The 57,671-nt window shown below is 28.0% G+C and carries 52 protein-coding genes, 2 tRNA genes, 1 pseudogene and 1 riboswitch (1 of these 56 running past the window's edge); of the genes and pseudogenes, 8 read left to right on the top strand and 47 right to left on the bottom strand.

Annotated elements, in window-relative coordinates; all coding sequences use genetic code 11:
- Both ABUA17_RS08935 and ABUA17_RS08940 read right to left on the bottom strand, forming a co-directional pair.
- A tRNA-Arg gene (locus tag ABUA17_RS08935) sits at nt 1-74 on the bottom strand.
- 71 nt (nt 75-145) lie between these two features.
- Nucleotides 146-219: transfer RNA gene (locus ABUA17_RS08940), tRNA-Gly, on the bottom strand.
- Between the two features lie 148 nt (nt 220-367).
- On the opposite strand from ABUA17_RS08940, the gene ABUA17_RS08945 reads away from it, so the two are divergent.
- Together ABUA17_RS08945 and ABUA17_RS08950 are read left to right on the top strand one after the other, a co-directional pair.
- Entirely contained in the window at nt 368-1,285 is a 918-nt protein-coding gene (locus ABUA17_RS08945; RefSeq protein WP_042402776.1) for an aldo/keto reductase, read from the top strand.
- A 185-nt stretch (nt 1,286-1,470) separates the two neighbouring features.
- Nucleotides 1,471-2,643, top strand: a complete 1,173-nt coding sequence (locus tag ABUA17_RS08950; protein ID WP_042402778.1) for an MFS transporter — start codon at nt 1,471-1,473, stop codon at nt 2,641-2,643.
- Between the two features lie 58 nt (nt 2,644-2,701).
- On the opposite strand, the gene clpB is transcribed toward ABUA17_RS08950, so the two are convergent.
- Complete coding sequence (gene clpB / locus ABUA17_RS08955; protein ID WP_042402780.1) at nt 2,702-5,302, bottom strand: ATP-dependent chaperone ClpB; 2,601 nt, start codon at nt 5,300-5,302, stop codon at nt 2,702-2,704.
- Between the two features lie 225 nt (nt 5,303-5,527).
- On the opposite strand from clpB, the gene ABUA17_RS08960 reads away from it, so the two are divergent.
- Nucleotides 5,528-7,594 carry a helix-turn-helix domain-containing protein gene (locus ABUA17_RS08960; RefSeq protein WP_055291215.1) on the top strand — a complete coding sequence of 689 codons (2,067 nt, stop codon included), beginning with the start codon at nt 5,528-5,530 and terminating at the stop codon, nt 7,592-7,594.
- A gap of 344 nt (nt 7,595-7,938) precedes the next feature.
- Here ABUA17_RS08960 and ABUA17_RS08965 read toward each other — a convergent pair whose 3' ends face one another.
- The 32 genes from ABUA17_RS08965 to ABUA17_RS09120 all read right to left on the bottom strand — a co-directional run bounded on the left by ABUA17_RS08965 (nt 7,939) and on the right by ABUA17_RS09120 (nt 37,958).
- The gene (locus ABUA17_RS08965) at nt 7,939-9,201 is read right to left on the bottom strand and encodes a helix-turn-helix domain-containing protein (protein ID WP_154820552.1); all 1,263 of its coding nucleotides are present in this window, start codon (nt 9,199-9,201) and stop codon (nt 7,939-7,941) included.
- A 13-nt stretch (nt 9,202-9,214) separates the two neighbouring features.
- Nucleotides 9,215-10,516: a helix-turn-helix domain-containing protein gene (locus tag ABUA17_RS08970; protein WP_042400621.1), complete on the bottom strand. Its 1,302-nt coding sequence runs from the start codon at nt 10,514-10,516 to the stop codon at nt 9,215-9,217.
- 172 nt (nt 10,517-10,688) lie between these two features.
- The gene (locus tag ABUA17_RS08975; protein WP_154820551.1) at nt 10,689-10,871 is read right to left on the bottom strand and encodes a YtxH domain-containing protein; all 183 of its coding nucleotides are present in this window, start codon (nt 10,869-10,871) and stop codon (nt 10,689-10,691) included.
- Between the two features lie 117 nt (nt 10,872-10,988).
- On the bottom strand, nt 10,989-11,612 hold the full coding sequence (locus tag ABUA17_RS08980) for a ribonuclease H1 domain-containing protein (RefSeq protein ID WP_042400625.1): 624 nt from the start codon (nt 11,610-11,612) through the stop codon (nt 10,989-10,991).
- Between the two features lie 86 nt (nt 11,613-11,698).
- Nucleotides 11,699-12,658: a YkvA family protein gene (locus ABUA17_RS08985; RefSeq protein ID WP_042400627.1), complete on the bottom strand. Its 960-nt coding sequence runs from the start codon at nt 12,656-12,658 to the stop codon at nt 11,699-11,701.
- A gap of 277 nt (nt 12,659-12,935) precedes the next feature.
- A complete protein-coding gene (locus ABUA17_RS08990; RefSeq protein ID WP_042400630.1) occupies nt 12,936-13,772 on the bottom strand; it encodes a MetQ/NlpA family ABC transporter substrate-binding protein in 837 nt (278 codons plus the stop codon).
- A gap of 36 nt (nt 13,773-13,808) precedes the next feature.
- Complete coding sequence (locus tag ABUA17_RS08995; RefSeq protein WP_042400736.1) at nt 13,809-14,444, bottom strand: methionine ABC transporter permease; 636 nt, start codon at nt 14,442-14,444, stop codon at nt 13,809-13,811.
- Nucleotides 14,445-14,457: 13 nt separating this feature from the next.
- The gene (locus ABUA17_RS09000) at nt 14,458-15,420 is read right to left on the bottom strand and encodes a methionine ABC transporter ATP-binding protein (protein WP_055276837.1); all 963 of its coding nucleotides are present in this window, start codon (nt 15,418-15,420) and stop codon (nt 14,458-14,460) included.
- A gap of 99 nt (nt 15,421-15,519) precedes the next feature.
- A riboswitch (SAM riboswitch) is annotated at nt 15,520-15,727 on the bottom strand.
- Between the two features lie 102 nt (nt 15,728-15,829).
- On the bottom strand, nt 15,830-16,117 hold the full coding sequence (locus tag ABUA17_RS09005; RefSeq protein ID WP_042400637.1) for a DUF503 domain-containing protein: 288 nt from the start codon (nt 16,115-16,117) through the stop codon (nt 15,830-15,832).
- 359 nt (nt 16,118-16,476) lie between these two features.
- The gene (locus tag ABUA17_RS09010; RefSeq protein WP_055291211.1) at nt 16,477-16,785 is read right to left on the bottom strand and encodes a hypothetical protein; all 309 of its coding nucleotides are present in this window, start codon (nt 16,783-16,785) and stop codon (nt 16,477-16,479) included.
- 61 nt (nt 16,786-16,846) lie between these two features.
- Nucleotides 16,847-17,722 carry a hypothetical protein gene (locus ABUA17_RS09015; protein ID WP_042400645.1) on the bottom strand — a complete coding sequence of 292 codons (876 nt, stop codon included), beginning with the start codon at nt 17,720-17,722 and terminating at the stop codon, nt 16,847-16,849.
- A gap of 64 nt (nt 17,723-17,786) precedes the next feature.
- On the bottom strand, nt 17,787-18,302 hold the full coding sequence (locus ABUA17_RS09020) for a hypothetical protein (RefSeq protein WP_042400648.1): 516 nt from the start codon (nt 18,300-18,302) through the stop codon (nt 17,787-17,789).
- A gap of 95 nt (nt 18,303-18,397) precedes the next feature.
- The gene (gene ftsW / locus ABUA17_RS09025; protein ID WP_042400651.1) at nt 18,398-19,597 is read right to left on the bottom strand and encodes a putative lipid II flippase FtsW; all 1,200 of its coding nucleotides are present in this window, start codon (nt 19,595-19,597) and stop codon (nt 18,398-18,400) included.
- A gap of 24 nt (nt 19,598-19,621) precedes the next feature.
- Nucleotides 19,622-21,835, bottom strand: a complete 2,214-nt coding sequence (locus ABUA17_RS09030) for a stage V sporulation protein D (RefSeq protein ID WP_195951511.1) — start codon at nt 21,833-21,835, stop codon at nt 19,622-19,624.
- Nucleotides 21,836-22,027: 192 nt separating this feature from the next.
- Nucleotides 22,028-23,404, bottom strand: coding sequence for a cation:dicarboxylate symporter family transporter (locus tag ABUA17_RS09035; protein ID WP_042400656.1), 1,377 nt, complete (start codon nt 23,402-23,404; stop codon nt 22,028-22,030).
- 70 nt (nt 23,405-23,474) lie between these two features.
- Complete coding sequence (locus ABUA17_RS09040; RefSeq protein ID WP_042400659.1) at nt 23,475-23,906, bottom strand: RrF2 family transcriptional regulator; 432 nt, start codon at nt 23,904-23,906, stop codon at nt 23,475-23,477.
- A gap of 199 nt (nt 23,907-24,105) precedes the next feature.
- Nucleotides 24,106-24,756, bottom strand: coding sequence for an HAD family hydrolase (locus tag ABUA17_RS09045; RefSeq protein ID WP_042400664.1), 651 nt, complete (start codon nt 24,754-24,756; stop codon nt 24,106-24,108).
- 546 nt (nt 24,757-25,302) lie between these two features.
- On the bottom strand, nt 25,303-26,238 hold the full coding sequence (locus ABUA17_RS09050; RefSeq protein ID WP_156327438.1) for an IS1/IS1595 family N-terminal zinc-binding domain-containing protein: 936 nt from the start codon (nt 26,236-26,238) through the stop codon (nt 25,303-25,305).
- Between the two features lie 274 nt (nt 26,239-26,512).
- Complete coding sequence (hisE, locus tag ABUA17_RS09055) at nt 26,513-26,833, bottom strand: phosphoribosyl-ATP diphosphatase (protein ID WP_042400665.1); 321 nt, start codon at nt 26,831-26,833, stop codon at nt 26,513-26,515.
- A 2-nt stretch (nt 26,834-26,835) separates the two neighbouring features.
- Nucleotides 26,836-27,156, bottom strand: a complete 321-nt coding sequence (hisI, locus tag ABUA17_RS09060; protein WP_042400668.1) for a phosphoribosyl-AMP cyclohydrolase — start codon at nt 27,154-27,156, stop codon at nt 26,836-26,838.
- A gap of 48 nt (nt 27,157-27,204) precedes the next feature.
- A complete protein-coding gene (gene hisF, locus ABUA17_RS09065) occupies nt 27,205-27,966 on the bottom strand; it encodes an imidazole glycerol phosphate synthase subunit HisF (protein WP_055276831.1) in 762 nt (253 codons plus the stop codon).
- A gap of 19 nt (nt 27,967-27,985) precedes the next feature.
- Nucleotides 27,986-28,708: a 1-(5-phosphoribosyl)-5-[(5-phosphoribosylamino)methylideneamino]imidazole-4-carboxamide isomerase gene (hisA, locus tag ABUA17_RS09070; protein ID WP_042400673.1), complete on the bottom strand. Its 723-nt coding sequence runs from the start codon at nt 28,706-28,708 to the stop codon at nt 27,986-27,988.
- A complete protein-coding gene (hisH, locus tag ABUA17_RS09075; RefSeq protein ID WP_042400678.1) occupies nt 28,705-29,319 on the bottom strand; it encodes an imidazole glycerol phosphate synthase subunit HisH in 615 nt (204 codons plus the stop codon). Before hisH ends, hisA begins: the two co-directional genes overlap by 4 nt.
- Nucleotides 29,320-29,346: 27 nt before the next feature.
- A complete protein-coding gene (gene hisB, locus ABUA17_RS09080) occupies nt 29,347-29,928 on the bottom strand; it encodes an imidazoleglycerol-phosphate dehydratase HisB (RefSeq protein WP_055291207.1) in 582 nt (193 codons plus the stop codon).
- Nucleotides 29,906-30,979 (bottom strand): histidinol-phosphate transaminase, encoded by a 1,074-nt coding sequence (gene hisC / locus ABUA17_RS09085; protein ID WP_349817951.1) that lies wholly within the window; start codon nt 30,977-30,979, stop codon nt 29,906-29,908. The genes hisB and hisC overlap by 23 nt, the downstream gene beginning before the upstream one ends.
- Nucleotides 30,966-32,258, bottom strand: coding sequence for a histidinol dehydrogenase (hisD, locus tag ABUA17_RS09090; RefSeq protein WP_042400688.1), 1,293 nt, complete (start codon nt 32,256-32,258; stop codon nt 30,966-30,968). The genes hisC and hisD overlap by 14 nt, the downstream gene beginning before the upstream one ends.
- A gap of 39 nt (nt 32,259-32,297) precedes the next feature.
- Nucleotides 32,298-32,921: an ATP phosphoribosyltransferase gene (gene hisG, locus ABUA17_RS09095; protein WP_042400690.1), complete on the bottom strand. Its 624-nt coding sequence runs from the start codon at nt 32,919-32,921 to the stop codon at nt 32,298-32,300.
- Between the two features lie 20 nt (nt 32,922-32,941).
- Nucleotides 32,942-34,006 (bottom strand): ATP phosphoribosyltransferase regulatory subunit, encoded by a 1,065-nt coding sequence (gene hisZ, locus ABUA17_RS09100; protein ID WP_042400693.1) that lies wholly within the window; start codon nt 34,004-34,006, stop codon nt 32,942-32,944.
- Between the two features lie 256 nt (nt 34,007-34,262).
- Nucleotides 34,263-35,204, bottom strand: a complete 942-nt coding sequence (locus ABUA17_RS09105) for a siderophore ABC transporter substrate-binding protein (protein ID WP_042400696.1) — start codon at nt 35,202-35,204, stop codon at nt 34,263-34,265.
- A 102-nt stretch (nt 35,205-35,306) separates the two neighbouring features.
- Nucleotides 35,307-36,062: an iron ABC transporter ATP-binding protein gene (locus tag ABUA17_RS09110; protein WP_042400699.1), complete on the bottom strand. Its 756-nt coding sequence runs from the start codon at nt 36,060-36,062 to the stop codon at nt 35,307-35,309.
- Nucleotides 36,059-37,015, bottom strand: a complete 957-nt coding sequence (locus ABUA17_RS09115; protein ID WP_042400702.1) for an iron chelate uptake ABC transporter family permease subunit — start codon at nt 37,013-37,015, stop codon at nt 36,059-36,061. The genes ABUA17_RS09110 and ABUA17_RS09115 overlap by 4 nt, the downstream gene beginning before the upstream one ends.
- Nucleotides 37,005-37,958 carry an ABC transporter permease gene (locus ABUA17_RS09120; protein WP_042400707.1) on the bottom strand — a complete coding sequence of 318 codons (954 nt, stop codon included), beginning with the start codon at nt 37,956-37,958 and terminating at the stop codon, nt 37,005-37,007. The genes ABUA17_RS09115 and ABUA17_RS09120 overlap by 11 nt, the downstream gene beginning before the upstream one ends.
- Before the next feature lie 385 nt (nt 37,959-38,343).
- Here ABUA17_RS09120 and ABUA17_RS09125 point away from each other — a divergent pair, with 385 nt between their 5' ends.
- Nucleotides 38,344-38,523, top strand: coding sequence for an alpha/beta-type small acid-soluble spore protein (locus ABUA17_RS09125; protein WP_042400710.1), 180 nt, complete (start codon nt 38,344-38,346; stop codon nt 38,521-38,523).
- Nucleotides 38,524-38,973: 450 nt separating this feature from the next.
- Nucleotides 38,974-41,205, top strand: a complete 2,232-nt coding sequence (gene pflB, locus ABUA17_RS09130) for a formate C-acetyltransferase (protein WP_042400713.1) — start codon at nt 38,974-38,976, stop codon at nt 41,203-41,205.
- Nucleotides 41,206-41,258: 53 nt separating this feature from the next.
- Here the strand turns inward: pflB and ABUA17_RS09135 are convergent, their stop codons facing one another.
- The 6 genes and pseudogenes from ABUA17_RS09135 to nifJ form a co-directional block, all read right to left on the bottom strand.
- Complete coding sequence (locus ABUA17_RS09135; RefSeq protein ID WP_195951510.1) at nt 41,259-42,095, bottom strand: metallophosphoesterase; 837 nt, start codon at nt 42,093-42,095, stop codon at nt 41,259-41,261.
- 181 nt (nt 42,096-42,276) lie between these two features.
- Complete coding sequence (locus ABUA17_RS09140) at nt 42,277-42,744, bottom strand: hydrogenase maturation protease (RefSeq protein ID WP_042400721.1); 468 nt, start codon at nt 42,742-42,744, stop codon at nt 42,277-42,279.
- Between the two features lie 8 nt (nt 42,745-42,752).
- Nucleotides 42,753-42,983 carry a nickel-dependent hydrogenase large subunit gene (locus tag ABUA17_RS09145; RefSeq protein ID WP_349817950.1) on the bottom strand — a complete coding sequence of 77 codons (231 nt, stop codon included), beginning with the start codon at nt 42,981-42,983 and terminating at the stop codon, nt 42,753-42,755.
- A 3-nt stretch (nt 42,984-42,986) separates the two neighbouring features.
- Nucleotides 42,987-43,244 (bottom strand): annotated as a pseudogene (locus ABUA17_RS09150) (nickel-dependent hydrogenase large subunit); the annotation flags it as partial.
- A gap of 13 nt (nt 43,245-43,257) precedes the next feature.
- Nucleotides 43,258-44,211 carry a hydrogenase small subunit gene (locus ABUA17_RS09155; RefSeq protein ID WP_082423870.1) on the bottom strand — a complete coding sequence of 318 codons (954 nt, stop codon included), beginning with the start codon at nt 44,209-44,211 and terminating at the stop codon, nt 43,258-43,260.
- Nucleotides 44,212-44,343: 132 nt separating this feature from the next.
- Complete coding sequence (gene nifJ, locus ABUA17_RS09160) at nt 44,344-47,883, bottom strand: pyruvate:ferredoxin (flavodoxin) oxidoreductase (RefSeq protein ID WP_042400730.1); 3,540 nt, start codon at nt 47,881-47,883, stop codon at nt 44,344-44,346.
- 433 nt (nt 47,884-48,316) lie between these two features.
- Here nifJ and ABUA17_RS09165 point away from each other — a divergent pair, with 433 nt between their 5' ends.
- Nucleotides 48,317-48,682 carry a winged helix-turn-helix transcriptional regulator gene (locus tag ABUA17_RS09165; RefSeq protein ID WP_052330727.1) on the top strand — a complete coding sequence of 122 codons (366 nt, stop codon included), beginning with the start codon at nt 48,317-48,319 and terminating at the stop codon, nt 48,680-48,682.
- A gap of 209 nt (nt 48,683-48,891) precedes the next feature.
- Complete coding sequence (locus tag ABUA17_RS09170; protein ID WP_055276817.1) at nt 48,892-50,103, top strand: FprA family A-type flavoprotein; 1,212 nt, start codon at nt 48,892-48,894, stop codon at nt 50,101-50,103.
- A 40-nt stretch (nt 50,104-50,143) separates the two neighbouring features.
- Here the strand turns inward: ABUA17_RS09170 and ABUA17_RS09175 are convergent, their stop codons facing one another.
- The 6 genes from ABUA17_RS09175 to ABUA17_RS09200 all read right to left on the bottom strand — a co-directional run bounded on the left by ABUA17_RS09175 (nt 50,144) and on the right by ABUA17_RS09200 (nt 57,261).
- On the bottom strand, nt 50,144-52,765 hold the full coding sequence (locus tag ABUA17_RS09175) for a calcium-translocating P-type ATPase, PMCA-type (protein ID WP_055276815.1): 2,622 nt from the start codon (nt 52,763-52,765) through the stop codon (nt 50,144-50,146).
- Nucleotides 52,766-52,826: 61 nt separating this feature from the next.
- Nucleotides 52,827-54,431, bottom strand: coding sequence for an ABC1 kinase family protein (locus tag ABUA17_RS09180; protein ID WP_042402900.1), 1,605 nt, complete (start codon nt 54,429-54,431; stop codon nt 52,827-52,829).
- A 25-nt stretch (nt 54,432-54,456) separates the two neighbouring features.
- A complete protein-coding gene (locus tag ABUA17_RS09185) occupies nt 54,457-54,768 on the bottom strand; it encodes a phasin family protein (RefSeq protein ID WP_042402897.1) in 312 nt (103 codons plus the stop codon).
- Nucleotides 54,769-54,857: 89 nt separating this feature from the next.
- The gene (locus ABUA17_RS09190; protein WP_195951721.1) at nt 54,858-55,412 is read right to left on the bottom strand and encodes a hypothetical protein; all 555 of its coding nucleotides are present in this window, start codon (nt 55,410-55,412) and stop codon (nt 54,858-54,860) included.
- A gap of 170 nt (nt 55,413-55,582) precedes the next feature.
- Complete coding sequence (locus ABUA17_RS09195; protein WP_055276811.1) at nt 55,583-56,014, bottom strand: hypothetical protein; 432 nt, start codon at nt 56,012-56,014, stop codon at nt 55,583-55,585.
- 50 nt (nt 56,015-56,064) lie between these two features.
- The gene (locus tag ABUA17_RS09200; protein ID WP_195951722.1) at nt 56,065-57,261 is read right to left on the bottom strand and encodes an alanyl-tRNA editing protein; all 1,197 of its coding nucleotides are present in this window, start codon (nt 57,259-57,261) and stop codon (nt 56,065-56,067) included.
- Nucleotides 57,262-57,522: 261 nt separating this feature from the next.
- On the opposite strand from ABUA17_RS09200, the gene ABUA17_RS09205 reads away from it, so the two are divergent.
- On the top strand, nt 57,523-57,671 hold the 5' portion of the coding sequence (locus ABUA17_RS09205) for a 3D domain-containing protein (protein WP_042402889.1). It continues 1,006 nt past the right edge of the window; only the first 149 of its 1,155 coding nucleotides appear in the window; its start codon is at nt 57,523-57,525; its stop codon lies off the right edge, out of view.

Genomic DNA, 57,671 nt, shown 5'->3' on the forward strand with positions numbered 1-57,671 from the left:
TGCGTGTTAAGAGATTCGAACTCCTGGCCCACGCCTTAGAAGGGCGTTGCTCTATCCAGCTGAGCTAAACACGCAAAATGAAAATCTAAATCTTTGATTTAGCTATTTGAATTTTTCAGCATAGCTGATTTTTATTCAAATATAATGGAGCGGGTAGTGGGAATCGAACCCACCTTTCCAGCTTGGAAGGCTGGAGTATTACCGATATACGATACCCGCGCATCGACTACGTTGTTTAGTATATTATGTTTGTCGACGTTTGTCAACATTATTTTTGAAAATTTTTTAATATCTTTTTTAATAGACTAGTAATTATTGAAAATGGTATAATGTAAATGATTAACTAATAGATTGAGAGGATTATACTATGAAAGAAATAATTATGGCAAATGGTAATTTAAAAGCATCTGAAATTGGATTAGGGTGTATGAGAATTGCAAACTTAGAAAAAAACACTGTAAATAATTTAATTAATACAGCTTTAGATTGTGGAATTAACTTTTTTGATCATGCTGATATTTATGGTAAAGGAAAATCTGAAGAAATATTTAGTGAAGCTATATCTTTAACCCCTTCATTAAGAGAAAAGATGATTATACAATCAAAGTGTTCAATTAGACCTGGTATGTACGACTTTTCTAAAGAATATATTATCAATTCTGTAGATGGAATTTTAAAAAGACTAAATACTGAATATTTAGATATATTATTACTACACAGACCTGATACTTTGATGGAACCTGAAGAAGTAAATGAAGCCTTTGAAAAACTATATAAAGAAGGTAAAGTTAGAAATTTTGGTGTTAGTAACCATAATTCAATGCAAATAGAGTTATTAAATAAATATTTAACTAATAAAATTACTATAAATCAACTTCAATTTAGTATTATGCATACTGGAATTATTGATTCTGGATTAAATGTTAATATGAAGAATTCAGCTTCAATTGATAGAGATGGATCTATTTTAGAATATTGCCGTCTAAAAGATATAAATATTCAAGCTTGGTCACCTTATCAATACGGATTCTTTGAAGGAGTTTTTATAGATAATCCAAAATTCCCTGTTCTTAATAAAAAGCTTAATGAATTAGCTGAAAAATACAATGTTAGTTCAACAGCAATCGCTACTGCATGGATTCTTAGACATCCAGCCAAAATACAAACTATTGTTGGAACAACTAGCGAAAATAGATTAAAGGATATATGTACTGCTTCAAATGTGGTTTTATCTAGACAGGAATGGTATGATATTTATCTTGCAGCTGGCAATGAATTACCTTAACCTTTAAATTATTTTTTCCATTTTACAATATTTTTTATTACAAGTGTACATCTTTTTTTAGATTTTACACTTGTTTTTTTATGGTTTTTTATTATATTAAAAACATTTGATTTTCTTAATTTTAAATATATACTATAAGAATATGAAAAATTTTATCATTTAAATCAATAACTTAAGGAGGAATAATGAAAACAAAAAATAAATCATTAATTTTTATTATAGTTTTAACTATATTTAGTTCACTTACATTTAACATGGCTCATCCAGTTACCCCTATGTTCATAAATAAACTTGGATTACCAACATTTATGTTTGGATTATTCTTTGCAACAATGTCTATAGGAAATTTTATTGGTTCACCATTTTGGGGTTCTTTATCTGATAAAAAAGGAAGAATTAAATTCTTAATATTAGGTGCACTAGGCTATGGTATTAGTCAGCTTGGATTTGGTTTTAATACAAATCCTTTTATAATACTTATATTTAGATTTACAGGTGGATTTTTTGTAGTTAGTTATTTAACTACTTCTATGGCTTATTTAACTGATGTAACAACAAAAGAAAATAGAGTAAAATATATTACATACTATTCCGCTGCCAATACAATAGGCTCAGCCATGGGTTCATTATTAGGTGGTGTAATTGGTAATAACAACTTTAAATATACTTTTTTTACACAATTTATACTTTGTGTAATTTTAGGCATTTTAGTTTTCTTGCTTTTAGAGGAACCACTTAAAGAAAAAATAAGTATTTCTAATTCTTTAAAACATGAAAAAGTAAATTATAGTCAATTTCTAAATAAGAATTTAATTATCATGCTCATAATTATAATAGCATTTTACTTTGCATCAACTAGCTATAATTCAAGCATTAATTATTATATAGAAGATGTTCTAAAATTATCCCCAACATTTATAGGTGGATTTATGGCATTTACAGGAGTATTAGGCTTTATTATAAACTTAATATTTACTCCATTACTTGCAAAATTTTTCAAAGAAATAAATATATTTAAAGTTATTACTTTTTGCATTAGTATATCTTTAGCACTTATGGTTATATCAAATAATGTTATTTTATTCTTAACTTGTGCAGTTATATTTACATCCTTTGCTAGCATTCATATTCCTTTACAACAAAGTATAATAACTAAACTTTCTAAAGGTAATTACGGTTCACTCATGGGAATTTTCAACTCCTCAAAAGCTGTAGGACAAGTAACTGGTTCTTTACTTGCAGGATTTATATTTGATTTAGGAAACAAATTACCTTTCCTTATTTCATCAATAATAATTTTAATTTCATTTATTATTTTACTTCCTTTATGTTCTAGAACTATTACAGAAAAGAATTAATTTGAATAATTAACAAAGGCTATGCCATTTTTATTATGACATAGCCTTTTAATTTATATTATTCAGATTTAATTATTATCTCATCATCAACCCCATCAATAGTAACATGTGAACCATAATTAATTTCTCCAGCAATGATTAATCTTGCAAGCTTATTTTCTAAAGTATTTTGAATATATCTCTTAAGTGGTCTTGCTCCATATACTGGATCATAACCTTCAACTGCTAATATATGCTTAGCAGCCGGTGTAATATCTAATGATATATTTCTATCTTTTAACCTGTTGGCAACTTCATTAACAAAGATATCAATAATCTTAGTAATTCCATTTTCAGATAATGGCTTAAACATAATAATATCATCAACTCTGTTTAAGAATTCTGGTTTGAATCTCATTTTCATCTCATTCATTACTTGATCTCTGATTTGTGGTTCAATACCATCCTCATCTTTATTTTCAAGTAAGTAACTGCTTCCTATATTAGAAGTCATAATTATTATTGTATTTTTAAAATCTACAGTCTTACCTTTGTTATCTGTAAGTCTACCATCATCAAGTATTTGTAAGAACATATTAAATACATCTTCATGTGCTTTTTCTATTTCATCAAATAATATTACACTATAAGGTTTTCTTCTAACAGCTTCTGTTAATTGACCACCTTCTTCATATCCAACATATCCTGGAGGCGCTCCAACTAATCTAGATACAGAATGCTTCTCCATATATTCAGACATATCAATTCTTATAATATTTTCTTCTGAATCAAATAGGTTTCTTGCTAAAGTTTTTGCAAGTTCTGTTTTACCAACTCCTGTAGGACCTAAGAAAATAAATGAACCTATTGGTCTATTAATATCTTTAAGACCTGCCCTTGCTCTTAAAATTGATGAAGTAACAGATTTAATAGCTTCTTCTTGCCCTATTACTCTCTTTTCCATTTCAGATTCAAGCCTTAATAATTTTTCTCTTTCTCCTTCAAGTAAATTAGATACTGGAATTCCAGTCCATTTAGATAAAACTTGTGAAACTTCTTCTTCAGTAACCTCTTCTTTTAATAAAGCACCTTCATAGTTTTCTTTTACTTCTACTTCCATTTGATTAATAGCTGCTTCAAGACTTGGAATTTCACCATATTGAATTTCTGCAGCTTTGTTGTAATCATATTGTCTTTGAGCTGCTTCTAAATTACCTCTTGCTTCATCAAGCTTACCTTTTAATTCTTTTAATTTTAGAATAGCACCTTTTTCTCTATCAAACTTAGCTGTCATTTCATCATTTTTAGCCTTTAACTCTGAATATTCCTTTTCTAGTGCTTCTAATTTCTTTTTAGAACCCTCATCTTTTTCTCTTGTTAAAGCTTCTTTCTCAATTTCTAACTGTACTATTCTTCTTCTTATAGCATCAAGTTCTGCTGGTAATGAATCTATTTCAGTTCTTATCATAGCCCCAGCTTCATCAATAAGATCGATTGCCTTATCTGGTAAATATCTATCTTGAATATATCTATCTGAAAGTTTAGCAGCTGCAACTATTGCAGAATCATGAATTCTAATTCCATGATGAATCTCAAATCTTTCCTTTAATCCTCTTAAAATTGAAATTGCATCTTCAACTGATGGTTCATCAACAATAACAGGTTGGAATCTTCTTTCAAGTGCTTTATCTTTTTCAATATATTGTCTATATTCATCAAAAGTTGTAGCACCAATACAATGCAATTCTCCTCTTGCAAGTAAAGGCTTAATTAAATTACCTGCATCCATTGCGCCATCTGTTTTACCTGCTCCAACAATAGTATGAATTTCATCTATAAATAATATAATCTTTCCTTCACTATTTTGGACTTCCTTTAATACAGCCTTTAATCTTTCTTCAAATTCTCCTCTATATTTAGCTCCTGCTATAAGTGAACCCATATCTAATGAGAAAATAATTTTATCTTTTAAACCTTCCGGTACATCTCCTCTTACTATTCTTTCAGCTAATCCTTCTACTATAGCAGTTTTACCTACTCCTGGTTCACCAATTAAAACTGGATTATTTTTAGTTCTTCTTGAAAGAATTCTAATAGTTCTTCTTATTTCTTCATCTCTTCCTATTACAGGATCTAATTTATGCTTTTTAGCAAGCTCTACTAAATTTGTACCATACTTTGCAAGCGCATCATAAGTTCCTTCTGGATCTTGAGTATCAACTTTTTGACTTCCTCTAACTTCCGATAAAACCTTCATGAAATTATCTTTATTTATATTATATTTATTTAAAATTTGTTTAGCAGGTCCGCTTTTATCAACATCCATTATTGCTAATATTAAATGTTCTACACTAATATAAGAATCTCCAAACTTTTTAGCTAACTCATCTGCTTTTACAAGTACTTCATCAACTTGTCTTGTTATATAAACTCCAGAGCTATTTGCTCCTTCTCCCATAACTTTTGGCATTTTATCTAAAGCATTTTTTATATCAACCCTCATCATCTTCACATTAATTCCCATTTTAGTGAAAATATTAGGTATTAATCCGTCATCAGCCTCTACTAATGCAGCAAATAAATGAATTACATCAATTTGTTGATGACTATATTTTACTGCTATTAAATTTGCATCATTTAGTGCTTGTTGTACTCTTAATGTCATTCTTTCAACATTCATTTATAATCACCTCTTATTAGTATTCTTAACTTTAATTTTATTTTAATACAAAAGTCAAAGAAAGTCAAAGTAAATTTGATTATTTTTTTTAATAATTTTTCCTATACTAATTATAACTTATTTTCCTCTAATTATACCTTATTACTATTTCTTTTTTTGTTTTTATTGGAACTTATTGTTATAATAATTACAGAATTAATTTATAAGAAATTTGAGGTGGAACTTTTGAGAAGAGAATATATAAACTATCCTTTTGATTTACCAATAAAAATCTCCTACTTAAATATAAAGAACTATCCAACTCACTGGCATAATTCTATTGAGATTATATATGTTTTGAAGGGTTCATTACATATAAAAATAGATACTGACTCTTTTGTGCTTAACGAAAAGGAAGTGGAAATTATAAATTCAGATGAGTCACATGAAATAAAAAGCGATGATGATAATAAAGTTTTAATTTTTAATATAGATCCGTACTTTTTTGGTAAATATTATAAAGATATAAATAATGTATTTTTTTATACAAATTCTAATGCTAATGAAAATCAAAATGGCGAGGAATACGATGAATTAAAAACACTTCTTTCAGAAACGCTTTGTGAATATGTACAAAAACTTGAAGATTACGATGAGGAAATAGAAGAACTACTAATAAAATTACTTTATCATCTTATTAATAATTTTCATTATCTAACACATGAAAAAGAGGAGCTTAAAGAAAAGACAGAACAATTAGATAGGTATCATAGAATATCTAAATATATATTTAATAACTACAACAATAATATAACCTTACAAGAAATTGCAAAGAAAGAATTTTTAAGTCCACATTATCTTTCTCATGAAATCAAATATGCAACCGGTTATAGCTTTACAGATTTAATTAACTTAACAAGAATAGAAGAATCTATCAAGTTATTATTAGATAGTGATATGAGTATATCAGAAATTTCAGATGAAATAGGATTTTCTCATGTTCGTTATTACAATAAAAATTTTAAATCTTATTATGGGTGTACTCCTCTTCAATATAGAAAGAAAAATGCAACTACTGAAAAGCAATACGAAGCATCTAAACAATATACGGAACTTTCATTAGCCGACGCTTTAGATTCATTATCATATTGTTTAGATAATTATAGCAGATTTAACTTTGAAAATAAGTTGTGGAATATTCACGTAGACATGGATAAAGTTATTAAACCTTTAGAAAAAAACTTTAAAGAGTGTATCAACTTAGGCGAATCATTTGACTTACTTATAGAAGATAATAAAGATATATTAGAAGAAATTCAAGAAGAAATTCATTTTGAATATGGAAGACTTGAAAAAATGTTCCATAGTGATATGGGAGTATTTTTAGACTCAGATTTTTATAACTGGAATAAAGCTAAAGGTGTTTTAGACTTTTTATCAACAATTTCTCTTAAGCCTTTAATTTTACTAGATAACCTTGAATACTCTTTAGAAAAATATAAAAATATACTAAGTAGTTTTATTGATTATTTTAACGAATTAGATATAGTGGATATAAATGAATTTAAATTTCAATTTGATTCCCGCTTATCATCTTCTATAAAAGAAAATCTAAGAGAGTTTATAACTATTAACTATGAACTAGATGTAGCTACTACTGATTTTTCTTCTAGTTCACACTTAAACTCTATATATGATACTGCCTATATGTTACCTTATATTATTCACAATATGCTTTTCAAAGGTAATTCACTAAGTTTTTTAAAGGCATTTGATGTTTTAGAAAAGGAAATCAATATTACTAACGAGGTATTTATTGGTGCTCCTGGGATAGTAAATGATATGGGAATTAGAAAACCCTCTTACTATGCTTATTATCTTTTCAGTAAACTTGGCAATGATATAATTTCTTTAGATGATGGCTATATAGTAACTAAAGCTGACAACTATTATGCAATTTTATTATATTCTCACAATGATGATGTTAACACTTTAGCAAGTTATGAAAATATTTACCAAAAAAGTGGAGTAAAAAAATCATTTGAGAGAAAATATTCACTTAATATAGTTAATATTAAAAGCTCTTCAAGGATAATAACTTATGAAGTTAATGAAACAACAGGCTCTTCTTATAATTACTGGCTTTCTATGGGCTCTCCTGATAGACTTAGTAAGGAAGAAAAAGAAATACTTCATAAAGCTTCCTATCCTAAAATAGAATTTAAATATTCAAAGAAAAGTTCAGTTTTAAATGTTATAACCGAACTAAAAGGATATGGTGCTAAACTAATTGTACTTAAAAATACTAAATAATGTACTAAAAACACCTTTTTTAGGTGTTTTTATGCTTTTAAAGAAAATTTCCTTTTCTTCATTTAACACTTATTGTACAAAATCTAAAGCATTACCGTGAATACAATATTTATTTTTTTGCTATATACTAATAATATAAAGTTTAAAGCAAAGGGGCGTTTTTTTTATGAGGGGACTATTTTTTAATCCATCTTTATTAAATAACACTAAAACAAAGTGGTCATTTTGGATATGGATGTCAAACCTTTTACATCATGACAACTAAATAATTATTATGAGCTCTATAAGTTTAATATATAAATATAAAAATAAGAGGGAGAAAAATATTTTTCTCCCTCTTATTTTTATAACTTTTTCTCTAACTGTATTGCTAAAGTGAAATATTTTATTGAGTCTTTTAACTCATTTAAATTATAATATAACTCAGCCATTTCATTATATCTTATATATCTTTCCTCATTATTAGCAAATCTTAATAAAAAATCTGTTGCTAAATTCATGTACATTTCAGCTTGAATATATTCATGTCTTTTCTGATGCACCATGCCTTTAAAATAATATGCTTTTTCTATTAACTTTTCATCATCTATATTAATAGCTAAATCTAGTGCTTCATCAGTATATTTAAATGCTTCATCAAATTGCCCATTTTTATATAAAGTTGATATAGCTTGTATTAAGAACTCTCCACATCCACGTTTTTCAGCTCTAGGATATATTTTAACAGCCTCTCTTATTTCCTCCATAGCTTTATCTACTTGATAAACCTTAAAATAAATTTCACCATTTTTTTCTTTAAATCTTGCCAATTCAATAGAATCATTCTTTTTATATTGAAGCGCCATATTTAAATATTTTTCCGCTTCAACCTTATATAATAATATATTAACAATAGCAAATTCGTGATAATAATCACCTTTATCTTTATCTGTTTTAAATTTCTCAGTATAATTAATTACTTTCTTTAAGCAATCGTATGATTTTTCTATTAAATTGATATTTTTATAACAAATCCCTTCATAAAAACACGCATAAATATACTTATCATTATAACTTAATTCCTCTTTTTCAAAAACATCCCTTATTCTTGAGTAATAACTTATTGCTTCATGATACTCACCTGTTTTCATAAAGAATCTTGCCATATCATTATAATAAATAATAATCTCTTCATTATCTTTAGAGCCTTGATACAGCTCATAATATTTTGATATTATTAGCTGTATTTTCTCTAACTTATTATTTTGTATATATACTTCAAATAAAATATGTATTAGCTCTAATGCTAAATCATTGTAATTATGCTTACATGAATATTCTAAATTATAGCCAATCATTTTATCTAATTTTTCTAAAGAATAATTATTTGTTTTAATATTTTCTATATTTGATTTAATTTGCTCATATACATCTTGGGTTAAATAATTATAATCAATCTGTAACTTTTCAGCAATATACTTAAGTGACTCTTCATCCGCTTTAATTTTACCATTTTCAATGCAACTCATTTTAGAAATAGAAATTCTATCCCTACACAACTCCTTAAGAGTAATGCCCTTATAAACTCTTGCTCTTTTTATTTTTTCTCCTGTTGATAATATCTCCATAGCTACCCCCAGTTTAGTTATTTAGTATGCCTAAATTTCTAAATATTTTAACACCTTCATCTAGGTATTTAGCTGCTTCATAGTCTTTCTTAATCCCTATGTAGTATCTGCCTAAAAGTATAGCTAACTCCGCTGCCCTTTTCTCTAAGCCATTTACTTTAGCTAAATTAAATGTTTCTAATAATACAAGTTCTGCTTCATCTGCCATTTCTTTAATAGTATATACTCTATACCATAATAAATTTTGTTCTATTATCTGTTCAACATCAGTTCCATCTATTAACGTTTTTATTTCTTCTAATACTTCTTCACATTTATCAATTTCTTTGATTTTTATATATCCTTCACAAATATTTATCAATGTTTCTATTACATTAGTATCGTTATTTCTCATACGTATTTCTTTTGCAACATTATAATGTCTAAATGCTTCTTCTATATTATCAAATTCAAAAAATAACTTTCCTAGATTATTTTCAATTGCTGAAATATTTTTTTCTTCTTCTAATTCTCTATATACTTCTAATGTCTTCTTAGAGTATTTTATTGCATTTACTAAGTCACCTTTTTTATTATATTCTTGAGATAATAATAATAATGCTTTTCCATATTCTTCGCGATGTTGAACTTGTTCAAATTTTTGCTTAGCTAAAAACGTATAATCTATCGCCTTTTTTATGTCATCTATTTTAAAATAACTTTCAGCCATTTCATAATAAATTTCACCTAATAAAGAATCATTTCCAATATTATTATCTAAATATACCTTTTCAGCTTGTTTTAAATAACTTGTTGCCGAATGATATGCTTTTAAACTTAAAGTTATCTTCCCCAAATTTAAAAAAGTATTTATTACCTGTTCAAAATTATTTCTCTTAATAAATATTACATTTGCTGATAAATATAATTGTTGTGCTAATACCAATTCATTCTTTGCTTTACATATGTTCGCTCTTAAAAATAAATTTTTTGCTTTCCTATACTCTAAATCATACTTTTCAGCATAATACAATGCATTTTCTATGTATTTTTCAGCACTTATATAGTCCTGATTTAAAATATATGTCTCTGCCATTTGTTCATAATATACACATATCTTCTCTGCCTGAGTTTCTTCTGACTCCATCAAATATTCTACTGATGTCTGTAACGCATTTGCTAAATACTCTAATAAATCCATTGAAGGATTTGATCTTCCTGACTCAACTAAACTAATTTGTCCTGGTGTAATTCTGTCTCCTGCTAAGTCCTTAAGTGTCATTTCTAATTCTTTTCTTCGCCTTTTTATCTTTTCACCTAAAGTAAGTATCTCCATAGCTTTTTTCTTCCTTTATCTACATTTATATTAATTACACATTCATTAATAATTATATTATAACATAAAGAAATCCAAAAAAATATATTTTTTGACTTTTAATTTCAATTATATTTAAAATAACTCAAAAAAACTGTTATAGAATTCTATAACAGTTTTAACCTTTTTTTTATTAGTAAATATAATCTAAAATATTATCGTATGCATCTCCTGCAGCACCCATAATTTTTCTACTTGTCTTTTTTATGTTTCTTTGAGTCTTTCTATCTAGCTCTGGTAAAATCATCATTCCCATTGCTACTCCAAAAACAGTTCCTATTGCTAAACTTTTAATTATTTTTCCCAAAAAAAACACCTCTCTTTTTAATTTCTAAAAGTAGTATGTGTATTTTTATTATAAAATAATCATTTTTTAAAGTATTATAGTCCTTAATTTCGTCAAATAAGTACATATTCCTTAACAATGTAGAAATTATATTATCCCTAAAGCTTCTTTAGCTAATTTATCTGCTAAATCATTATATTTATGTCCACTATGACCCTTTATTTTTTTAAATTTCACATTTATTTCTTTCATCTTATTTTGCATATATTCATTGTATTCTGAAGTTATTCTATTATTTCTTTTCCAAGTTCCTAAAGCCCAGGATTCAACACCTTGATAATCATATGCTATTGTTACTTCTTTAAAATTATTTTTAAGTGCGAATTCAACAGCCATTTTTGCTCCAAGAACTTCTCCTGATACATTTCTTAAAGCAATTGCTTCTTTGTCGAAACCCTCACCTTTATCTTCATAAATAATTTTGCCATCCTGTACAGCAACTAACCCATAAGAGAAATTTCCCTTATCAACAGCAAAACTACCATCAACATAAATAAATAGCCCCTTTTCATCTTCTGTAGCTTCAGCATCATCTTTAAATCCTAACTTCCCATTAGAATTTATAGAAATAAAATTCACCGCTTCTTGTTCCGTTGGAAAACTTTTATATATTGCTCCCTTAAAGCCTATTACTTCTTTTTTACATTCATCCCATGAAGTAAAAATTTTAGGTGCTCCTGACTTACCTCTGTAAACAGCATAATACTTCAAGTTCAATCATCCTTTCTTATTTATTCATATTATATTTTCTATAATTATCAATTTTTATATTTTAATTTAAAAATTAAATATTTTATTTATACTGATAAAACCTCTTCCATAACCCTATAAATACTATCAATATTTTTTGCTCCTGTAAAATTAGTTGCATAATCAATAACGTTTTTCAACACTATTAATATATCATTTTTACCTTGCCAATTTTCTAATACTACATTTAATGGAACATCTGTCATTATAACATTTAATGCAAAAACGCCTATTGCAATATCATCTATTTTCCCTATAAAAGGCACCTTATCTGGAATAATGTCACATGGCACTGCAATGTATGCTACAGCTGCTGATATAACTAACTTTGTTTTCATGCTTACTCTTTTATCTTTAAGTAATCTATATATTAACGCTGCAATATCTGGTAATACAAAGATATAGTCACTATATTTCTTTGCATTATTTGGCAACTTATCTTTTATCTTCTCTCTTCCTTTAGTATACGAATCTTCTGTTTTACTTATATCTTCTTCATTAAACTCTGGTACTTTTTCCTTTTCAAAGTTTAACAATTCGATTTCTTTCTTTAATTCTCCTCCTAAAGAGAATTTAGCATTTCTAAGTTCAACATTAAAAACTCCATAAGCACAATAAATACTATATATATCAAAATCTACATATGGTATATCTTTCAATAAATATTTATATTGAATAATAACCTTTCCTTTATCATAATTAATTCCTACATCACTTAGCGATTTTAATGCAAATTTTAATATTGTCTTTCTTATAAATGAAGGTATTCCTATATTTAATATTTTAAATCCAGTTAACTCCCCATTAATCAATCCATTTTCCATAGAATTCAGCTTAACTTTCACTTCAAAGTTTATTGTTAATCCTTTCGTAAAAGATCCTGAAATTCTTATGTCCTCTTTTACATCAATATTACTAATTTTAATTTCTTTAATCGCTACAAAATCATTATATATACTTATTAAATCTTCTCCTGTTAATCCTACATTTATACTTGAAACATTCATAGCTTGTCTCCCTTCTAACTAAACCTTTTAAACTTGTGCTATTATCTACATAATATTTTTCTATATTTATACATAATATACAGTATACTTTATTTGTTGGTATTTTTAAAGCATGTCTTCATATTCTTGCTATTTGAAATACCATTTAAACATTTATAAAAAACTATAAAAGGGACTTACAAAATTAATTGTAAATCCCTCTTCTCTATTTAAGCCCCTTATAATAACTAATTCCCCAAGTAATTATTATATTTTTTTATTTATTGCTTTTATATGATTAAAATACTGGAACAACTGCCCCCTTATATTTTTCTTCTATGAATTCTCTAACTTCATCAGAAGTTAAAGCTTCTGTTAAATCTTTTATCTTTTGACTATTTTCATTACCTTCTTTAACTGCTAAAACATTTCTTCTTTCTTTTAAGCTTTCAACATTCTTATCTTCGGCATAAAATGCATCATTATTAACATCAAGACCAGCTTCTAAAGCATAGTTACCATTAATTACAGCTATATCAACATCTTCTAATACTCTTGGTAAAGTTGCTGCTTCTAACTCTTTAAACTCTAAATTTTTAGGATTTGAAGTAATATCTGCTGTAGTAATTAATTCACCATCATTAACCTCAATTAATCCTGCTGCAGCTAAAACTCTTAATGCTCTTGCTTCATTTGATGGATCATCTGGTACTGCTACCACTGCTCCTTCCTCAACTTCATCTACTGTCTTATATTTCTTTGAGAAAGCACCCATTGGTTCTAAATGAATTTCCGCTGTATAAGTTAAATGAGTTCCATTATCTGCATTAAATGAATTTAAGTAAGCTATATGTTGGAAATAGTTTGCATCTATTTCTCCTGATTCCAATGCTGTATTTGGTAATACATAATCAGTAAATTCAACTATTTCTACTGTATATCCTTTTGCTTCTAAAAGTGGTTTTGCAACTTCCATAATTTCTTCATGTGGAACTGGTGAAACCCCTACCTTAATTACTTTATCATCCCCATTTGAAGAACTATCATTAGATGATCCTTCGCTATTTCCACACCCAATTAATCCAATTGATACTATTCCTGCTATTATTGCTGTTAAAATACTTCTTTTTTTCATTTTGAATTCCCCCTAAATTTATTATAAATATACTAATTAACTTAATTTTTTATATAAATAGTTTCCTAAACTTTGAAGTCCTTGAACCATTATTATTAAAATAATAACTGTAACAATCATTACATCTGTTTGATATCTTTGATATCCATAACTTATTGCTACCTTTCCTAATCCTCCTGCTCCAACACTACCTGCCATTGCAGAATATCCTATTATATTAATTATAGTTAATGTTAAACCTGAAATTATTGCTGGCACTGCTTCTTTAAGCATTACCTTAAAAATTATTTGAAGATTTGAAGCTCCAAATGATTTAGCTGCCTCAATTACTCCTGGATCAACTTCTTTAAGCGCTGATTCTATTATTCTTGCAACAAATGGCGCTGCCGCTATTGTTAACGGTACTATTGCTGCCGTTTCACCAATTGGTGTACCAACAATAGCTCTTGTTAATGGAATAATAAAAACTATTAAGATTATAAATGGAAAACTTCTAAGTACATTTATTATTACATCTAAAGACTTGTATATAAAAATATTGGGTCTTAATCCAGTTGGAGATGTAACAGTTACTATTATCCCTAGTATAAAGCCTAAAACACTTGCAAATAATGTTGAGAAAAATACCATATAAATAGTTTGTCCAAGTGCTTCAATTATAATATTTATCATTTTACTATCCATTTTATAACACCTCCAATATAATATCTTTAGCTGATAGATATTTCATTACTTCTTCCCTATCCTTTTCATTTATGTTTATAGTTAAAGTTCCTAAAACTTTATCTCTAAATTTCTCTAGCTTTCCTCCTACAATAGAAAAATCAATATTAAGTTCTCTTGCCATTTTTGTTATAAGTGCATTTTCTGATGAATCACTTGGGAAGAACAATTTAATATTAACTCCTTCTCTTGGTAAAGTATCATCATCTAACTCTCCTAAAAATTTCTTCAATGATACTTCTGGCCTTAGGAATACTTCTTCAGCTTTTCCCTCTGCAACAAGTACTCCTCCTTGAAGTAACGCAACTTTTTGGCATATTTGCTTAACAACTTCCATTTGGTGTGTAACTACTACTATAGTAATTCCTAATTTTTTATTTATATCTTCTAATAATGAAAGTATATCCTTTGTTGTTTTTGGATCTAATGCTGAAGTAGCTTCATCGCATAAAAGAATTTTTGGCTCTAACGCTAAAGCTCTTGCTATTGCAACCCTTTGCTTTTGTCCACCACTTAATTCCGCCGGCTTGCTTTTAGCCTTTTCAGAAAGTCCTACTATCTCAAGAAGTTCATTTACTCTTTTATTTATAAATGCTTTATCATATCCCCATACTTCTAATGGTAATGCCACATTTTGAAACACATTTTTTCTACTTAAAAGATTAAAGCCTTGGAATATCATTCCTAACTCTTTTCTTAATTCTCTTTTACCCTTTTCACTTAAAAGTTTTACCTCTTTGTCCATAACTTTAATTGAACCTTCGTTATAATCCTCTAAGGCATTTATACATCTTAAAAGAGTTGATTTTCCTGCTCCACTATGTCCTATAAGCCCATAAATTTCACCTTGATTTATATTTAAAGAAATATCTTTTAATACCTCTGTTTTTCCAAAACTTTTCTTCACATTTTGCATTTTAATCATAGTTGTCCACCTCCATATTACTAAACATCTAATTTTAGATAATAAAAAATGCGCTAGAGAATAAACTCAAGCGCGTATAAAAATCACTACTAATTTACTCTCTCATCACTCAGTTATAAAACTGCAGGAATTAGCACCAACGTCAATAGTTTTTAGTTTATAATTAATAGTTATTTATGAAATTTTACTAAATTTCTAAAAAATAAAAACATTTTTGTTTTTATTTCAACTATTAACTGTTAAGTTTTAACTATTAACAGGTTGCCGGGTTTCACAGGGCCAGTCCCTCCACCACTCTGGATAAGATTCAAATATTTAATTGTTTTGCTTTGTTGATATTAATATACATTAGTTTGTCTATTTTGTCAATAATTCCTTTAGAAATTTTTTCATAGATTCATGGAATAAATTAGAACTCTGTAATATCACCTTCTATTTTAATTAATTCAGCATCAGTATTGTCCTCCACGAAATCAAGTATTTTTTCTTGTAATGCGCTCAACACATCCTTTGAAGTTGCTACTGCACAAATACCGATTCCTATTTGTTGATGAATATCTTGATATTGTACTTCTGATACAGAAACATTAAATTTATTAGATAACCTCTTAGTCAAACTTAAAACTACCATTCTTTTTTCTTTTAATGAATGAACCCATTCAGCTCTTAATTCTAACTTCATTAATAATATCTTCATATTCCAATCCTCCAATTTAAACTTAATTACACAACTACTAATTACAAAACTAAAATTATAAAATAAATATTTAACTTTAAGCTAAGAATTAAAGTATACACAATAATATATTAACCACTTATCAACCATATATTATTATAGTATACCAAAAAGGCAATGAATTCTCCTATTATCCATTGCCTTTTAATAAAATTTTACTATTATTTTATCTTATAATACTAATTTATTTTTTAATTAATTCTATTGAATTTCCTTTAACGTTATCCTTCATTATTCATCCAATTTCTAATTCTAACTTATCCATACTTGTATCATTTAATTTGAAGTATGATTTTACATAAAAATCCAACAATTCAATTTTATATACCACCTAAGCTTTCAATTAAATTTATAAATTCACCTTCATCTTTTTTATCTAGAAATATATCTATCAAAGTCTTAGTAGGCATTTTAATATATCCCTTTTTTCCATTAATAAAAATATCTGTTAGTTTTTCTCTAAAAACATTTTCATCATAATTTAACTCATTTATTAATTCATTTATTTCACATTCAGCTAATGCCTCTATCAGTTTTTCTCTTATTGCTTCATTAAAACTTTCTACAAGTTCTCTTTCCTCTTCACTTAATTCTGATGTATCATTATTTAATAAGCTAAAAATGTTCATACTCTCTTCACTCCATTATTTTATTTAATTATATTTTAATTCCCCATTAAGTAAGCAATTTTTATCTTATGTCTAAATTCATCTCTTTTACATAAATTGCTCTTTTAGATATGGCTCCATGCACTACCGTTATTTTTTGTCCACTACTAATATATGGATAATCTCTAACATAAAGAATATACTCTCTTTTCTTTTCGTAATCAGTTATATAAATTGCATAATAAATTCTAGAGCTTTTGCTTTCAGATTTTTCAACTATATCTGTACATATACCACAAATAGATGTTTGTACAGGAATTATTAATTCCAATATAAAAGCTATAGGTCTAATTATAAGAAGTAAAAATATTATTCCATCAACAGATCTATTTGAAAATATAGAAGCAACTATAATTATACTAATGATATCAAAAAGTTTAATTGCTGATAATCTTTCTGAAAACTTTACTTTTTCATAAGGATTAATCCATATTTTCCATCTCCACCATACGCTACTTTCTTGTTTTTTTAATACATGTTCACATTCTCCCTTTACATATCTAAGCCTTTCAGCATACATATTTCTTGTTGTTAAATATATAGCTAATAAATATACCTCTATATTAAATGCTGCCATCATTACTATTTTATCCCTAACAGCGATAAGAACGATTATCAAATAGATAATATTTAAATAATTCATATAACTTAATTTTTTATTTATAAAATCAGATACTTCTTCAGTAGCTTCTACCTTAATATTAGTCAAAATTAAAAATCCTACAAATAATAATAAAAATGTTCCTATATTAATGAAGTCAGTTTCATTAATTACGTTTAACCAATTATAATTTAACCCAGCTTTTTTTAAATAAAAAATTACTACAGCAAATAAATTTAAAAATATTAAAACTATTGGTACTAATCTTACCTCTCTCAAATTTCTATATCCTGACATACTCATCCCCCGTTACTCTAACTAACTTAATCATCTTCAACACAATATTTTCCATTATGTACATTTAATAATTTTTAACCTTAGATAAAGTAACCCAAGCTAAACTACTATCAAAATCTGAATATATAAATTCAGCTTTTATACCATTTATATTATCATAATAAATATATTCTTTTAACTGCTGTTCCCTATCTTTCCACTTTTCTTTATAATTATATCCAAGTATCTCTGACACTTCATATATATAGCTTAAATTTCTTTTATTATTTATAGATATAACTATCCTCTTCTCATCAAATCTTCCAAATAAATACTTAACTTTATTATCTTCTGAATCAATTATAAGTTCTTCAAATTTACACATATAGTCACCAGAATATCTATTACTTTCTGTATATTTTTTCAAATTAATATTTTGTATAGAACTTCCTATATTTAAATTATCAATAAAAACATTGTTTAATTCTGTACTTTTAAAACTTGTATTATCACTACAACCAGTAATAATTATTCCATAAATAATACTACTTAAAACTATTATTATAGTATTTCTAATTAAATCACCTGATTTGCTACCCATTATTTTCCCCCCATTAAAACCATCAAAATATATCTTCTACTATATTAACCATATTTTTTTAAATAAAAGAGGCTACACTTGCAGCCTCTAAATTATTAAACATTCATTTTACTCTTAATTATTTTTTCTTGAATTTCATCTTTATGACTTTTTGTTTGTCTTGATATATTAAGTAATACTCCTACTGCAGCTAAGTTAAATACAAGTGATGTACCACCATAACTTATAAAAGGTAAAGGCACCCCTGTAACTGGCATACTTCCTGTAACAACTGCTATATTAATTATTACCTGTACTGCTATTACTGAAATAATACCTGCTGCCAATAGCTTTCCATACTTGTCTTTAGCCTTCATAGCAACATCAATACCTGCAATAATCAATACAGCAAAAATTGCCATAATTATAATACATCCAACTAACCCCAACTCTTCTGCTATTATTGCAAATATAAAGTCATTATGTGGTTCTGGCATATATAATGCCTTTTGTTTAGAATTGCCAAGTCCAACTCCAAACAATCCACCTGATCCTATTGCATAAAGTGAATGAACTAATTGATACCCTTCATCATTAGCATATTTCCATGGGTTTGTAAAACTCATAAATCTTTCTCTTCTATAATCAGAACTAAAAATTCCCATGGCACCTAAAACTCCACCAGCTCCCATTAATGCAATTGTTTCTTTTCCATTCATTCCTGATACAAAAACCATAATAAATGCTACAAACATTATTATAGCTGCAATACTTAAATTATTCTCCATAAAAACTAATATAGAAAATACACCTGCGGCTCCTAAGTATATTAATGGAACTATCCAATTCTTTTTTACCTGTCCATACTTTTCAATCATCATTGCTAAGAAAAATACAATTATATATTTTGCAAGCTCCGATGGTTGGAAAGATATACCTGCTATATTAAGCCAACGTGTTGCACCATTAATATTTTCTCCAAACAATAATACTGCAACTAATGCCACAATCGTTATCCCATATCCGAGTACAGTGAACTTTTTCCACACATGATAATCAACCAACATCATTACTATCATTGCAACAATCCCAATAGGAGCCCATGTCAATTCTTTACCTAAGAAATAAAAAACATCTTTATGTTTATATAAGGCATCATAATAACTTGCTGAAAAAACCATAATTATTCCAATAGCAACTAAAGCCATAACAGAGCAAAGTATATATAAATTCACAGCTTTATATCTTCGCTTACGTTTTACACGTCTTTTTTTCTTCACATTTCCCTTTTTTATATTTTTTCCATTACTTTTCATATTACCTTCCTCAGAATATACTTATTAATATTCAAATTCTTTCTTAAGCGTTATAGTAACTTTTGTTCCTTTAACTACTTTATTACCTGCTGTAACACTTTGTGAATAAACATTTCCTTCTCCCTCAAATTCATAAACCAACCCTAAATTATTTAAGATAGAAGTTGCGAATTCTTCTGTATTTCCTTTTAAATCTGGCATTATTACTTGTTTTTCAACTTGACCACTATCTTTTGCTGTTATTGTAATAGTAGTTCCTTCTTTAACTGTAGCTCCTGGATAAGTATCCATAGAAACTATAGTCTTTCCATTTCCTTTTACTTCAGCTTCTAAATTATTTGCTTTTAATATTTCTTTTGCTTCTTCTATAGATTTTCCTCTTACATCAGGAATAATTACATTCTTATAAATTGAAAATCTTTCTTTAGCAAGTGGCGAATCCATATACTTAAATACTTCTTCAAATAATTCTTTCATTAATGGTGCTGCAACTTCACCACCATAATAAGCTCCATTACTTGGTTCATCTACTGCAATAAATACCGTTATTTGTGGATTTTCTACTGGAGCCAATGCTATCATTGATGAAATATACTTATCCTTTGAATAAGTTCCCGTTTCAGGGTCAACCTTTTGAGCTGTACCAGTTTTTCCACCAACATTATATCCTTGAACAAAAGATCCATCTGGACCATCTTTAGTTACAGTTCTTTCCAAATAACTTCTTAATAAAGCTGTACTTTCATCTGATAATACATCTGTCTTTATAGCTGCCTTTATTTCCTCATCTATAATTCTATTTCCACTTTCATCTTCATGTGAAATTTCTTTAACTATATGAGGTTGTATTAAATCACCACCATTTGCAATTGCATTAAATGCCGTCATAAGTTGTAATGATGTCACTGTATTAGTTTGTCCAAACGAAATTGTTGCTAAATCAATAGCTGATACAGTATCACTTGATTTAACTATACCAGATGCTTCCCCTGGCAAATCTATTCCTGTTGTTTTTCCAAATCCTAATTTATAAATATATTTATTTAATTTTTCTATTCCAAGTCTTTGTCCAATTTCCATCATACCAACATTACATGAGTTTTTTAATACTTCAGCTAAAGTTTGAGTTCCATGACCTTCATGCTTCCAACAATGAACAGTTGTATTTCCAAACTTAACTGATCCATTACAAACAAATATATCATCATCACTTACTAAACCTTCTTCTAATGCTGCTACCATTGTAACTGTCTTAAAAGTAGATCCTGGTTCAAAAGTATCACTTACCAGCCAATTTCTCCACATATTTTGAATTTGATCATTTTCAGTTTCACCCTCAAAAGATTCATATCCTTCATAAGGCGTATTAGGATCATAGTCAGGTTTATTTACCATCGCAAGAATTTCTCCATTATTAGGATCCATTATTAAAACATGAACTCCCTTTGCATTATGCTCTTCTAAACCTTTTTGTGCTATTTTTTCAGCAACATATTGTAAGTTTTCATCTATAGTTAATATAATATCATTTCCATCTACAGGAGGTGTAAATTTATATGTTTCAAATGGTAATCTATTTCCCCAACTATCATAGCCTCCGATTTTCATTCCTGAAATACCAGCTAAATATTCATCATATTGTAATTCTATTCCCGTTAATCCAACCCCTTCAGAATTAATTCCACCTAAAGCTGTTGATAAGAAATTTCCATTTGGATAATATCTTTTAACATCTCTTGACACAATTAATCCATATATACCTAAATCATCTGCACTATCTGCAACATCCTTTGTTATTCCTCTTGCAAGTCTTGCGTATGTTGCATCACTGCCATCACTATTTTTTTTATTTAATGCTTCCAAAATTTCATCATAACTTACTTCTGTTACCACAGAGGCTATTTGAGTTGCAATTTCCTCTTTAGTTACATCTTTATTTTTTATATGAGTTCTAATGGCATCCAAATCAAAATCAAGTCTATAAACATTAGCAGAAGATACTAATACTGATTCATTTCTATCTAAAATATCACCTCTAGTTGCAGTCACGCTGATTTCTCTTTGCCACTCTGAATTTGCCTTAGCTTCTAACGCTCTACCACTTACTAACATTAACCATCCTAATCTAATAACTAAAAAACCTAACAAGCAAAATACAATAGAATAAACTAAATTCAATCTCTGCTTATAGCCTAATGATTTTTTATCTTTTTTCTTCTTTTTCTTTTTGTTTACCATTCCTCTATCTCCCATCATAGATTTAACATATATTCCATTTATGTTACATAACTATTATTCTACTACATTTTGCTTTATATCAAAAGATACTAATATTAATATTCTATTTTTTCCGCGAAAATTTTATATAAAATTCATAATAAAAACCTCTGTAAACACTTTTACAGAGGTCTTTATTCCAAAATATACATTTTATTTGCTATTATATTTTTCTTTGTCAATTTTATTAAAACTTTTCCCAACAGCAACTGCTGTAACCATTGTTCCATTAACATTTAGCATAGTACGTCCCATATCTAATATAGGGTCAATTGCTATTATTCCTCCTGCTAATGGGAAATATGCTCCCATTCCCATTCCTGAAATTGCTACTGAAACAGCCATTGTTGCACTTCCTGGTAGTCCAGCAATACCTAAAGATCCAATTACAATTATAACTATAAGCATTCCATAGAAGCTAATATCCATTTTAGTTCCTGACATATTAGCTAATGTAACTGCCATTAATGCAGGATAAATAGCTGCACATCCATTCATCCCCATATTAGAACCTAAACTTCCAACAAATGAAGAAATTCCATTATCAACACCAATTTTATCAGTTAGTGTTTCAATAGTAACTGGTAAAGTACCAAGACTAGAACGTGAAGTAAAAGCTAAAATCAAAGGTTCCATTGCCTTTTTTACATAAGTAATAGGATTTAAACCTAACATAGCTATAATTATTAAATGAATTATAAATACTATAATAATACTTAAGTAAAGTGCAACTATAAACCAAACAACTTCTTTTATTGCTGCTAGTCCTCTTCCTGCTATTGTATTCGCAAGCAATGCAACTACAGCATATGGCATAAATTTAATAACAGTCATAGCAAGACTAGTAATAATCTTATATGAAGCATTAACTAAATCAGTTACAGGCTTAATAACATCACTGTACTTTTTATTTAATATCTTCATTGAGTTACCAATAAATGCTGCAAATATTACAACAGCAACTACATTACCTTCAGCCATTGCCGCAACAGGATTAGATGGAAGTAATCCTCTTAATGTATCAACAACTGGAGTTATTTCTCTTATTTCACTTGTACTTTGAACTACATTTGAAGAAACCCCAAGTTTAAATAAATTTCCTACTATAATACCTACTATGGCTGCAATTGCAGTAGTACCTAGTAATGTAAAAATTGATCTTGTTGTTAATTTTCCTAGATTCTCACCAGCCTTCATATTTATAATAACTCTGATAATAGATACAAATATTAAAGGAACTACAAGCATCTTTAATAAATCCATAAATCCATAACCAATAAGTCCATACCACTTGTTTACTTCATTAATCCATTGAACTTCGCTTGGATCACTTGGCAGTCCTGCTACTAATTGTATTATTACTCCTAAAATTAATCCTGCGATAGTAGAAACTATCATTCTAGTTGAAAATTTAACTTTCTTTTTAGCCATAAGGTTTACACCAAATAATATAGCTACTAGTACAGCAATAAATGCTATGGTTTTAAAATTTGTTATCATTATAAAATCTGATAAAAAAGTATTATTCATTTTGCCCTCCTATATGTCTATAAATACCATTTATATATTACATCAAAATCATATATTATACTAGTTTAAATTATATATAATATACAATTTCTACTTTCTCTTTTTTATATTTATTAACAATTTCCTCTAATGTTATTGATTCAAAATAATCATTTATTTTTTTATTTATTTCACTCCAAATTTCTCTATTTACAAATCCCTCCATTTCATTTGCTTCATACTCCTTTACATCTATTAAAAGTAAATCACCCTCTAAGACTTTTAAAATTTCTCCTATTGTAATTTCATTTGGGTGTTTAGTTAAAGTATATCCACCTTGAGCCCCTTTTTTCCCAATTATTAATCCTGACTTTCTAAGTAATGAAAATATTTGCTCTAAATATCTCTCTGATATATTTTGACGTTCTGATATAGCTTTCAAAGTTACAGAACCATATTCTGAATTAATTACCAAGTCAATCAATGCAATTATTCCATATCTTGATTTAGTTGAAATCTTCATAAACTCACCTTCTTTATAGCATTTTAGATATTACCCACTATTCCTATCGGTAATATGTTAATGCTATCTCTTTTTTTATAAAATGTCAATATATTTATATTGTTATCAATAAAAGTAAAAAATATAGAGTAGTTACTTTATTATTACTAACTACCCTATATTGATTTTAATTAATCTAGTTTATTTTCTTATTGATCATCTATTTTATTAATTCTAATAACTCATTAGGATTTTGAATAATATGATTTGCACCAGCATTTATTAATTCATCTTCTCCTCTAAAGCCCCATGCCACACCTATTGATTTAACATTAGCATTTTTTGCAGTAAGCATATCAACATCAGAATCCCCAACATATACGCATTCTTCTTTACTAACTTTTAAATAGTCAATAACTTCATATACAGTTCTTGGATCTGGTTTAACCGCATGATTAGGTCTCTGTCCATAAGTAATTTCAAATTTATCATCAAAATACTTTTTAACTACTTCGCCTGCAAACTCATCTGGCTTATTTGATACAACAGCAAGCCTTATGTTATTTTTCTTTAATTCATCAATCATACCACTAATGCCATCATATGGTTTTGTAGTATCTAACATATGCTCTCCATAATACTCATCAAAAAAGGCTAAAACCTTATTGATTATATCTTTATTTTCTCTATCAGCTTCTGGCAATATACGTTGAATTAAAACATATCTTCCACTTCCAACAAATCTCACATAATCTTTTACTGCATGTTCCTTATATCCACAACTTCTTAATGCATAATTACATGCATTAGCTAAATCCTCTAATGTATCTAACAACGTTCCATCTAAATCAAAAATTACAGCTTTAATCATTTTATTTCTCCTTATTGCCCTTGAATTTTATATTAACTTTTGATTTTTTATATCAAACAGTATTAATCTCATTATATCATAGTTTTTCTTATGCCTTATTAGTAAATACTTTTTTATTCAATACTCATATAACATTATATTTTTTTTACAGAATACCTAATTTTAATATTTCATTATCTTTTATTAATATTTCTAGTTATTTAGCCATTGAACAACAACTTAAATCTACAACTTCTTAGTACTAATATTCTTTTCTATATAGAGTAATGTTATATCAAAATGTTGTTAACAACATTTTGATATAACATTACTCTATACGCTTAAGTATCTAACATTATACACTCCTTCACTAAATACTATCTTAATTTAATTCTATATGTAAAAGTATTACAAACACTAAATATTTTTCAATTTTAAACATGAAAAATAAACTATTCTCTAAATAGAAAATAGTGTCCCAATAAAAAGCTATAAATTTCACATCACATTCTTAAATAAATTATTATAATAAGTAGAAATCTATCTTTTTTTATTTTATCTAATAACTCATATTTCTATAGTCCTTTTCTTTATATTTCCCCATGATATATATGTGCTAATTTTAGCTTTTACATTAATTTGAGAATATACTTTTTTCATTGAAAATATATTCTTTCTTTCATATTCTGTATTATTTTTATATTCAAAAGCTCTCCAACTTAAATAATGATCCAGATACTTACTTGCAACTCCATTAAATTTAATAAGCCATTTCTTCACTTTATTTGAATATGCCAAATCTATTTTTAACTCATTAATATCTTCTCTTAACTTTACATTCCTAATTTCATTTAAAGCATTAGCAAACATCTTTAATCTACTATCTTGGAATCCAACTACATAAGCTTTAGCATCTATTCTAGGTATAATATTATCTCTAATTTCGTAAAATCCTAAAAACTTTCTACCAGCAATTATTGAACTTATATCCATATAATCATTTAATGCATTAACAACTATAATCTTATCTCTTTCTTCCCCATGATATCCTCTATCACCTTTAAAATTTTCATATAAAACCAATTTAGTTAATTCAACATAAGATCCTATTTTTTTGATATAACTTTTTTCACATAAATCTGCTAAAAATCTATGTCTCCAAAAAAATGCCGTTACTAACGTAATTCCCATTTTAGCAGCACATTCTCTTAATGATAACCCTTTAATAAAAAGTTCAAAATATTGTTCCCAATTTTCTTTAAACTTTTTAGAATATCTAAAAGGATTACTTTTCTCATCAATAAATGTTTTACAACAATCTTCATTCTTGCATTTATATCTTTGAATTCCATTATAAAATCCAAATTTAATCACTTTTTCACTATGACACTTAGGGCATTCAATTTTACCTTTTTCTTTATCTTCTTTAGTTATATTAAAATTATTATTGCATTTTTTAAAATTTTCATCATCTTTTATGCTATTGACCAATGTCCTATACATATTAATCACAATACATCACCAATTGTGATTATTAACTTATATATATAATTTTAAACATTAATTAATAAAATTCATTAATTTCTTATTTAATGTATTCTATATTTTTTACATTAAAATATTTTAAAAGCTAATGCTTTTATATTTACATAAAAACATTAGCTCCTTATTACATTAATATATTAATTTTAATTTGAACTATCTTGCATTAATTTATATATTAAATCTTTTTATTGAATTAGAAAATATATTCACTCGCCTTAATAATTAAAATTGATTAAACATTATCAATACTTTTTCTTTCACCTTTAAAATTATTAATCTTATTTCTTCTAATTTTTAATTGTTCATTTAATTCTTCTAAGGTTATTTCCTTATCTGCCATAAGTACAAGTACATGGTATGCTAAATCACAAATTTCATTTACTATCTCATTTTTATCTTCACCTTTAGCAGCAATTATTACTTCAGTGCATTCTTCTCCAACTTTTTTCAATATCTTATCTGTACCCTTATCAAATAAATATTTAGTATATGACCCATCTTCTCCATTTTCTTTTCTATCTTTAATAATTTCAAATATATCTTCTAATACCATATTTAACACACCCTCCTAAAGAAACAACTCTTTTTACCTGTATGACAAGCTGCTCCATTTTGAATTACCTTAATTAATAAAGTATCATTGTCACAGTCTGTCCAAATTTCTTTAACTTCTTGAAAATGCCCCGAGGTTACCCCTTTATTCCATAGTTCATTTCTACTTCTACTATAAAACCATGTTTTTTTACTTTCTAAAGTAAGTTTTAAACTTTCTTCAGACATATAAGCAACCATTAATACTTCATTACTTTCATAATCTTGAATAACAGTAGGTATTAATCCATTTCCTTTTTCAAAATCTAAAGCTATTTTCTCCATTTCACACCTCCCATTAATTACTTCTCTTCATATTAATAAATCACATAACTACATTCTCACATTAACGTTTCTTTGTTTTAAATAATCTTTTACTTCTCTAATACTTAATTCACCATAATGGAATAATGAAGCAGCCAATGCAGCATCTGCCATCCCATCTTTAAATACCTCTTCAAAATCTTTTAATGCTCCACATCCACCAGAAGCAATTACTGGAACATTAGTAAGTTCACTTACCTTTCTAGTAAGCTCTAAATCAAAGCCTTTCTTAGTTCCATCTGTATCCATTGAAGTTAATAGTATTTCACCTATTCCTAATTTAGTTGCTTCTTCTATCCATTTAAGTGCGTCTATCCCTGTATCAATTCTTCCACCATTCACAAAAACATTCCAACCACTATTATCATCTCTTTTTTTTGCATCCACAGCTAAAACAATACATTGATTTCCAAAATAATAAGCACCTTCTTTTATTAATTCCTTATTTCTTACAGCAGCTGAGTTTAAACTCACTTTGTCGGCTCCAGCTCTTAGTATTCTCTTTATATCATCAATATTTCTTAATCCTCCACCTACAGTAAAAGGAATAAAAATCTTTTCTGATACTCTTTCAACTACTTTTTCCATTATCCCTCTACCTTCATGCGTGGCAGTAATATCTAAAAAAACAAGTTCATCAGCACCTTGCTTATAGTAATATTCCCCAAGCTCAACAGGATCTCCAACTTCCTTTATTCCTACAAAGTTTATACCCTTAACAACTTTTCCTGCTCTTACATCTAGACAAGGAATTATTCTTTTTGTATGCATACTTTCACCTTCAATCTTTTTAGGAATTTATTTTACATAAATCAATAGCTTCTTTTAAATTTATGTATCCTGAATAAATTGCTTTCCCAACAATTACACCATATATATTTAATTTTTTAAGTTCTTTAATATCATCACTTCCAGCCACTCCTCCTGAAGCTGTTAAATTGATTTTTACATTTTCACTTAACTTTTTAAGCATATCTATATTGGTACCCTTTAAAGTTCCATCCTTACTAATATCAGTTAAAATAATATTTTTAACTCCTAAGTCTTCCATCTTTTTAGAAAAACTAATATAATGAATCCTACTCTCTTGAAGCCAACCTCTTCCACATAAATATTCATTCTTACAATCTACTCCAACTGCAATTTTTTCTCCAAATTCATTTACAACAGTTTTAACAAATTCAGAATCTTCCATTGCAACTGTCCCTAAAATAACCCTACTTACTCCATTATCTATTAAATACTTAATATCTTCATAAGTTCTAATTCCCCCACCAACTTCAACAGGCACATTTATCTCTTTAGCAACTTTAATAATTATTTCCTTATTGACTAATTTTCCAACTTTTGCTCCATCTAAATCTACTAAATGAATATATTCTGCTCCTGTTTCTTCAAAACTCTTAGCTATTTCTAATATATCTTTACCTACTATTTCCTTCTTATCATAGTCACCTTGATAAAGTCTCACAGGTTTACCATCTATAATATCTATAGCCGGAATTATAATCATACAATCAACTCCCCAAAATTCTTAAGTATTCTTAATCCAACTTCCCCACTTTTTTCTGGATGAAATTGTGCCCCATATATATTTCTCTTATTCACCATTCCTGGTATGTTAATTCCACCATACTCTGAATATGCAATTAAATTATCCTCTGACATATTTGTTGACATGAAGCTATGAACATAATAAACAAAACTCTCCTCGTTAAGTCCGTTAAATATTTTACTTTTTTTGTTTATTTCTAATCTATTCCAGCCTATATGAGGTATTTTTACTTCTTCATTTGGTTCTATTAGCTTAACCTCTCCTTCTATAAAACCAAGACCTTTTCTAGGCTGCCCTTCATATCCTTCTTCAAAAAGCATTTGCATTCCTAAACAAATGCCTAGTAATGGACATCCCTCATTAACCTTTTTATTTATTATAGGAATTAAGTTCATTTTCTCTAAATTATCCATTGCATCTTTAAAAGCTCCAACCCCAGGTAATATTAATTTATCCGATTTTTCTATATCTTTTATTTCCCCGGAAATACGACAATTAAAACCAATCTTAACTAAAGCATTATATACACTTTTTAAGTTGCCCATTCCATAATCAATAATTGTAATCATATATCCTCCCACAATTCTTTAATTTTTTTAAAGAACACCTTTAGAAGAAGGTATGCTATTACCTTCAATAGTAATAGCTTCTTTTAATGCTCTTCCAAAAGCTTTGAATATCCCTTCGATTTTATGATGATCATTTTCACCATATAAAACCCTTATATGCAATGTAATTCCTGCATTAAAGGCAACAGCTCTAAAAAATTCTTTAACCATTTCTGTAGAAAAATCACCTATATTTTCTCTTTTAAACTCCCCTTCAAAATGCAAATAACTTCTTCCACTAATATCTACTGATACCATTACTAATGCTTCATCCATTGGAAGAAAAAAAGTTCCATATCTTTTTATTCCTCTTCTTTCTCCTAATGCTTCATTCATGCATTTTCCCAAAGCAATTCCAACATCCTCTATTAAATGATGATCACAAACATCAATATCTCCATCTGCATTTAAATTAATATTTATATTGCTGTGAAATGCCAGTAAATCAATCATATGATTAAAAAATCCTATATTAGTTTGTATATTACTTATTCCCTCTCCATCTAAGTCAATGTCTAAAATAGTATTTGTTTCATTAGTCTTTCTATTAATTTGAGATATTCTCTTCACACTTCTCCCTCACTTCACACATATTATTTCCTATAATATTTACAATAAAGTCATTTTCCAAAGGTGAACCTACTGAAATTCTAAAGCTATCATCTTCAAAATATCTTATTAATATTCCTTTATCCTCTAACGCCTTTTTTAATTTTTCTTTATTTTTTGTTCTACCAGAAATAAAGTTAGACTTTGATTTATAAAATTTGATTTCATCATTACTATTCTTTTGTATTTCATTTAATCTTTTATATAATCTTTCTCTTTCATGCACTATTTCTTCGACATTTTTTAATATCCTTTCTGGATGTCTCAAAACAATACATCCTACTAGTTGAGAAAATGTATTTAAATTATATGGAACCTTGCTTAAGTTTAAGCTTTTAATCAATTCTTTATTTGCAATTAAGAATCCTATTCTTAGTGCTGCTAATCCCCAGGCTTTAGATAATGTTCTTGTAACAACTAAATTTTTATAAATTTCTATATACCCAATCATACTTTGTCCATAAAATTCATAATAAGCTTCATCAACTACCACTAAAGTATCTTTAAATGATTCTAAAATAAAAATAATATCTTCTGAGCTTATTACATGACCTGTTGGATTATTAGGATTAGAAAAGATAATAACTTTTGGCTCCACTTTCTTACCATATGTTATAAATTTACTAACTGAGAACTCGCCATCTTTTTCTGTATTATATTTTTTAATTATCCCATCATTTAAAGAAGTATAAAAATCATACATTGAAAAATCTGGATTAATAGTTAATACAGTTTTCCTTTTAGTTATTTGAGTATCTATTATTAAAGAAATCATTTCATCTGATCCATTGCCAGCAATAATATTTTCTTCACTTACTCCAATTACATTTGCATATGCTTTTCTTATATCTATAGAATCATTATCCGGATATCTATTAAAATTTATTTTTTTTACTTCTTCAATAATCTCATTTAATTCATCCTTTGTAATATTTTTATAACTCTCATTACCATTTACTCTTATACCAAATTCATCATTCATTATCCCTTTATAACTTTTAATTTTCTTCATTATCTAATCTTACCTTTACAGAATTTGCATGAGCAGTTAATCCTTCTTCGTTTGCAAATTTTATTATCTTATTGCCATCCCTATATAATGCACGCTTTGAATAAGATAAAAATGATGATTTTTTTACAAAAGTATCAACTGATAATGGTGATGAAAATTTTGCTGTTCCACTAGTAGGCAATACATGATTTGTACCACCAAAATAGTCTCCTATAGGTTCTGGTGTATATGATCCTAAAAAAACAGAACCTGCATTTTTTATTTCATCTAAGTAATCTAAAGGATTTTCAAGTAAAATCTCTAAATGTTCTGGTGCAATTAAATTAGTTAGCTTTATACACTCATCAATATCATTACACACAATTATTTTTCCATAATCACTTAAGGATTTTTCTATTATCTCTTTTCTTGAAAGATTTTTAATTTGAATACTAATTTCTTTCTTAACATTCAAAGCCAACTCTTTAGATGTTGTTAATAAAATTGATGATGCTAATTCATCATGTTCTGCTTGTGACATCATATCAGCAGCTATATATCTTGGATTTGCATCATTCTCAGCAATAACTAAAATTTCACTAGGTCCAGCAACCATATCTATGCCAACAATTCCGTATACCTGCCTCTTTGCCTCTGCTACATATGCATTTCCTGGCCCTACTATCATATCCACAGGATTAATACTTTCTGTTCCAAAAGCTAATGTTGCAATAGCTTGTGCGCCTCCAATTTTATAAACTTTATTAACGCCACAAATTTTAGCTGCTACTAATATATTTTGATTAACTTCACCATCACTATTAGGTGGTGTTGCAATTATAATTTCTTTAACACCTGCAACCTTTGCAGGAATTACATTCATTAATACTGATGAAGGATATGCTGCCTTCCCCCCTGGAACATACACCCCTGTACTTTCAACAGGAATTATTCTTTGCCCCATATAAATTCCTAATTCCTTTTGATAAAGATAGCCTGTCTTTTTTTGTTTTTCATGATACTTAGTAATATTATTCTTGCTTTCTTCTAATATCTCTAATATTGACTTATCACATTTGTTGTAAGCATTATTAATTTCCTCTTCAGAAACTAAAAAATCCTTTAAATCTGCTTTATCAAATTTTAATGTATATTCTCTTAACGCTTTGTTTCCATTTTCCTTAATATCTTCAATAATATCTTCAACATTTCTTCTTACATCAGCTGTGTTATTTCTCTTTTTTAAACATTTTACAATTTCTTTTATACTCTTATTGTCCAATTCTATTATGTCTATCATATTAACCTTGCCCCCTTTAGTTTTATATAATAAACACTATTAGTTACATACTTCTCTTATTTTATCTATAAAACTATTTATTTCATTTCTTTTTAATTTAAAACTTGATTTATTTACTATCACTCTTGAACTAATATCACAAATCTCATCTACAACAACTAGACCATTTTCCTTTAATGTTGTACCAGTTTCCATTATGTCTACAATACCTTCACTAATTCCAAGTATAGGTGCAAGCTCTACAGATCCTTCTATTTTTATGATTTCAACATCCATTCCTTTGCCCTCAAAATAGCTCTTTGCTACCGCTGGATACTTTGTACCTATTTTTATATGGCCTATTTTATTAAAAATATTAGTACCTGGTAATGTTGCTACAATAAATTTACACTTTCCCATTCCTAAATCTAATACCTCATAGTAATTTTCTTCTTTTTCTAATAACGTATCCTTACCTACTATTGCAATATCTGCTACTCCATGTTCTACATAGGTAACAGTATCATTTGCTTTAACTAAAAAATATCGTATATCTTCTTTGGTATCATTAAAAATCAACTTTCTGCCCTTATCTTTTAATTCTTCAACTCCAAATCCAGCTTGCTCTAATAACTTAATTGCTCCTTTTTCTATCCTACCCTTTGTAAGCGCTATACTAATCAAATCACCCACACCTTTTAATTCTATTTATAAATTATTTCTATCTTTTCGCCATTTCTAGTTTTATTTATTGCTTTTCTTAATTCTTCCAAATAATTATCTTTACTTAAAATAATTTTTTCTGAATTAACTTTTTCTTCATAATCACAAGAATCAATGAGCAAATTTACATCTACTGAAAATCCTATTGCAGGAATACTTTTACCAAAACTCTCTAGTAAATTATCATATCTTCCACCTCTAATAACAGTTGAACCTATTTCTTTTACATATCCTTTAAAAATTATTCCTGAATAATAATTCACTCTTGGTACCATGCTAATATCAACAGATAAATACTTTTCATATCCAAGCTTTTGCAAGTTTAAATATAAGTTTTCAAGATACTCTATATTTTTTTTCATATCCTCATTAAATGCTAAACCTTTAGCTTTTTTAATCATTTCATAACCACCAAAAAGCCAAGGAAATTTATTTAAAAATTCTTTATACTCTTTTCTAATTTCTATATCATCTAAATATTCCCTTAAACTTGTTAAACTTTTTTTATTAATTAACTCAATAACCTTATTTTGATTATCAATAGATAAATTCATATCTTTTAATGCTGATTTCAATATATTTACATTACCTATCTCTAACTTAAATTCTTTTTTAGTATCTAATGCCTTTAATACTTCTAATGCAGTCACTAACACTTCTAAGTCAGTTTTTTCTCCAGATGCCCCAATTAACTCTATTCCACAATCTAAATATTCATTTCTCTTTCCCTCAAAGCTTTCATGTACTCTAAAAACCTCTGCATTATAAAAAAGCTTTAGAGGTAACTTCATATCTTTTAATTTAGTATTAACTAATCTTGCAACAGGTACAGTCATATCAGGCCTTAATACTAAAATTCTTCCTCTGCTATCAAAAAACTTGTACATTTCTTCTTCTTTTAAATCTTGAGTTTTATGATTGAAAGTTTTATAATATTCAACTATTGGAGTAGAAACTTCACTATATCCCCATTTACTAAACCTTTCAGTAATAGTTTCTATAATCTTATTTCTTCTCTTACACTCATCAACCGTAAAATCTCGCATTCCTTCTGGTATAATATTTTTAATTCAAATCGCCCCCTTTAGCAGATTAAAGTGTTAAAGTTATTATCAATAATACCTTATATGGTTTTATTTGTCAATTATTATTTTATCTTCCATTTTCATATATTATTACTATTTTTTTAATCTTATTTATACATAAATATCAATTTGTTTTAATCATAATCAACTATTTTACATTTTATTAATTTTTACATAACAAAAGACTAGTTACTTAAAACGTAACTAGTCTTTAAACCTATTTTATAGCACTATTAATTTCTTCAACCATCTTCATTGTTGATGTAAAACCACCTGTTGCTGTATACCAAATACTTGGATCTAAATAAACAATATTTCCATTTTTATAAGCATCTGTTTTTTCCATTAATTCATTTTCAAATAATTCTTTTGCTGATGTTGTTCCTCCTGCAATAGCAGCTCTATCAACAACAAATAAATAATCTGGATTTTTTTCTACTACATATTCAAATGAAGCCTTTTGTCCATGTGTTGACCCTTCAATTGTTGTGTCAACTGGAGTAACACCAAATCCGTTATGGATTATTCCAAATCTTGATTCTGCTCCATAAACACTAAATGCACCATCGTTAGCTAATGCAATAAGGCCATTAATACCTTTTTCTGTTACCTTAGTATTTAACTCTTGAATAGATTCTTTAATTGTAGCAAGTTCTTTTTCTACATCCTTTTCTTTACCAAAAACTTCTCCTAATATATTCATATTAGTTTCAAATGATTCTAAATAATTTTCATTATTTAAGCTTAAATTGATAGTTGGTGCAATTTTATTTAACTCTTCATAATAATCAGCTTGTCTACCAGAAATTACTATTAAATCTGGAGTTAATTCAAATATTTTTTCCATATCTGGTTCTTTTAAAGTTCCTATACTTGAATATTCTTCACTAGCATATTTACTTAAATATTCTGGAATTCCATCTTGAACTACACCTATTATTCCTTCAACACCTAATTTATCTAATGAATCTAATATACCGTAATCAAATACTACTACTCTTTTAGGATTTTTATTAACTGTTGTTTCTCCTGACTCATGTGTAACCACTAAAGTTTCTCCTTCAGCATTACCTTCAGCTCCAACAAATTTAGTTATACCAAATATACCTAAAACTATAACTAATAAAACTACTATTGATAAAATTGTTTTTTTCTTCATCCTTAAAACACTCCTTGTTTTTAATATTGATACTCATTATCAATATATTTCTTATTTAAAGGCAAATTTAATAATTTGCCATAAAATACACTTCTCTTTTTATTAGAAATATACACAAATATTTCTGTTATTAATATTTTCTATATGGAAGTCAATTTCATATATATTTTCTAACTCTTCCTTTTGTATAGTTTCTTCAGTTACACCATTTTTCACAAGTTTACCATCTTTTAATGCAACAATGTAATCTGAATAGCAAGAAGCAAAATTAATATCATGTATAACTATTACAACGGTTTTATTTAATTCATCACAAAGCTTTCTTAAAGTTTTCATTATTTCTACTGAATGCTTCATATCTAAATTATTTAATGGCTCATCAAGGAATATATAATCACTATTTTGAGCTATTACCATTGCAATATAAGCCCTTTGTCTTTGTCCACCACTCAATTCATCTAAATATCTATCTTCAAATTCCTTAAGCTGCATATAATTAATTGCTTCATCTATATATTTATAATCTTCTTCTTTTAAATTTCCTTGTGAATGAGGAAATCTACCAAAGCTAACTAACTCTTTAATTGTTAATCTAATATTAATATTATTAGATTGTCTTAATATAGCTATTTTTTTCGCTAATTCTTTATTATCCCAACTTAAAATATCTTTTCCATCTAATAAAACTTCTCCAGAATCTCGCTTTAAAAGTCTACTCATTATTGAAAGAAGAGTACTTTTTCCAGCTCCATTTGGACCAATGAAAGAAGTTATTTTACCCTCTTGAATATTTAAAGATACATTATCTACTACTTTTTTATTTCCATAGGCTTTACTTATATTCTTTACTTCTATCATCTATTTCTCTCCTTCATTACTAAGTAAATGAAATAAATTCCTCCAATAAAGTTAATTATTACACTTACTGATACACCAAAATTCATTACTTGTTCAACAAATAATTGTCCACCTATCAATGCTACTATGCTAATTAATATAGTTCCTATGCCTAAGGTACTATGTTTGTAACTTGATATAACCTGCCTTGCTATATTTACTACAAGTAGCCCTAAAAAAGTTATAGGTCCAACTAATGCAGTTGCAACTGAAGTTAATAAAACTACTACTATTAACATTTTCTTTACCATTTTGTCATAGTCTACTCCAAGATTTATAGCTTCATCCCTTCCTAATGACATAACATCTAGTATTTTTAAATAATCATAAACATATCCTATACATAGTATTATTACAATACTTGATACAAATAATAAATCAGTATTTATATTATTAAAGCTAGCTTGCATTTTATCTTGTACTACTTGAAACTCTACTGGGTCTATAAGAACCTGCATAAATGTAGTTAAACTTTCAAATAAAGTACCGCATACCACACCAACTAATAACAATGTAAATATATTTTTACTTCCTTTTTTAAATATAAATTTATATATTAAACTTGAAAATAAAAGCATAGATACTATTGTAATAATGAAATTTATATTTCCATTGCTTATTATTGCAGATGATGATCCTAATAAAAACACTATAGTTGTTTGTAATAATACATATAGTGAATCTATTCCTAATATACTAGGAGTTAATATTCTATTGTTTGTAACTGTTTGGAATATTAATGATGAAAAACCGATTGCTGCACCAGTTAATATCATTGCATATATTTTAGGAATTCTTCTATATAAAGCATATTTAAAATTAACACTATTTACACCAATAAATAAAAACGAAGTTATTAATATTAGAGCTAAAACTGTTAAAATTATTATACTCTTTTTATCTTTAGTCTTCATTTTTTGTCCCCCTTACTATCATATAAAGGAAAATTATACTTCCTATAACTCCTACTGTTAAACTAATTGACATTTCAAATGGGAATATTATTATTCTTCCTAAAATATCACAGGCAAGTAAGAATATAGGCCCTAATAAAGCTGTATGATATAGTGTTTTCTTTAAATTATCTCCACTATATAAGCTTACTATATTGGGAATTATAAGACCTAAGAAAGGTATATTACCAACTGTAATTATTGTAACTGCACAAATTAATGAAACTATTGCTAAGCCTACATTAATTACAAAGTTGTAATTTAATCCTAAATTAATTGCAAAGTCTTCCCCCATTCCTACAATAGTAAATTTATTTGCATATAAAAATGCTATAATAACCATAGGAACACTTAAGTATAATAATTCATAACTTCCTTTCATTATTAAAGACATGTCCCCTTCCATCCATGATGAAATATTTTGAACTAAATCATATTTATATGCAAAGAATGTAGTTATTGATCCAACAATTTTTCCTAGCATCATACCTATTAAAGGTACAAATACTATATTCTTTATTTTGATTGCTTTTATCATTTTCATAAATAGTACAGTGCCTAATCCTGCAAAAACAAAAGATACTATCATCTTTTGCATAATCGTTGCTCCTGGAATTATCATTATACAAAATAAAATTCCTAGCTTAGCGAAATCTGCTGTTGCTGCTGTTGTAGGAGAAACAAATTTGTTTTTACTAATTTGCTGCATTATTAAACCGCTAATACTTAATCCAACTCCTGCTACGATTATTGCAATAAGCCTTGGTAATCTACTAATTAGTAATATTTCAATCTTATCAATATTAAAAGTTAATATATCATTAATATTGATATTAGTTACCCCTATAAATATTGAAGCAATACATAATATTATTAATACAATAAATAAATATCTTTTCTTCATTTGCTTTCCCCCATATTGCCTTACCTTATCTCAAAAAACAATAAATAATTCTATTTGAAATTATTTATTAATTGATATTAATTTTCATTTATTTCTTACACATTTTATCATTCTATTCTTCTATTGTCTAGATATTTTTTGTATTTTTTATATTTTTTATTTTCTTTAAAACTTTTTTAGTTAATTTTGATTTTTTTCTCATTGATATTGAATATTATTACAATTTAGTAAAAGCATATTAATTAAGGTATTCGTTATACAGAAATAACTTTTTTGGTACTATTCCCTACTTTTTTATAGAGTATTTAACGCTTTTCTGCACAACATAATAGTGTAAAGTAAATGATTACTTTATAAATAAATATCATAAAGGAGGAACTTTATAATGGCACAAAAATTAGTTCCAGAAGCAAAAAATGGTTTATCTAAATTCAAAAATGAAGTAGCAAGCGAAATGGGAGTTCCTTTCACTGACTACAATGGTAACCTTACTTCTAAACAATGCGGAAGTGTTGGTGGAGAAATGGTTAAAAGAATGGTAGAACAATACGAAAAAGGAATCTAAAAATTGAATAAATATTATTAATTAGGAAAAAGAGTCTTTATAATATCTTATTTAAAATTAATAGGATATTCATATAGACTTTTTTTAATTAAATTTTATAATATTTACAAATTAATTATAATTTATTGTTAATTTTTTAACTATCATACCTGTATCTTAATTATTTTTTACATTTTAATAATTAATTGGCTAAATTTCTTTAATATATATCATAACTCCTCCACTTCTTCCCTTTGCTTATCATGTAATACTATGATATTATAATTTATGTACTATTTCGCTATATTTTTTATAATAAATTTTTTTAATTTCTATCTTGAAAATTTCAAAAATTAGTGATATAGTTTAAATATGCCATTGTTAAATAATAATTATTATTATTTAATTATTGTTTAACATAAATGACAATACTTATATATATTTATAAAATGTTAGAAAAGAGGCGCTATGATGAGAGAAGAATGGAATGATTTCAAAACAGGTTCATGGACAAAAAGTATTGACGTAAGAAACTTTATTCAAACTAACTATACTCCATATGAAGGTGATGATAGTTTCTTAGCTGGAGCTACTGAAGATACAAACAAGCTTTGGGCTGAAGTTAGTGAACTATTCAAAAAAGAAAGAGAAAATGGTGGAGTTTTAGATGTAGATACAGAAACTATATCTGGAATCAATGAATACAAGCCTGGTTACATTGATCAAGCTTTTGAAAAAATCGTTGGTGTACAAACTGATGCTCCATTAAAGAGAGCTGTAATGCCATACGGTGGTATAAGAATGGCTGAAAATGCAGCTAAAGCTTATGGATATGAAGTAAGCCCAAGAATATCTGAAATATTCTCTAAATACAGAAAAACCCACAACCAAGGTGTTTTCGATGCTTATACTTCAGAAATGAGATTAGCTAGAAAATCTGGTGTTATCACTGGTCTTCCAGATGCTTATGGTAGAGGAAGAATCATAGGTGACTACAGAAGAGTTGCTTTATACGGTGTTGATAGATTAATCCAAGATAAAGAACAACAAAAATTAAGCTTAGAAGTTAAAACAATTGATGAAGATGTAATCAGATTAAGAGAAGAAATATCTGATCAAATTCTTGCATTAAAAGAATTAAAAGGATTAGCTGCTAGCTACGGATTTGATATATCTCAACCAGCTACTAACGCTAAAGAAGCTATACAATGGTTATACTTTGGATTCTTAGGAGCTATCAAAGACCAAAATGGTGCTGCGATGTCTTTAGGAAGAACTTCTACATTCTTAGATATCTATATTGAAAGAGATTTAAGAAACGGTGTTATCACAGAAGAAGAAGCTCAAGAATTAATGGACCACTTCGTAATGAAGTTAAGATTAGTTAAATTCTTAAGAACTCCAGAATACAACGATTTATTCTCAGGAGATCCAACTTGGGTTACTGAATCAATCGGTGGTATGGGATTAGATGGTAGAACTTTAGTTACTAAGAACTCATTCAGAGTACTTAACACATTATATACTTTAGGACCATCACCAGAACCAAACTTAACTGTTTTATGGTCAACTAGATTACCTCAAGGATTTAAAGATTTCTGTTCTAAGGTTTCTATTGATACATCATCAGTTCAATACGAAAATGATGATTTAATGGCTCCATACTGGGGAGATGACTACGCTATCGCTTGTTGTGTATCTGCAATGAGAGTTGGTAAGCAAATGCAATTCTTCGGTGCTAGAGTTAACTTAGCTAAAACTTTACTTTACGCTATAAACGGTGGTAAAGATGAAAAGTACGGAATGCAAGTTGGACCTAAGACTGCTCCATTAACTGGTGAATACTTAGATTACAATGAAGTTATGGATAGATTCGATGTTATGACTGACTGGTTAGCTAACCTTTACGTTAATACATTAAATGTTATCCACTACATGCATGACAAATATTCATATGAAAAATTACAAATGGCTTTACATGACAGAGACGTATTCAGAACTATGGCTTGTGGTATAGCTGGTTTATCAGTTTGTGCTGACTCTATTTCTGCAATCAAATACGCTAAAGTTAAGCCAATAAGAAATGAAGAAGGAATAGCTGTAGATTTCGAAGTTGAGGGTGATTTCCCTAAATACGGAAACGACGATGACAGAGTTGATGAAATTGCTGCATGGTTAGTTGAAAGCATGATGAATAAGATCAGACAAAACAAGACTTACAGAAATGCTTACCACACTCAATCAGTATTAACAATCACTTCAAACGTTGTTTACGGTAAGAAAACTGGTACAACTCCATGTGGAAGAAAAGCTGGAGAACCATTTGCACCAGGAGCTAACCCAATGCACGGAAGAGACTGTAGCGGATCATTAGCATCATTAAACTCAGTTGCTAAAATCCCTTATGAACATTCACAAGATGGTGTTTCTAATACATTCTCAATCGTTCCAGATGCATTAGGAAAAACACCTGAAAACAGAATCCATAACTTAGGTACTATGATGGATGGATACTTCTCTCAAGGTGCTCAACACTTAAACGTAAATGTATTTAATAGAGAAACTTTATTAGATGCTATGGATCACCCAGAAGAATATCCACAATTAACAATCAGAGTTTCTGGATATGCTGTTAACTTCATTAAATTAACAAGAGAACAACAATTAGACGTTATAAACAGAACATTCCACAAATCAATGTAATTTGTTTATAATATTAAATAGAGCTTATTGCACACGCAATAAGCTCTTATTTTTTAAATTAAATCAACAATTACTAAATCTGGTCTATTAAATAGTCTCAATGGAAATCCGCTATTACCCAATCCTCTACTAACTATTAATTTATTTTTTTCTCCATATACTCCTTTATAATACTTAGGAAATAATCCTTGTCCTGGGGCAAATATTCCACCTATTCCTGGTAATATAAACTGCCCTCCATGTGCATGACCTGAAAACATAATATCAAAATTATATTTACTATAGGCTCCTTCTTCTATATACTCAAAATTTTCAGGATAATGTGATAGTACAATTTTTATTCCATCTAATCTTTCTAATCTGCTAAATATTTTTTCTATATTTTCAGTGCCATATCTGCTATTAACTTTACTATAAAATAATTCACCTTCATCTATTCTTTTTTCTTCCAATCCTAAAATATTAATCTTATTTCCTTTTACTTCTATAGATTCTATTTCATTTTCTAATACACATATTTTATTTTTTTTCAACTTCTCTACTATTTCACTTACTCTACTACATCTCATTTCATTATTTCCTAATATATAATACATAGGAATGTCTTTATTTATACTGCTACAAAATTCAATTATTTCATCAAGCTTTTTCATACTTGAATCTATCAAATCCCCTGTTGCAACAATAATATCAGGTTTTTGTTCAATAATTTTTTTATATAAAATATAATTATTTTTTCCAAACTCTTTACTATGTAAATCTGATATTTGTGCTATTCTAACTTTATTATTTATCTTCTGCTTTAATTTTATATTTGTTATTACAATTTTATTATTTTGATAATAACAAAACACTCCTGTAAGCATAGCTATAGCAATTATTATTTCCATAACCCTATCCTCCTTTAAGTTGTTAGTTTTTTATCAAGCTATAAATAGTAAATTGCTTATATTATATGTATTATATAATTAATTTTCTCTCACTGTACTTTACTTTAAAATTAAAAAATAGAAATTATATACTTAAAATATAATTTCTATTTTATATTAAAATCTAATAATATACTTTTTTTTATAAAAAATAAAGCTCTTTAGCTATTTTTACAATAAATTCATAAACTTCATCATATATAGAATTAAATCTTTTCTGTAAAATATTTGATAATTCCAATGAATATTCTATACTATCTATTTCTATACCAATAAAATAGCCATTTACATTTGTTTTCTCAAGCCTCACCAGACTTAAGAGGCTTGTTTCATGTGCAGTTATCTCTTTACTAATTAGCTTATCACATTCTTCTAGCTTTTTAAAAGTAATTTCACCAGGATTTATTCCAAAATAAGTTGAATCTAATATTATTATAAATTCATCATCATTTATGTTTTCTAAGCAATATAAATAATCAGTTTCTCCAATAAAAACTTCTATTTCATTAATATTATCTTTATCTACTCTCCTTTTTATATTTCTTGCTAACCTTACACCTATTCCATCATCTTTTAAAAGAATATTTCCTATTCCAAAAACCTTAACCATAGTTACTCCTATGAATTAATTATTATATTTATGGGTTTATGCCTATTACTTGTCACATGTACAGCACAATTTAAACATGGATCAAAACTTCTAACTATTCTTCCTATTTCTACTGGAGCATTTATATCATTAATCTCTGCTCCAATTAAAGCTTGTTCAACAGTTCCTTTTAACTCCTTTCTATCTGTAGGTGAAAAATTCCATGCTGATGGAGGTATTAATGTATAATTTGATATCATTCAATTTAAATCAGGAGTAATATTCATTGCATTTTCAAAAGCTCTTACAGATGTAATTGCATGATGTGTTGAACATATTCCACAAACTCTTGGAACTAATCTTATAATGTCAAATGGCGGCCTTCCCTCAAACATTTTTTCAAAACCTCTAAATTGGCTTCCACTTACTTTAGCATCTACAATCTTATTATTTTCAACTTGTACTTCTATATTAAGTAATCCACTTATTCTTGTTACAGGATCTATTCTTATAGTAGTCATATTTATCCCCTTATTACACATTACTAGAGTCATACTTTACAAAAGGTTCATAGTCATCTGGAAATCCTGGTGATGCACATCCTATACATGTTGTATTATCTTCAATAGGCCAATTAAAAGTATTATTCCACCTACTTACTGGGCAATATGCATAAGTGACGGGTCCTCTACATCCCAATTTAAACATGCATTCTTTTTCACCAAATTTTTTTGCAAAAATTCCTTGATCAAAAAATTTTCTTCTAGGGCATATATCATGTATTAAAGTATCATAATAAACTAATGGTCTTCCATTACTATCAAGTTCTGGAATTCCACCAGAAGCTATATATCCTAATATTCCTGCTACCCAAACTGGATTAGCCGGGCATCCTGGAATTTTTATAATATCTGTTCTTTTCAAAAATTCGCTTACACTTAAAGCCTTTGATAAATTTGGCTTTGCAGCTGTAGGCCCTCCAAAACATGCACAGGTTCCTACAGTAATTATTATACGTGCATTTTTAGAAATATCACTCACAGCTTTCATAGCAGTTATCTTTTCACCTTTATAAGTAGCTACTGTTGTATAAAGACCATTGTCCCTTGTTGGTATAGCTCCAGATACTATAAAAATATATTCTGTATCTAAATTATCAATTATATTTTTATAAGCTTCCTCACCTTGATCTCCTTGAATACTTCCAAAATACTTCATATCCACAAATTTCTCCAGCATATATATAAGATTAGGATCTTCTGAATTTAAAAGTGAAATAACTTCACCAAAGCACCCTGAAGTTTCTAACCATATAGCATTAATCTTTTTTACTCTGTTATTTTCAACATTATCTATGGCATTATTTATCATATTCATAGCTAATTTATTTTTCTTTTGATCTTTTGTATCTTTATCAAAAATTCCATTTTCCCAAAAATCTATTTCTTCTATAGGTATAATATATTTATCACTTTTAAATATAAACATAAAACCTTTCCTTATTTTTATTATATTTATGTTTATTTTATTTCATAATAGAATAATCAATAAAAATAAAGTTAAATAAAATAAAAAACTGTGAAATAAATCCATATATCGGATTTATCTCACAGTTATATATTATTCTTGTTCTGCTAACTTCTTTAATTCTGCATATTTTTGTCTAGCATGTTCTTCTGTCATTTGGAATAATTCTTCCGCTTGCTCAGGGAATTGCTTAGCAATTGCAGAGTATCTTACTTGATCCATTATGAAGTCTCTAAAGCTTCCTTGTGGTTCTTTAGAATCTAAGCTAAATGGATTCTTTCCTTGTTCTTTTAATTCTGGATTGTATCTGTATAAATGCCAGTATCCAGCCTTAACTGCTTCATCCATGTTTCTTATAGAGAATCCCATTCCCTTCTTTAATCCATGGCTGATACAAGTTGAGTAAGCAATAATGATTGATGGTCCATTATGAGCTTCTGCTTCAAGCATTGCTTTAACTACTTGGTTCTTATCAGCACCAATAGCTACTTGTGCAACATAAACATTTCCATAAGACATCATCATTCTTCCTAAATCTTTCTTCTTAGTCTTCTTACCTGAAGCTGCTAATTTAGCCATAGCTGCAGCAGGAGTTGATTTAGAAGATTGTCCACCAGTGTTAGAGTAAATTTCTGTATCAAATACTAATACATTTACGTCTTGTCCTGATGCTAATACATGGTCTAATCCACCGTATCCGATGTCATAAGCCCAACCGTCTCCTCCAAGGATCCATTGTGATCTCTTAACAAGGAAATCAGCTCTTTCTTTAATTTCTTCAACTAATACTTTTGCTTCTTCATTTTCAATGTTGTTTTCAGCTAAAATAGCTTCAACTTCTCTTGAATGAACTTTTGAAAGCTCTCCGTTATCTTTATTTTCTAACCAGTTTTTGAATACTTCTTTATATTCTTCAGCTATATCCATAGAAATTAAGCTTTCCATATTTGAAGCTATTTTCTTTCTCATTTGATCAGCTGCTAAGAACATACCGTATCCAAACTCAGCATTATCTTCAAATAATGAGTTAGCCCAAGCTGGTCCCTTACCTTCATGGTTCTTTGTATATGGTGTTGAAGGTGCTGAACCTCCCCATATTGATGAACATCCAGTTGCATTAGCAATCATCATTCTATCACCGAATAATTGAGTTACTAACTTAATATATGGAGTTTCTCCACAACCAGCACATGCTCCTGAGAACTCGATAAGTGGTTGTTTGAATTGGCTATCCTTAACTGTTTTACCTGGAGTTAAGTGTTCTTTGTTTGATACTTCTTTTGATACTGAGAAATCCCAGTTTGCTACTTCTGTTTCTACTTGTGTTCCAAGTGGCTTCATTTCTAATGCCTTACCTGGTGCTGGACAAATATCAACACAGTTATTACATCCAGTACAATCTAATGTACTTACTTGAATTCTGTAGTTTAATCCTGCTAATGTTTTACCAGTAGCTTTCTTAGTTTCAAATCCTGCTGGTGCTTTTGCTAATTCTTCATCAGTTACTAGAACTGGTCTAATACATGCATGTGGACAAACGAAAGCACATTGGTTACATTGAATACATTTTGACATATTCCATTCTGGAACATCTGTAGCAACACCTCTTTTTTCATATGCTGCAGTTCCTGCTGGGAATGTACCATCTTCTAATCCATTGAATGCACTTACTGGTAGTTTATCTCCTTCTAAAGCATTCATCGGATTCATTATGTTTTTAACGAAATCTGTTACTTCTTTAGTTTCTACTTTTGCTTCTTCAGTAGCAGTCTTCCAGCTTTCAGGTACATTAATCTTAACTAATGAATTCATACCAGCTTCAACAGCTTCGTAGTTCATGTTAACAACCTTATCACCCTTCTTACCGTAAGCCTTCTTAATTGAAGCTTTTAAGTATTCTGTAGCTTCTTCTTGTGGGATAATTTCTGCTAATTTAAAGAATGCAGATTGCATTATCATATTAATTCTTCTACCTAATCCTATTTCAGAAGCAATCTTAGTTGCATTAACTGTATAGAAGTTTATTTCATTTTCAGCTATGTATCTCTTCATCTTAGCTGGTAATTTTCTTTCAATTTCTTCTTCGTTCCAAATTGTATTTAATACGAAGTTTCCACCTTTTTTAAGACCTTTTAATAAATCATATTGATTTACGTAAGCTTGCACGTGACATGCTATGTAATCAGCTTCATCAATAAGGTAAGTTGATCTTATTGGTGTATCTCCAAATCTTAAGTGAGACATAGTTACCCCACCAGATTTCTTTGAGTCATATGCAAAGTAAGCTTGTACGTATTTATCTGTATTTTCACCAATAATCTTAATAGCTTGCTTATTAGCTCCTACTGTACCATCTGATCCTAATCCCCAGAACTTACATCTAACTGTTCCTGGTGTTGCAATTCTTAATTCATCTTCTACTGGAATTGAAGTGAAAGTAACATCATCTTCTATACCTACAGTAAAGAAGTTCTTAGAATTTTCTTTCTTTAAGTTATCAAATACAGCTTTGATATCAGATGGTGTAACATCCTTAGAAGCTAATCCATAACGTCCACCAACTATCTTAGGTGCATTTTCTTTTCCATAGAATGCAGAACATACATCTAAGTATAATGGTTCACCATTACATCCTGGTTCTTTTGTTCTATCAATTACACAAATCTTTTCTACTGATTGTGGTATAACCTTTAATAAATGCTCTACAGAGAATGGTCTGAATAAATGAACTTTAACTAATCCATATTTTTCTCCTCTAGCATTTAATTCATCTATAGTTTCTTCTATAGCTTCAGTTACTGAACCCATAGCAACAATTATTTCTTTAGCATCTTCTGCTCCATAGTAATTGAATAATCCATAGCTTCTTCCTGTCTTCTCTTCCATTTTAGCCATGTATTCTTCAACTATTGGAATTATGTCATTATAGAATTTATTAGAAGCTTCTCTTGTTTGGAAATAAATATCTGAGTTTTGAGCTGTTCCTCTTGTAACAGGGTTATTTGGAGTTAACGCTCTACTTCTAAATTCTTTTAAAGCTTCTCTATCTAACATTTCTGCATAATCTTCATAATCTAATACTTCAACTTTTTGAATTTCATGAGATGTTCTAAATCCATCAAAGAAGTTTACAAAAGGTAATCTTCCTTTAATAGCTGAAAGGTGAGATACTGGAGCTAAGTCAGCAACTTCTTGTACTGATCCAGCTGCAAGCATAACACATCCTGTCATTCTTGCTGCCATAACATCTTGATGATCTCCAAATATTGATAATGCTTGAGATGCTATTGCTCTAGCACTTACATGGAATACACCTGGTAATAATTCTCCTGCTACCTTGTACATGTTTGGTAACATAAGTAATAGACCTTGTGATGCAGTAAAAGTAGTTGTTAATGCACCAGCTTGAAGTGAACCGTGGAATGTACCAGCAGCTCCTGCTTCTGATTGCATTTCTACAACATTAACTGTTTGTCCAAAAATATTTTTCTTCCCTTGAGCAGCCCATTCATCAACAACTTCTGCCATTGTAGTAGATGGAGTTATAGGGAATATTGCAGCTACATCTGTAAACGCATATGCTACGTGAGCAGCAGCCGTATTACCATCAATAGTCATCATTCTCTTTGCCATGATAATATACCTTCTTTCATCATCCTAAATGTTTCTTAAATAATTATAATTGTTATTTAATAATAATTATTATACTTCATTTTTATTTTTTTTCTAGTACTTTTCTTAGAAATATTCCTTAGTATAATTTTGTAATCTTTTGTCACTTATTAGTATAATAACATACTTTCATTTCTTCAATAGAAAACTACCATCTTTATACATTTAATTTTTAAATAGTAATTAAAAAATTTTTAAATGGTTATATATCTAAGTAATTACACTTAAACTAATTAATTAGATATTTTGACCATACATAATATTACTCTTTATGTTATTTTTCTACAAGAAGGCACTTTTTTTATATATAGTGTCAAAAAAGATACTAAGTATATAGTTTTATACTTGGTTTTATGTTATTATTTATATTTGTACGAATAAAGGAGGTGTTATCATGAATAAAATACTTACTTTTCATAATGATTGCCGTCTTAATGATCGTTGTGCCAAATATGAAACATGTCCAATGATACTTGTTCATAAAATATTATCTGGTAAATGGAAAATTTTAATTTTATGGTATTTAAGTAATGATACTCTAAGATTTAGCGAATTAAAACGAAAGTTGCCAGGTACAACGCAGAAAATGCTAACCAATCAATTAAGAAGTTTAGAAGAAGATAATCTTATATTTAGAAAAGTTTATCCTGTTGTTCCACCTAAAGTAGAATATGGACTTACTGATATCGGCAAAAAAATAATTCCTCTTCTTGAATCTATGTATTCATATGGAGTTGAATACTCTAATACAAAAAATTAAAAGAAATTAGCTAACAGCAAATTGTAATTGAGTTAGCTAGTTTCTTTTAATTTATAATATATTAATATTTTATTGCAAATACTAAAATAAATCTGTTAAACTGATTCACTTGCTTTGTTTATTTATTGACAATAGTTATTGATAGATTATAATTATTATTATAGACCATAGAGGTATTTAATAATAAATAAAAAAAAGGAGATTTTTACATGTCTAATACATTCAAAATAACTGAAGACCTATTTTGGGTAGGAGCCCTTGACCCAAACCTAAGAATTTTTGACATAATAATGGAAACTAAATTTGGAACATCTTACAACTCTTATCTTTTAAAGGGTTCTGATGGAATTGCATTGTTTGAAACTGTAAAAGAAAAATTCTTTGATGAACATTTAGATAAAATTCGCTCTATTGTGAATTTAGAGGATATAAATTACGTTGTTGTTAATCATACAGAACCTGATCATGCTGGATCAGTTGAAAAAATACTTGAGTATGCTCCTAATGCTACTGTAGTTGGAAGCACTTTAGCTATTAAATATTTAAGTGAAATTATTAATAAACCTTTCAAAAGTAAAGTAGTTAAAGATGGGGAAACATTATCTTTAGGTAATAAAACTTTAAAATTTATTAGTGCCCCTCAATTACATTGGCCTGATACAATGTACACATACGTAATAGAAGATGAAACATTAATTACTTGTGATTCTTTTGGTGCTCATTATTGCGATGAACGTGTTTTAAAAAGTGCAATTGAAGATAGCAAAGAAGATGACTATATAGAAGCTTATAATTATTACTTTAGAATGATTATGGGACCATTCAAACCTTTTATGCTTAAAGCACTTGATAAAATTAAGGATTTAAACTTAAAGTACATTTGTCCTGGACATGGATTAGTATTAGATCATACTAATATTGAAAAGTTTGTTAATCTTTATAGAGAATGGTGTCAACCAACAAAAAGAGAAAAACAAAGCATAGTAATACCATATGTTACTGCATACGGATATACTGAAGAAATTGCTAAAGAAATAAAAAGAGGTATTGAAGCTTCAAACTTTGATGTTGATATTTTAATGTATAACTTAGTTACAGCAGACATGAATGAAGTATTAAATGAAATTAATCAATGTAGTGGTTTATTACTAGGTTCTCCTACATTATTATCTGATACTTTACCACAAATATGGACTATTTTATCTTCATTAAATCCAGTAATTCATAAAGGATTACCAGCAAGTTGCTTTGGATCATATGGTTGGAGTGGAGAAGCTCTTAAAAATATTAACGAAAGATATAAACAACTTAAATTTAATGTAGTATGTGAACCACTAGGTATAGTATTTAGACCTAGTGAAGAAAACTTAAAATCTGCTTATGATTTTGGATTAGAATTTGCAAATAAAGTTTTAAAATAAAAAAACAAGGCTGATGTCAAGCATCAGCCTTATCTTTTTATTACTTTCTTTTAAATAGTTTACTTATATCCATAATCAATGCTGAAATTATTGCAAAAGCTAAGCAAATTCCTAATTGTAATAAACCAAAGCTATCTGGTATATCAAAAATCCCTCTTACTCCTGGTATTAATACAATACTATATAAGCACAAACATACTATTATTGCACCTATAACGTATTTATTTTTAAATAGTCCTACCTTAAGCACTGGTTCATAATTTGATCTTGCAGGTAATGTTTGAAAAATTCTTGCAAGAGTTACAGTTGAAAATGCCATTGCTTCTCCTAACATTGGCGATGTTAAATTTCCAACATATTGTGCAAGTATAACAAAAACCCCTATTATTATTCCTCTTGTTATAACTGCTTGCCATGTTCCACCAGCTAATATTCCCTCGTTAACATCCCTTGGTTTTTCTTTCATTATATTAGGCTCAGCCATTTCTAATCCTAAAGCAATTGCAGGCAAAGAGTCATTTATCAAATTTATAAATAGTAATTGTAATGCGGAAAATGGATTTGACCAATTTACAAATACAGCAAATAAAATAGCAATTATTGCTCCTAAATTTCCTGCGAATAAATATGTAATTGCTTTTTTAATATTGCTATAAACTGTTCTACCAATTTCAACTGCAGATACAATAGTTGCAAAATTATCATCTGTTAAAATCATAGCTGATGCATCCTTTGCTACATCTGTTCCACTACCCATACCTATACCTATATTTGCTTGTTTTAAAGCTGGAGCATCATTAACTCCATCACCAGTCATAGCAGTAATATATCCTTTTTCCTGCCAAGCTTTTACTATACGTATTTTATTTTCTGGTGATACCCTAGCATAAACTGTAATATGCTCAAGCTTTTCTTTAAGCTCTATATCTGATAATTCATCTAATTCTTTTCCAGTTAAAGAAATATCATCTTCACTCATTATTCCTATCTCTCTTGCTATAGCAGAAGCTGTTGTTTTATGATCTCCCGTGATCATTACTGTTTTTATTCCTGCACCAGTTGCTTCCTTAACAGCATCATAAACTTGTTCTCTTGGTGGATCTATCATAGCCATAAGTCCTACTAAGGTCATTTCAGTTTCATCTTCTAAACAAGGAACAAAATTTTCGTCAGGAACATCTTTAACTGCAAATGCCAATACTCTTAATGCTCTATTTGAAAAATCTTCATTCACCTTTCTATATTCATTTTTAATTTCTTCCGTCATTTCTTCTACTTCACCATTATTAAGAACTGTATTAGATCTTGCAAAAACAACATCCGGAGCTCCTTTTGTAAACATAATTGCATTTCCGTTAATAGAGTTAACAGTAGACATTAATTTTCTATCAGAATCAAATGGTATTTCACTTAACCTATCATATTTTTCTCGTAACTCTTTATAATCAATTCCTCTCTTTTCAGCAAACCTTAATAATGCTATTTCAGTTGGATCTCCAATTTCTTTTCCAGTTTCTGTTACTTCAGAATCATTGCAAAGTGTAGATGACAAATCCATAGCCTCAACTTGGCTTGAATTATTATTTTTTTCTTCTACTTTAGCTTTATTTACTCCATACATAAAAAAGTCAACAACTGTCATTTTATTTTGCGTTAATGTTCCTGTTTTATCTGTACAAATAACACTTGTAGATCCTAGTGTCTCTACCGCTGGCAATTTTCTTATTATTGCTTGCTTTTTAGCCATATCTTTTGTACCAACAGCTAATACAATTGTAACTATTGATGATAAAGCTTCTGGAATTGCTGCAACAGCAACGGCAATAGCAAACATAAATGAATTAAATATTAGATTTTTCATATTTTCACCATCAATATACCCTCTAATTACTTGGATAATAAAAATGGCTGCTGCTAATATCATAATTATTATACCTAGCTTTTTGCCAAAATCATCTAACTTTTCTTGAAGTGGTGTTTGTTTATTACCCGCACTTTCTAATAATGTAGCAACTTTTCCTACCTCAGTATTCATTCCTGTTTCTGTAACAACTAAAGTTCCTCTACCATATACTACTGTAGCACCACTAAAAACCATATTTCTTTGATCGCCAATACCAACCTCTTCTTCTATTTTGTCGCTATGCTTTAAAACTGCTTCTGCTTCTCCAGTAAGCATTCCTTCTACAACCTTTAGACTTTGTGCCTCTATTAACCTTCCATCTGCTGGTATATAATCTCCAGCCTCTAAAAATACTATATCACCTACAACAATTTCTCTTACTGGTATTGTTTTTTTCTTTCCATCTCTTAACACCTTTGCATTAGGTGAAGATAGTTTTTTCAAACTATCAAGTGAACTTTCTGCTTTTCGAGTTTGTGTCACTCCTAATAAAGCATTTAAAATTACTACTACAAATATGATAAGAGATTCTACAAATTCACCTAAAAAAATTTGTACTATTGCCGCAATAAGTAATATTATTACTAATGGATCTTTAAAGTTTTCTAAAAACATTTTCCATATAGGAACCTTGTTTCCTTCTTTTAATTCATTGAATCCATTTTTCTCAAGCCTTATCTTTGCTTCTTGATCAGATATTCCATTTATATTACTACCTACTTCATTCAATACATCTGAAGATTCCTTTTTATAATGCATCTAAATCTCCTTCCCTTCTCTTTTGTACTAATGTTAGTATTTACTTAATTTAAAGATTATATTATTTAAGACTTCCTGATCTTATTATTGAAATCAGTAACCATAACCCTAAGACAGCTGAACCAAAATATCCAATTAATCCAATAATCGAAACCCCATATAAACGCGGTGCTGGATTTATGTTAATAATTAAAGATGATCCCACTATCATTCCCGCTATTACCAAAGCAAAAGATAATCTATTAACCATTTTATTTAAAACATCTATATATTTATCTTTATCTTCAATTACTATGTTAATCTTTGTTCTTCCTCTTATTAAAGTATCTGCTAAAGAAATTAAACGTGACGGAATATTTAAGCTATCCCTAGTTAATTTATATCCTTTCAATAAATAATCATTAACATCAAATTGTTCAAAAAAATAATTTTTATAATATCCTTTAACATATGGTATTACTAAATTAATAATATTTAATTCAGGTGAAAGCTCTGCAACTAATCCTTCTACCATAACCATTGTTCTTATAAGCATTGTAAAATCACTAGATATTCTTAAATTATTTCTTTTAGCTATATCGGACATTTCTTGAAACAATACAGAAATTTTTATATTTTTTAATGAAGTAGTATAGTAATTTCTGAACATGTATTCAATATCCTTATAAAGTAATTCTCTATCTGTTTTACCATTCTTAATACCTATATTCATAACAAAATCAGTAAGTTTATCTATATCTTCATTTGCCACTGCTGTAATAGCTGAATTTAGTTCTTCTTGCTTTTCCTTAGATAATGCTCCTACAATACCAAAATCAATAAAACATATTTTACCTTCACGAATTAATATATTGCCTGGATGTGGATCTCCATGAAAAAATCCATCTCTCAATACTTGCTTAAAATATGAAAGAGTTAGTTTTTTTGCAATATCATCTCTATCATAACCTAAGCTCTCAATCGATTTTTTATCATTTACTTTAAACCCTTCAATATTTTCTTGAGTCAAAACATTTTCACCTGTATAATCATGAATAATAAAAGGAGCATAAATACAAGCACTATCCTTATTTAATTCTCGAAATTTCTCAATATTTTCAGCTTCATAAATAAAATTTAATTCTCTTTCAGTTGATGCCTTAATTTCTAATAATATTTCTTTAGGATCAACAACTGTATCCTTAAAAAATTTTGTAAACTTTTCACTCAATCCAATTAAAATATCAAAATCCATCTTCATAGTTTCTTTTATATTAGGTCTCTGTATTTTAATAACAACATCTTCACCACTTTTAAGCATCCCTCTATATACTTGAGCTATTGAAGCAGAGGCTATTGGAACTTTATCTATATAAAGAAACTCATCTTCAATATCTTTATTAAACTCATTATAAAATACCTTTGACATGTTAACAAAATCATCAGCTGGTACATTATCTTGTAATTTAGATAGCTCTATTATATATTCCTCCGGTATAAGTTCTTGTCTTGTGCTTAATATTTGACCTATTTTTATAAAAGTTGGTCCTAATTCTTCAAATGCCTTTCTAAGATTTGAAGGGGATTTTTTTTCTTTTTCTTCTTTTTTACCTAATAAATATCCTAATCCATAATTTGTGAATACTTTTAATATTTCTTTGAATCTAGTTACTGAACTCCCCTCCATAATTACCTCCCATTATCTAATAAGTTTACTTTTTCTCGTCATTTAACATACTTTCAACTTTATATACCCTTGCTTTTAACATTTCAAATTCATCTCTAGTTACATAATTATATGCTTCTATATTCATATCTTTAATTGTAGTTGATACTTGATTTTTTTCTTCATGTTTACATTTATCATTAAATGTTCTTTTTAACTCTTCTCCAAGTTCTTTTCCTTCTTCAACTGTTATTTTTCCTTTACTCACTAATTCCTCAACAACTTCTGCGGCTTTATCATAGGTACTCGCAACAGCTCCAACACCAAACAGTAATACTTTTTTTATTTCATCCATCATTTTTATATACCTCCTAAATTACATTTACATTTATATTTATGTATTTTAATTTAAAATATATTCTAAAAATAAAAGTTAGCATATATTTGCTAACTCTCTTTTCTTTCAACACTTATTTTTCCTTGCACACTAGCAGCATTACTTTTTATAAATGTCCCCTTAGTTTCTTCATCTTTAAAATATAAATTCCCTTTTACTTTAGTATTATCAATTTCAAACCCTTTAGCCTTAATATAAATATCTCCTATAAAAGTTCCACCTTTTATTATGGTATTTTCACTTTGTATAGTTAAACTAGGAGCCTCTAAAACATAATTATTAATTATATTATTATCTTCATCTTTACTAAATAAGTTTAATTTTCTTCCAACCTTTACAACATTATTTTCCTCTGTTGTATCTGTTTTAAAGAATTCACCTTCTATAATAAGAGGATTATCTGAAGTAATATTATCAGTAATTGTGATGCTATAATCATTAGTTAATGCATATGTTAATTCTCCTTCATTTTTAACAAACTCAGTATTTTGAAACTCATCTTTCTCATTGCTTACTTCATTGTTTTCTTTAGTCCCAGTAGAATCACAACCAATCATGAAAACATACAAAATGGAAAGTACATATATTATAATTTTTCTTTTCATTATAATTATCCTCCAAGGTTATTTAAGATAATACCACTAATTGAATCCCTTAATATTTATTTTTCCTATATATTATTTAATTATTCTTATTTTGTAAAAATAAAATAAGTATAAGTATTATATATATCCTAATTGATATACACTTTAATACCTATACTCATATATTATAATTATTTGCTATATCTACTTCTTCTTATACCATATCTAAAACCTGCTCTAAAAGCAGCTTTTATTGCATCTTTAGCTCCTTTTTCATAACCATCTTTATACCCTTCATCATAAGCTTCTTTTCTTTCTTTAATAACTCTACTATTATCTTGTTCTGAACTATAATTCTTATCTTCATAATAATTTTCTGAATCAACCTTTTCTGAAAAACTATCTTCAGATTCAGCTTTAAACTCATCTACATCGTTATAATTTTCTTCACCATTATCTATATCTGAATCATGAATTATAACATTATCATATTCATCTGTAATATAATCTTCTTGTATTGTTTCCACTTCTTCTATTAGATTATCATCATCTTCAGCCTCTATAGAATTTTCATAGGATTCTTCTTCTAAATTATTATCATTTTTTGAAGCTTCTATGTCCATAATTATATCTCCTTAGAATATATCTCATACTCTATTATATGAACATCACTTTATAAGGTGTTTATTTTACGTAGTGCATAATCCATTGCCCCATCTAAATTATTACTATTTTTTCCCCCTCCTTGAGCTAGAAAATTACTTCCTCCTCCTCTTCCATCTATTAAAGTAATTGCATCCTTTAACAATACATTCATTGATAAACCTTTAATATTTTTCGAACAAGCAAAAATCAAATTAACCTTATCTTCAAACTTTATTGCAAATAGTACCACCATATTATCATCTAATGTTATTTTTTCTGCAATTTTTGTTAGATACTTTAAATCTCCATCATTATAAATCTTTTTTACTACATTTAATTTATTAACCTTAATGGCATTTTCTTTCATTTCTTTAATTTGATAATCAGCCATTTCAAGCTTTATTTTTCTATTTTCCTCTTTAATATCTTTTAATTCATTTGATAATTTATTCATTGAATGTATTGCATCTTCCTCACCACAATTTAAAAATTTACAAATTTTATTTCTAAATTCATCTTTTCTAAAATAATCTTCAACAGCCCTTTTTCCAGTCAGATATTCTATTCTTGTTGCACCTTTATGCTTTTCCCAACGTCTAATTTTTATTATTTGAAGATCTAATGTTTTACTAGGATGAACCCCACAACAAGCATTAATATCTAAATCACCAATTTTTACAATTCTAATTTGCTCATCTGTATTAGGTAAATCACGTCTAAGCTTTAACTTTTTTAGCTCCTTTTTTGAAGGTGTTAAAAACTCTACTTCAATATTTTCTTGAATGATTTCATTTGCCATTTTTTCTGCTTTTCGTATAGATTCTTCATCTAAAAATCCCTGAATATCTACAGTACTTATTTCTTTTCCAACATGAACACTAACTGTATTAGCATTAAATAAAGTAAAAAAACATCCTGAAAGTACATGCTGTCCTAAGTGCTGTTGCATTCCATCTAATCTTCTATTCCAATCTATTTTACACTTTACTTTATGTATCTTAATTGGCTTTGTTTCTGTAACATGATAAATTAATCCATCCTTCTCAAAAACATCAATTACCTTATGATTTTCTATGTAACCCAAATCACAATGCTGACCTCCTCCCCCTGGGAAAAATGCGGTTTTATCTAAAACTACATGAAACGTACCGTTAACTTCTATAACATCAAGTATTTCTGCTGTAAATTCTTTTAAATATTGATCTTTATAATATAACTTATCCATTAAAATACCTCCAACTATTTCCTAAGCATTATTTTATAAATTTTATATTACTTCATATCATAATTCAACCTATTTCACTCTCTACTTTTTATTCTATTTTTTTCCATATATATATGCTATAATATATTTAATTTTACTATTATGTTATTTATTTTATTATAATATCTCATAATTTACATATTAATGCAGTAAATTTGACATATATAAATTTCTATAGTAATGTAACGTCAAGAATAATTATTCTTATAGGAGGTGCACTTATTGTTTAAAAAGTTAATTACTTTAACCCTTGCTACAGCATTATTAACATCATCATTAAGTTTTGTCTCTGTACATGCTGCTACACCACAAGATACGATAAATGAAAACTTAGAAAAATATCAAACCCTTGATAATCAAATTTTAGAATT

The organism is Clostridium sp. RTP31139st1_H3_RTP31139_211217 (assembly GCF_040227035.1).
GTDB classification, from domain to species: Bacteria; Bacillota; Clostridia; order Clostridiales; family Clostridiaceae; genus Clostridium; species Clostridium saudiense.

Excerpts from the sequence above, each read along its gene's own strand:
- hisH (WP_042400678.1), bottom strand. The coding sequence starts at position 29,319 with ATGATTACAATTATTGATTATGGAATGGGCAACTTAAAAAGTGTATAT.
- ABUA17_RS09115 (WP_042400702.1), bottom strand. The coding sequence starts at position 37,015 with ATGAAGACTAAAGATAAAAAGAGTATAATAATTTTAACAGTTTTAGCT.
- ABUA17_RS08950 (WP_042402778.1), top strand. The coding sequence starts at position 1,471 with ATGAAAACAAAAAATAAATCATTAATTTTTATTATAGTTTTAACTATA.
- ABUA17_RS09185 (WP_042402897.1), bottom strand. The coding sequence starts at position 54,768 with ATGATGGATGAAATAAAAAAAGTATTACTGTTTGGTGTTGGAGCTGTT.
- ABUA17_RS09045 (WP_042400664.1), bottom strand. The coding sequence starts at position 24,756 with ATGATTAAAGCTGTAATTTTTGATTTAGATGGAACGTTGTTAGATACA.
- ABUA17_RS08995 (WP_042400736.1), bottom strand. The coding sequence starts at position 14,444 with ATGATAAATATTATAATTGAAGCACTTGGACAAACTATTTATATGGTA.
- ABUA17_RS09105 (WP_042400696.1), bottom strand. The coding sequence starts at position 35,204 with ATGAAGAAAAAAACAATTTTATCAATAGTAGTTTTATTAGTTATAGTT.
- ABUA17_RS09120 (WP_042400707.1), bottom strand. The coding sequence starts at position 37,958 with ATGAAGAAAAGATATTTATTTATTGTATTAATAATATTATGTATTGCT.
- ABUA17_RS09125 (WP_042400710.1), top strand. The coding sequence starts at position 38,344 with ATGGCACAAAAATTAGTTCCAGAAGCAAAAAATGGTTTATCTAAATTC.
- hisA (WP_042400673.1), bottom strand. The coding sequence starts at position 28,708 with ATGATTATAATTCCGGCTATAGATATTATAGATGGTAAACCTGTGAGA.
- ABUA17_RS08970 (WP_042400621.1), bottom strand. The coding sequence starts at position 10,516 with ATGGAGATACTTACTTTAGGTGAAAAGATAAAAAGGCGAAGAAAAGAA.
- ABUA17_RS09110 (WP_042400699.1), bottom strand. The coding sequence starts at position 36,062 with ATGATAGAAGTAAAGAATATAAGTAAAGCCTATGGAAATAAAAAAGTA.
- ABUA17_RS08985 (WP_042400627.1), bottom strand. The coding sequence starts at position 12,658 with ATGAATGTTTCAAGTATAAATGTAGGATTAACAGGAGAAGATTTAATA.
- ABUA17_RS09175 (WP_055276815.1), bottom strand. The coding sequence starts at position 52,765 with ATGCATTATAAAAAGGAATCTTCAGATGTATTGAATGAAGTAGGTAGT.
- clpB (WP_042402780.1), bottom strand. The coding sequence starts at position 5,302 with ATGAATGTTGAAAGAATGACATTAAGAGTACAACAAGCACTAAATGAT.
- ABUA17_RS09020 (WP_042400648.1), bottom strand. The coding sequence starts at position 18,302 with ATGGGTAGCAAATCAGGTGATTTAATTAGAAATACTATAATAATAGTT.
- ABUA17_RS09005 (WP_042400637.1), bottom strand. The coding sequence starts at position 16,117 with ATGAAGATATTATTAATGAAGTTAGAATTAAGAGCTGAATGGGTTCAT.
- hisC (WP_349817951.1), bottom strand. The coding sequence starts at position 30,979 with ATGAAGAAAATTAAAAGTTATAAAGGGATAATGAATGATGAATTTGGT.
- ABUA17_RS08990 (WP_042400630.1), bottom strand. The coding sequence starts at position 13,772 with ATGAAAAAAAGAAGTATTTTAACAGCAATAATAGCAGGAATAGTATCA.
- ABUA17_RS09200 (WP_195951722.1), bottom strand. The coding sequence starts at position 57,261 with ATGGATAAGTTATATTATAAAGATCAATATTTAAAAGAATTTACAGCA.
- ABUA17_RS09010 (WP_055291211.1), bottom strand. The coding sequence starts at position 16,785 with ATGAACATTTTTAGCTTATTAAATAATGATACATCAGAATTAAGTGAA.
- ABUA17_RS09145 (WP_349817950.1), bottom strand. The coding sequence starts at position 42,983 with ATGATATCAAATTATACATTAATACCTCCATCAGCATGGAATTTTTCA.
- ABUA17_RS09135 (WP_195951510.1), bottom strand. The coding sequence starts at position 42,095 with ATGGAAATAATAATTGCTATAGCTATGCTTACAGGAGTGTTTTGTTAT.
- ABUA17_RS09000 (WP_055276837.1), bottom strand. The coding sequence starts at position 15,420 with ATGATTAAAATGCAAAATGTGAAGAAAAGTTTTGGAAAAACAGAGGTA.
- ABUA17_RS09050 (WP_156327438.1), bottom strand. The coding sequence starts at position 26,238 with ATGTATAGGACATTGGTCAATAGCATAAAAGATGATGAAAATTTTAAA.
- hisD (WP_042400688.1), bottom strand. The coding sequence starts at position 32,258 with ATGATAGACATAATAGAATTGGACAATAAGAGTATAAAAGAAATTGTA.
- ABUA17_RS09180 (WP_042402900.1), bottom strand. The coding sequence starts at position 54,431 with ATGGAGGGGAGTTCAGTAACTAGATTCAAAGAAATATTAAAAGTATTC.
- nifJ (WP_042400730.1), bottom strand. The coding sequence starts at position 47,883 with ATGGCAAAGAGAATGATGACTATTGATGGTAATACGGCTGCTGCTCAC.
- ABUA17_RS09155 (WP_082423870.1), bottom strand. The coding sequence starts at position 44,211 with ATGTTTATATTTAAAAGTGATAAATATATTATACCTATAGAAGAAATA.
- ABUA17_RS09030 (WP_195951511.1), bottom strand. The coding sequence starts at position 21,835 with ATGGTAAACAAAAAGAAAAAGAAGAAAAAAGATAAAAAATCATTAGGC.
- ABUA17_RS09195 (WP_055276811.1), bottom strand. The coding sequence starts at position 56,014 with ATGGACATAGAAGCTTCAAAAAATGATAATAATTTAGAAGAAGAATCC.
- ABUA17_RS09170 (WP_055276817.1), top strand. The coding sequence starts at position 48,892 with ATGTCTAATACATTCAAAATAACTGAAGACCTATTTTGGGTAGGAGCC.
- hisE (WP_042400665.1), bottom strand. The coding sequence starts at position 26,833 with ATGGTATTAGAAGATATATTTGAAATTATTAAAGATAGAAAAGAAAAT.
- hisF (WP_055276831.1), bottom strand. The coding sequence starts at position 27,966 with ATGCATACAAAAAGAATAATTCCTTGTCTAGATGTAAGAGCAGGAAAA.
- ABUA17_RS09140 (WP_042400721.1), bottom strand. The coding sequence starts at position 42,744 with ATGGTTAAGGTTTTTGGAATAGGAAATATTCTTTTAAAAGATGATGGA.
- ABUA17_RS08965 (WP_154820552.1), bottom strand. The coding sequence starts at position 9,201 with ATGGAGATATTATCAACAGGAGAAAAAATAAAAAGAGCAAGAGTTTAT.
- pflB (WP_042400713.1), top strand. The coding sequence starts at position 38,974 with ATGAGAGAAGAATGGAATGATTTCAAAACAGGTTCATGGACAAAAAGT.
- ABUA17_RS09035 (WP_042400656.1), bottom strand. The coding sequence starts at position 23,404 with ATGAATAATACTTTTTTATCAGATTTTATAATGATAACAAATTTTAAA.
- ABUA17_RS08945 (WP_042402776.1), top strand. The coding sequence starts at position 368 with ATGAAAGAAATAATTATGGCAAATGGTAATTTAAAAGCATCTGAAATT.
- ftsW (WP_042400651.1), bottom strand. The coding sequence starts at position 19,597 with ATGAAAAGTAATGGAAAAAATATAAAAAAGGGAAATGTGAAGAAAAAA.
- ABUA17_RS09040 (WP_042400659.1), bottom strand. The coding sequence starts at position 23,906 with ATGAAGATTTCAACTAAATCAAGATATGGAATAATTGCATTGATTGAC.
- hisZ (WP_042400693.1), bottom strand. The coding sequence starts at position 34,006 with ATGCGAGATTTTACGGTTGATGAGTGTAAGAGAAGAAATAAGATTATA.
- ABUA17_RS09015 (WP_042400645.1), bottom strand. The coding sequence starts at position 17,722 with ATGTCAGGATATAGAAATTTGAGAGAGGTAAGATTAGTACCAATAGTT.
- ABUA17_RS09165 (WP_052330727.1), top strand. The coding sequence starts at position 48,317 with ATGAATAAAATACTTACTTTTCATAATGATTGCCGTCTTAATGATCGT.
- hisI (WP_042400668.1), bottom strand. The coding sequence starts at position 27,156 with ATGGAGAAAATAGCTTTAGATTTTGAAAAAGGAAATGGATTAATACCT.
- ABUA17_RS09190 (WP_195951721.1), bottom strand. The coding sequence starts at position 55,412 with ATGAAAAGAAAAATTATAATATATGTACTTTCCATTTTGTATGTTTTC.